A 56,146-nucleotide genomic window follows, 5' to 3' on the forward strand; every position below is an offset into this window, starting at 1 on the left:
AAACCACCAACCACCGAAATGGTCGGGGGCATAAAAGAACACTAACCAAAACAGTCCGCTGTTGAGTTCTCAAAGAACACACCCACACCATCACCTCGATCCCTAATCAGGACCGTAGCTCCGGGGAGCATTTCCTCGTTTTCGCTTTCGTGTTTACCACTGTAGAGCATCGTGATTTCCCGTGTCAAACCGGGGGGCTCGCTTTCTCAGCCTACCCAATTCGTTATCTTTCGGGACCACTTGGCTCTTCAGTTATCAACACGCGTAAGCGTTTCGCTTTATCAAGTCTTGCCTTTCGGGCTCGCCCACTCTACCACTCAGTCGTGGGAGCTTGGTTCGCGACCCCGCGTCAGGCTCGGCCCGGTTTTTCCCGGCCCGTGTCGCGCTGACTTGGATAAAGTTACACACCCCCGAAACACCCCTTGCAACCACCCCCCTTTAAACGCCTTGGAGGCTCATCGACAGGCCGTTCGTCTGCGAAAACAGGCTTGTCGCCACTCCCGATGCGTCTTCTCAGAGGACCAGCGACAGGAGACGGGAACTCAGGGACTTTCCGTGGGTGTCGAGGGCCAGCGATGTAGTCACCCCGCCGTCGAGCGCTTGGCGGCAGGTGAACTGCAGCCCGCACAGGTTCGGGAGTTCGTAGCGCAGCACCGCGCCCCGGATGTGACCGGCGAGGTGCTCTCGGACCCGTTCCGCCGTGACCTCCCGGACCAAGCAGGGGAAGTCGTCGTCGCGATAGGGGAACAGCGACAGCGTCGAAGTGTCCCCCTTGTCGCCGGCCCGGCAATGGGCGATTTCATGCAGCAGCATCGTCGGCCTCCAGCACCGTCACCCGCGTATCGACGTCCGATCGGGGAATGAACGCCGACACGATGCCGATCACCTCGCGGACGTCGGCGCGAACACCGCCGCCGCCCGCCGGGCCGTTCGTGTAGAGCGCTTCGACCTCGTGGCACACGACGTCGGCCGCCGCCGGATCCGGCGCCATCGCCGCCACTCGCAGGCGGCACTCATCCGTCGGCTCGCCCGAGTCCCTGACCGCGCCGAGGACTTCCGCTCTGATGCGCAGGCCGGTGCCCCGCAGCCTGGCGGTGACCACATCCGCTGCCAGCCGCGCCCGGCCGGCGGCGTTCGGCCCGGCATAGCTGATGCCGCACTCCGCCCGGTACCCGGCGCGGTAGCCGACGCTCACCTTCAACTCAGCAGGCCGGGCCTGACCGGCGGCGCCGCTGATCCGGACCCGGTCGGCACCGGTCTGCTCCGCGCGCACCGGGCGGAAGTCCAGCACCACGTCGGGAGTGCGGTAGCCGCTCGGGTCGGTCACCTCGTAGAGCAGCTGCTCGCGCACCGTCGCCGTGGAGACGACGCCTCCGGTGCCAGCGAGCTTGCCGATGGTCGCAGTACCGTCCGATGCCACTTCCGCGAACGGGAACCCCAACTCCGCCAGGTCCGGCACGTCCTTCACCCCGGGGTCTGCGAAGTAACCGCCGGTCACCTGCCCCGCGCACTCCAGGACGTGCCCGACGAGCGTCCCGGCCGCGATCCGCGGCCAGTCGTCGAGCTCCCAGCCCAGCCGGTGCGCCAGCGGCGCGACGAACAGCGACGGATCCGCGACCCGACCGGTCAGCACGACGTTCGCCCCGGTGTCCAAGGCCGGAAGCAGCGCGTCCGCGCCCAAGTAGGCATTGGCGGAGACGACCGCGCCGTGGTCGGCGAGCGGGACCCCGTCCTCCAGCGCCGGAAGCCTCAGGTCGAGCCGGTCCAGCACGTCGTCGCCGGTGACCACTGCGATCTTGCCGCGCACGCCCAGGTCCGCCAGCAGGTCGCGGGTGACCTCACCTGCCGCCAAGGGATTCGCCGCGCCCATGTTCGTCACCACCCGCACGCCGTGCTCGCCGGCGACCGGCAGCAGCCGCTCGAAGCGCGCACGCAACCGCGGGTCGTAGCCGACCGCCGGGTCGCGCAGCTTCCGCTGCTGGCCGAGCGCGATGGTGCGTTCTGCCAGGCATTCCAGGACCAGGTCGTCCAGGCCGGCCCGCGCCGCGAGGTCGACCGCCGGTCCGATCCGGTCGCCGGCGAACCCGGCTCCGCTGCCGATGCGCATCACAGCACCCCCGTGACCAGCGCGACCCCGGTCATCACCAGCGTCGTGCCGAACGCCCACTTGAAGATGAACCGCTGGTGGTCGCCGAGGTCGACCTTGCTCATCCCGAGCAGGATGAACGTCGAGGCGGTCAGCGGGCTGAGCGGGAAACCGGTGGTCATCTGGCCGAGGATCGCGGCCCGCCCGATGGCGGCCGGATCGCCGCCGAGCGCCGCGGTGGTCTCGGCGAGCACCGGGACCACGCCGTAGTAGTACGCGTCCGGGGTGAACACCAGGCTGAACGGCATGCTGGTGATCGCGGTCGCCACCGGCAGCAGCCCGGCGGCGGAGTCCGGGATGACCGACACCAGGCTCTCGGCCATCGCCTTGATCATCCCGGTGCCGGTCATGATCCCGGTGAACACGCCGGCGGCGAAGATCACCGCGACGACCAGCACCACGTTGTACGCGTGCTTGGTCAGCAGTTCTTGCTGGCCCTGCCAGGACGGCCGGTTGATCAGCAGCGCCGCCAGGAAGGCCAGCAGGAAGAGCACTTCCAGGTCCGCGAGCTGGGCGAGCAGGCACACGACGAGCACCAGCGTCAGGGCCGCGTTGGTCCAGTACCGCACCCGGTCGGCCCCGGTCGGACGGGCGCGGTCCGCGACCGCCACCTCGATGACGCCGAGCCGCTTCCGCTCCGCGCGGCCGATCAGGTAGGCCGCCAGCAGCACCCAGAGGACCCCGGCCAGCATCGCGGGGAGCACCGGGAGGAAAAGCTGGCTGCTGTCCAGCTTCAGCGCGGCCATCGCCCGGGCCGTGGGGCCGCCCCACGGCACCATGTTCATCACGCCCGCGGCCAGGCAGATCACGCCCGCCAGCACGATGCGCCGCATGCCCAACCGCTGGTAGATCGGCAGCAGCGCGGACACCGCGATGAGGAACGTCGACGCGCCGTCGCCGTCGAGCGCTACGAGCAGCGTGAGCAGCGCGGTGCCCAGCGTGATCTTCAGCGGATCGCCCTTGGCCCAGCGCAGGATGCGGGTCACCGCCGGGTCGAACAGCCCGGCGTCGACCATCAGGCTGAAGTAGAGCACCGCGAACGTGATCATGATGGCCACCGGCGCGACGGTGATCAGGCCGTCGGCGATCAGCGAGCCGAGCCGGCCGCCGAAGCCGCTCGCCACCGCGGCGGCGACGGGCACCAGGGTCAGTGCGAAGAGCACCGAAACGCGTCGGGACAGCACCAGGGCCAGGAAGACCCCGATGGTCAGGAACCCACTCGCGGCGAGCATGCAGCACCTCCGTTGCCGGACGGACGTACTGTGATCCGCGTCGCTCATGCACGTCAAGCAAGAGTTACTGATAGATTAATGCGTCGTGAGCATGGATCTGACACTTCAGCAGCTCCGGCTGGTGCTCGCCGTGCACGACGCCGGCAGCTTCACGCTCGCCGGCGATCAGCTCCACCTGGCGCAGTCGTCGATGAGCCGCACCGTCCGCGAGGTGGAGCGCAAGCTCGGCATCACGCTGTTCGAGCGCACCACGCGGAACCTGGTCATCACGCCGGAGGGCAGCGAGTTCTGCCGGGTGGCGCGGCGCGTGGTCGATGCCTTCGACGCCGGGATCAACCACTTCGAGGGGTTCCTGGCCGGCAGCCGCGGCCGGGTGCGGATCGCGGCGCTGCCGTCGCTGGCGGCGATCCTGCTGCCGCCCGTGGTGTCCGCCTACCGGGCGGCGCACCCCGAGGTCGAGCTGTCCATTGAGGACGGCATGTCGGACGAGGTGCTGCAGCGGGTCCGCAGCGGCGCGGTCGACCTGGCGGTCACGGTGGTGCCCGAACCGCTACCGGACCTGCAGGTCCGGCCGATCGCGACCGACCGGTTCTGCTGCGTTTTCCCGCCGTCGCACCGGTTTTCCGAACGCCGGCGGCTCGACTGGGCGGACCTCGCCGACCAGCCGCACATCGCCTTCGACCCGACCAGCAGCATCCGGCAGCACGCCGAACGCGCCTTCGCCGCCGCGCGGGTGCGCCCGGACGTCGTGCTGGAATCGCGGAACATCACCACCGTCGCGGGGCTGGTCGCGGCCGGGCTCGGCGTGGCGGTGATGCCCGGACTGGTGCTGCCGCTGGTCCAGTTCGCCGGGCTGGAACACCGGGCGCTCGGCGGCCCCGAAGTCCGCCGCCGCATCGCCGTGGTCCGCGACCCGCACCGCCCGCTCGCCGCGGCATCGGAAGCGTTCATGACCGCGATCGGCCAGGCCCAGCACTCGGCCGAGGCCTCGCCGCCGGAGACGATCTGGCTCTGAAGCCGCGAGGAATCAGGACGGCTTGACCGCGCGGTGGACGGCGACGACGCCGCTGGTGAGGTTGCGCCACTGCACGCCGCTCCAGCCGCTCTCGGCGATCAGCTCCGCCAGCGCGCGCTGGTCCGGCCACTCGCGGATGGACTCCGCGAGGTAGACGTAGGCGTCCGGGTTGGACGACACCGCTCGGGCGATCGGCGGCAGGGCCCGCATCAGGTAGTTCATGTAGATCGTCCGGAACGGCTGCCAGGTGGGCGTCGAGAACTCGCACACCACCAGCCGACCGCCGGGACGCACCACCCGCAGCATCTCCCGCAGGCCGGCGGCCGTGTCGACCAGGTTGCGCAGCCCGAACGAGATCGTCGCGGCGTCGAAGGACTCGTCGGCGAACGGCAGCCGGAGCGCGTCGGCCGCGACCATCGGCACGCCTCGATCCCGGCCGACCGACAGCATGCCCAGCGAGAAGTCCGCGGCCACGCACCACGCGCCGGAACGGGCGAACTCGACCGTCGACACGCCGCTGCCCGCCGCCAGGTCGAGCACCCGCTCGCCCGGCTTCGGAGCCAGAGCCCGCCGGGTCACTTCCCGCCAGCGCCGGTCCTGCCCGAAGGACAGCACCGTGTTGGTCAGGTCGTACCTGCGCGCGACGCCGTCGAACATCGCGGCGACCTCGTGAGGCTTCTTGTCCAAACCGGCCCGAGACACACCCGAAGAGTACGTGGCGGGATCCGCGAGATCACCAGCACGCCCGTCAAGTCCGCATTGCGGAATTCCTATTCCACCCTCCTTTCCCTCGATGCCCTGCCCACGCTCAGGAACCGGACCGCAACTCGATTCGCAGGCACTCCCTGAACCGCTCCGCCTTCTCGGGGTGCGGCTCCCGCCGCCCCACCGGACGGAATCCGACGCGCTCGTAGAAACGCCGGGCAGCCGAATTCCCGTCGAAGACCCACAACGCCACGGAGGCCGCGCCCCTGCTCCGCGACCACGACAAGACCGCATCGACCAGGGCTTCCGCGACGCCCTCGCCCCGCCACGCCCGGTCGACCCACATCGCCTCGAGCCGGTACTCCGCCCGGGTCGTCGTCGGCACCGCCGAGACGACACCCACGGCCTCCCGCCCAGCCCAGGCCACGAACCACGGGCCGCGGGCGAGCCGCTCCCGCCAGAACGCCATCGGCCGCGCCCGTTCACCGTCCAAAGTGGAGCCGAATGCGGCGGGGTCCGCCGCGAGCGCGCGCAGCCGCACCTCCCGCAAGGCGGCCAGCTCGCCGTCGACCACCCGGCGTACAGAGATCACGCCACTCATGATGAACGGGAGAAGCGTTGTGGCGCAACGGATTTATTTCACCGGATGATGGGATCGCCGGCGATCCGGCCCGTCAGGCGGCCAAGGGCTCCACGCGCGTCGCGACCTCGGAGTAGTGCCCGATCAGCTGCTGGCACAGCGCGGGCCAAGTCCGCCCAGCGACGGCGACATGCGCTGCCTCGCCGAACCTCGCCCGTAGCTCCGGGTCACGCAACTCCGCGACGGCGGCGCGCAGCGCGTCCGCGTGCACAGCAGGATCTTCGGCCGGCAGCAGATAGCCCGTGCGGCCGTGGTCGACGAGATCCCGGGGCCCGCCGGCATCCGGGGCGACAACCGGCACGCCCGAAGCCATCGCCTCCTGCACCGCCTGGCAGAACGTCTCGTGCGGCCCGGTGTGCACGAAAACGTCCAGGCTCGCGTAGATCCGTGCCAGCTCGTCGCCGGTCCGCTGCCCGAGGAAAGCCACACCCGGCAGCGCCGCACCGAGGTTCTGGCGTTCCGGCCCGTCACCCACGACGACGAGCCGCACGCCCGTCATCCCGCCCAGCGCCGCCAACCGCTCGATGCGCTTCTCCGGCGCCAACCGCCCGACGTACCCGACGAGCAGCTCGCCGTTCGGCGCCAACTCGCGGTGCAGATCCGGATCCCGGCGGTGCGGCGAGAACCGGTCGGTGTCCACGCCCCGCCCCCACCGGTGAACGCGCGGAACTCCATGCTCCCGCAACGTTTCCACAGCCCACGTCGACGGGGCCAACGTCCGGTCGGCGGCACCGTGCAGGCGGCGGATCCAGCGCCACGCGGCGCGAGCGGTCAGGCCCAGGCCGTACGACTCGGCGAACCCCGCGACGTCGGTCTGGTAAACGGCAACGGTCGGGACGCCGATCCGCCTGGCAGCGGCCAGGCCGCGCGCCCCGACGATGAACGGCGATGCCAGATGCACGACATCCGGGCGGAATTCCTGCAACCCGCGCAGCAACCGGCGTGTCGGGAAGCCGATCGGCAACGATGAAACCAGCGGCAGGTCCATCGCGGGCAGCCGGATCACCGGGAAACCCGCGTACTCCTCCGGGCCCGCTCCCGGCGCGATCACCAGCGCCGCATCGCCCCGTCGCCGCAAGTGCTCCAGCACTCGCAGCACGGAATTCGTCACCCCGTTGATTTGCGGCAGGAAGCTCTCGGTCACGATCGCTATGCGCACGCGGCACACCGTGACGGCCCGGACCGGCGAACAGTCGACCGCAACGTGACGGCACCGCCAACGCCGGCCGAAGAGCACGCCAACTCGCCGACCGGACCACTCGCCGCGTGCGGCAACTCGCAATCGTGACCTGTAACTCCACAACCGGTCACCTGAGTGTTGCGCTCCGGTCACCCACCGCACGGAGCCTGGGACGGCATGACGGTCCTGCCCTCCCCGCCCGCGCAGATCGACCCCGCCCTGGTTTCGCGGGCGTTCGAAGTCGCCGGCCGACTCGCGAACGATGCCGCTGACGTGATCATCGCGACCGCGGGCCGGGGAGCGCGCCCCGAGCCCACCGAATCGCCGTTCGACTGGGTCACCGACACCGGCCGCACCCTCGAACGGCACACCCGCCGGATCCTCGCCGACGAGTTCCCCGGAATCCCGGTGTTCGGCGAGGAATTCGACGCCGCGCCCACCACCGTCGCAGAGCACTGGGCCGCTCGCGCCGGTTCCGCGCGGTTCCGCTGGTCGGTCGACCCGGTCGACGGCACCGCCAACTACGTGGCGGGCCTGCCCTGGTGCGCCTACAGCCTGGCCATGCTCGACGAGCACGGACCGGTCGTCGGGGTGGTCGCCGATCCATACCGCACACAGATCTACGCCGCGGCCCGCGGCCGCGGCATGCGCGCCAACGGCACCCCGGTTCGGCTGCCCGCGCAAGGAGAAGCACGCGGCGGCATCGTGTGCACGGAGCTGACCAAGAACGGGCCGTGGCGCGGCATGGACCGGTTCATCACGAACGCCGCGAGCGCCCAGGTCGGGGTCCGGCTGCTGGGCTCGCCGGCGCTGGCCATCACCCAGGTCGCGCTCGGCCACGCGATCGCCGCGGTCCTCGACTCGTACGAGGAGTGGGACGTCGCGGGCGCGCTCGCGCTGGCCACCGAATCCGGCGCCACCGTGCTGGACCGCCGCGGCGGCACGACCGCGCTCCCGCTGGACGGGCTGCTGGTGGCCGCGCCCGGCGTCGCCGCCGATGTCCACGACTGGTGGCGGCAGGCCACCGAACGGAGCTGATCGTCAGGCGGCCGTCATCAGCGCGCGGGCGGGAGCCGAACCCGGGGGCGGACCGAACACCGCCGACATCGGCCGCAACAGCGGGAACTGATCGCGCAGCACCAACACCTGCTGGTGCACCCGGCTGAGATCGGGTGCGGCGACCAGTTCCACGACCGCCTCCAGCACGTGGTCGGTGACCATCCCGAACCTGGCAGCGGCGTCGTCGAGCTGGCTCTGCACCCGGCCCACCACGGCGTCGTCCCGCGACTCGCTGCCCTCCAGGCCGCGCCCCAGCTCGGAAAGCGCCCGAACGTTCGGCAATTCCGCATCCATCCGCCGGACCACCGTCTGCAACTGGTGCCGGGCCTGCGTCGAGGACACCGCGTCGACGGCCCGAGCGGCTCGGTGCACCGCCTGCTCGCACCGCAGGACCTCGTTCAGCCACTTGTCCGGCAAGGGAGACGGAGACGCGGCCGACTGCGTGGCGGGCGGCACAACAGCGGATCCGGCAGTCGCCTTGGCTCTCCGCCTCCGGGCGCAGAAGACGGCCGACATCACCCCAGCCCCGCACGCTCCCGCGATCAAGGCGACGAGCACCTGCACCCAGATTCCGTCCATGTCGAGTTGTGTCCTTCCGCTTCGCCGAAGAGGCATCCGAACCGGTGTCCCGCCCGCGGTCACCGGTCCGACGTTGTCGACCGGACCGAAGTTCCCGAGCGCCCCCCAGATCACTTTGCGCCTGCCGGGCCCCGGAGTTCTTGGGGGAAAGTACTCAATCTGATCGCCTGTGCCGCAGCTCTCGGACCTGATCAGAGCTGCGCCGCGGATCTGGCCAGGTACTGCATGTCGGCGAGCAGGAATTCCATGCCGCCGGTGTGCTCCCCGTCGCGGCCGCCGGGCCGGACGAACCCGCCGAACTCCGTCGGGTCCGGCCGCTCCAGGCGGGCCACCGAGAACACCTCGTCCAGCACCTCGCTCACCTCGCCGCGCACCACCGCCGGATCGACCCCGCAACCGGCATCCGCCAGCCGGGCCTCGACCGGGTGCGGCGTGAACAGCTCGCCGGTCATCGGCCACACCCGCTGGAACCCGCCCGTCATGCGCCGGGCCGAGGCGGCGTTCGCATCGCCGAGGCGGATGACCCACTGCGCGGCGTGGTCGCGGTGCCTCGTCAGGCCCGAGAGGGACCGTGCGGCCAAGGTGGCCAGCACGGCGTCCCGGCTCCGCATCAGCCGTTCGAACACCGCCACCCGCCACGCGGTGTACAGCAGCAGCCGCGCGACGGTGGCCGAGAAGCCGCCGTCCTGCCCCGGCCCGCAGTCGATCTCGACCAACCGCACGTTGCGGAACTCCGCGGCGGTCCGGAAGTACGCGAGGCTGTCCTCGCCCCGCCCCGCGCCTTCGACCTCACCCGCGCGGTGCAGCAGGATCCTGGCTTCTCCCAAGAGATCGAGCGCAATTGCGCCGAGCGCCGCGGCCTCTTCCAGCTCCGGTGCGCGGACTCCCCACTCGGACAACCGGTGCGACAGGACCAGCGCATCGTCGCCGAGCATCAGGCAGTACTGCGCGAGATCCGGAGCGAACACACCATCCGGAACCGAACGATCCACAGTGGACATGGCAGGTGCGCCGAGCACCCACTGCTGCACATCCGACGCACTGGACTGCACTTCAGACGTGTTCATGGCGACCTCGCAGACGCGGGCCGGCGGCCGGTCGGCACGTGCGAACCGCTTCCCCCATGAGCAGGTCCACATCGGTCGTGCGAATCCGCCGCTAGCCCCCTTACGGCGGGGAAACCAGTGTCACATCACCCGACCGGATTAGGGAAGCCTGATCAGCGGCACAAGGGCCCAAGGGCTCACCGCGCGGTCGGCCGCCGGAGCAGCCAGTACACCGGCAGCAGCACCGCCCACAGCACGGCGAGCGAGCTGGACACCGGCAGCAGCGAAAGGGTCATGTTGCGGCCCGCCACGCGCACCAGATCCGGGTTCCGCGAGTCGTACTCGACCCGGACCAGCTGCCCGGCCTGCAAGTCGGCCGGGTAGAGCACGCCGTTCGGCGGGATGTAGACGCGGCCCTCATCGGTGTTGAAGCGCACCACGGTCCGGGTCAGCGAGGCGTCCACCACCTCTGCCACCGCTTCGCCCTTGGACTCATCGATGGTCCGGTCGTTGATGAAGCACGCACCGACGATGGACAGCCCCATCAGGGTCAGCAGCAGGCCGAACACCAGCACGCCTCGCGCCGCACGCGCTCGGCCCCGACGACGGGGCGGCACCGCAACCGACTGGTCACCGTCCGTGCTGGTCTCGGTCACCGAGTCGGCCGCGTTCTGCGCCACCGCATCGCTCGCCACGGTGACCGATTGTAGGCACCCCGTCGACGGCCACGCGCATGCCTTCGGTACCGCCCACCTGTTGGAGAGCGACGCATACCCTCCAGGAGTGGCGACTACACCCAGGCTGCTGACGGCGCGAACCCGAAGGCTCGAAGCGGGCGACCCCCGATACGACCGTCCCCTGCTGGAACTGCTGCCGACCAACGCCGTGCTCAGCTGGGTCCGCGACGGCTCCGGGCTCGTCGGCTGGGGCTGCGCGGCCCGCCTGGACGTTGCCGGTCCCGACCGCTTCAACCGGGCCGACGACTGGTGGCGAGAGCTCTGTCACCAGTTCGAGGTCGACGACTCGGTCGGGCTGCCCGGCTGCGGTCCGGTGGCGTTCGCCAGCCTGGCCTTCGCCGACGACCCCGGGCACTCGGTGCTGATCGTTCCCGAGGTCGTCATCGGGCAACGGGACGGCGTGCGCTGGATCACCACGATCGGCGACGGCTCCACCGAACAGCCGCCGGTCGAGCCCGTGCACCCGCCCGGCACGGTGTCCTACAGCGACGGGCAACTGTCCGCGACCGGCTACCGCCAGGCCGTGGCCGAGGCCGTGCACCGCATGCGGCAAACCGGCGACCTGGACAAGATCGTGCTCGCCCACGACCTGCTGGCCAGCACCTCCGAGCCGCTCGACGCCCGGTTCCTGCTGAACAACCTCGCCGCCCGGTACCCGACCTGCTGGACGTTCGCCGTGGACGGCCTCGTCGGCGCCACTCCCGAGCTGCTGCTCGAACGCGAGGGATACGAGGTGCGGTCCCAGGTGCTGGCCGGCACGGTTTGGCCGCGCGAAGGGCGCACCACCGAGCAACTCGCCGCCGAGTTGATGGCCTCCGCGAAGAACCGCAGCGAACACGCCTACGCGGCGGAGTCGCTGGCGGTTCGCCTCCGCCCCTTCTGCAGCGACCTCACGGTGCCGAACGAGCCGGAGGTCCTCCGCCTGCGCAATGTCCTGCACCTCGCGACGAACGTCGAAGGCAAGCTCAGCGAAAGCGGCACCCGCAATGGCGCAACGCTGCTGCGCATGGTCGCCGCGGTGCATCCCACGGCCGCGGTCGGCGGAACCCCGACCGATGACGCCGTGCGGGCGATCAGCGAGCTGGAAGGGATGGACCGGGGGCGCTACGCGGGGCCGGTCGGCTGGCTGGACGGCAGCGGCAACGGCGAGTTCGCCGTGGCGCTTCGCTGCGCCCAAGTGGAAACCGCCGCCGCACCCGGCACCGAGGCCGAGCGCGGCGGCGGCAGGATCCGCCTGTTCGCCGGGTGCGGAATCGTCCCCGAATCCGACCCCGATCAAGAGGTCGCGGAGGCGGAAGCGAAGCTGCTCCCGGTCCGCGAAGCCCTCGAAGGCGTCCGCTAGCGAATCAGTGGTCGTGCAGCAGGGCGTGGGTGCGGTCGATCTCCGCCACGGCCTTCGGCGGCGCCACCGCAACGCGGGTCGCACTCACCGGCACGCCCGTCGCCTCGCCGACCGGCGGCCTGCCCTTGGTGAACAACCAGGTGTTGAACAGCTCGTCGAGCTGCTTGCCGGAGCGCTGCTCGGCGAGCGCGATGAACTCCTCGATCGTGCCGGTGGAGTAGCGCTTCTCCGACACCCAGGTCCGGATGATGTCGAGCAGGGCCTCGTCACCGACCACGTTCCGCAGGGCGTGCACGGTCATCGCGCCACGGTCGTAGACCGCGTCGCTGAACACTTCCTCCGCGCCGGGATCGCCCGGCAGGACCTGCCAGAACGGGTCGTCTGCCGGGTGCGACGCGTAGTAGTGGTCGAACAGCTCCTGCGCGGTACCGGTGCCCTGCGCCTCCGACCAGAACCACTCCGCGTAGGACGCGAATCCCTCGTTCAGCCAGATGTTGCGCCAGGTGTCCACCGACACCGAGTCGCCGAACCACTGGTGCGCGTTCTCGTGCACGACCACCGAGGTGTTCGCCCCGTTCCGGAAGAACAGGTGGCTGTAGGTCGGCCGGGTCTGGTTCTCCAGCGCGAAGTTCAGCCCCTCCGAGGAGACCAGGCCACCCTGCGCCTCGAACGGGTAGTCACCGAGCAGCCCGGTGAGGAACTCCACGACCTCCGGGGTGCGCTCGACGCTCGCCTTCGCCGGGCCCGCGAACTCGCCGAGTTTGTCGGAGTACGCGGTGACGAGCGGCTGCCCGAACGCGCCGGTCTTGGTGCTGATCTCGTACTGCCCGACGCCGATGAACGCCAGGTAGGTGGCGGTCGGCTTGGTCGTGCGCCACTGCCAGGTGGTCCAGCCCGCAAGGCTGGCGGTCTTGGTGTTCACGCCGTTGGACACGACCTCGGTGCCGTCCGGCACCGCGACGGAGACGTCGAAGGTCGCCTTGTCCCGGGGGTGGTCGTTGCTCGGGAACCACCAGGCGGCGATCTCCGGCTCGCCGACCGCGAGCGCACCGTCGGAGGTGCGGATCCACGGCTTCAGGCCATCCACCTCGACCGTCGACGGCACGCCCTCGTACTCGACGACGAAGGTCGCGAGGCTCCCCTCGGGCAGCGCGTCCGACGGCGTCACCGTCAGCTCCGAGCCGTCCTGCGAGAACTGCGCGGGCGCGCCGTTGACCCGCACCGACTTGGTGGGCAGCGCGAAGTCCAGGTTGAACGCCGTCAGGTTCTGCGTCGGCTTCGCGACGATCGTCGTGGTGCCCTGCAGATGGTCGTCCGTGGGCTGGTACCGCAGCTGGATGTCGTAGTGCGAGACGTCGTATCCCCCGTTGCCGTAACCGGGGAAGTAGTCGTCTCCCGCACCGGGAGCCCCCGGTCCGTCACTGCCGGCCAACGCCGGTGTGGCGAGCAGAGCCGTTGCGCAGCACGCCGCCGCCGTGGCTCGCAGGCCGTGTCGTCGAAACACCTGCCACCTCCTCGAACATCATGGTCGCTAGGAGAGTAAGGAGGCTCCCATCGACCAGGCATGTTTTCGGATCACAGGTTTTTCCCACAGTGCAGCGAAAATCCGCGAACGAATGCGGCGGGAGCACCGGCGACGGCCGACCGACCGCCCCGATCTGCGGATAAATACCCACCTTTCGAGCGACACCGGTCGCCCCGGCCTCGCCCGACGAACGTGTGACGCCTATCGCCCCGACTGCAGGGCAGATCGAATCCCGAGCGGTGAGAACACCGCCGCACAGCCGCAACAGCCGTGCTTCGGCAAGCTGTGGAACCGGACCCACCGATCCCGATAGGCGTGCTTCAACTCGTGGGCCAGCGGAGGGCGCTGGGGCCAGCGTCGTTGCCAAAGCCCCAAGAGGTCATCACCAGCCACCCGAGCGACATCCCGCAGATTGGCCGGCAAGCCCAGCCGTCAGCCGAGCAGTGCAGTGCGAACCGCGGCCAGCAAGCGCTGGTGCACCGAACGCAGCGCGGTGCGATCCGCCCGCACCTCGACGACGCGCAGGCCCGGCCGCCACTGCAGGGCAGCGGTGAGCTCGGATCGCTCGCGCACCAGCACGTGGTCGACACCGTGCGCCGCGCAGAGCTTGCCGATGTCGGTTCCGTGCGGGGTGGCGAAGACCCGCTCGAAGGCCTCCCGGTGCTCGGGGCTTCCCTGTTCCAGCAAGGCGAAGATGCCGCCGCCGTCGTCGTTGAGCACGACGATCGTCAGGTCCGGCCGCTGTTCGTACGGCCCCAGCATCAATCCGTTGCTGTCGTGCAGGAAAGTCAGGTCGCCCAGGAGCGCGTACGCCGGTTGGCCGTGCGCGACCGCGGCGCCGATCGAGGTCGACACCGTGCCATCGATGCCGGCCACGCCCCGGTTCCGGTGCACGACCACATCGGACCGCTGCCGCGCGGCCAACGCGACATCGCGGCTCGGGTTCGACGAACCCAGGACCAACAGAGCCTGTTCCGGCAACGCATCGACGACCTCGCGCGCCACCGCGGCGCCGCTCGGCCAGCGCTCCAAGTCGAGCGCGGCGTGCAGTGCCTCGGACGCCTTCTGGTCTGCGTGCTGCCACGCGGTGAGCCAGTCGGGATCGGCATCTCCGGGCGCGGCCCCAAAAGTCTCCGCAACCTCCCGCAAGTTGTGCGCCGGAGCCGCCCAGTCCACCCCGCCGTGCGCGAGCAGCACCTCCACGCCGGTATCCGCCAGCAATCGCTGGACCTGCCGGAAAACAGTCGGGCGACCGACGCACAGCACCTGCTCGGGACGGTGCTCCTGCATGAACTCGGGCAGGTTCAGCAGCCACATCCCGGTGCTGATCGCCGCCGAACCACCGACACCCACGCCACCGGATTCCGCCAACACCGGCCAGCCGTACCGATCGCCCCACTCACCGGCTTTCTCGGCACCCCAGTCGGCGACGAGCACGAGTCCGCGCCGAGCATGCACCCGGGACAGTTCGCTCGGCGCCTGACCTCGCTCGGAGACCTCCGTCCACCGTGCATCGTCCGGGCGGCCGGCCAGCGACTCGCACCACTGCTCGTCCCCGTCCGGCACCAGTGGCTCCCGGAACGGGATGTTCAGGTGCACCGGGCCGCCTCGCCCGCCGCCGGCCGCGGCGTGCCAGGCCCGGCACATCTGGCTTCGCCAGTACGCGTTCTGCCCCGGTCGGCTCTCGGCGACCGCGAGCTCGTCGAACATCCGGACCTCGGCGCCGAACAACCGGTGCTGATCGATGGTCTGGTTGGCACCGGCCGCGCGCAGCTCCGGCGGCCGGTCCGCGGTCAGCACGATCAACGGGACACCCGAGTGGTATGCCTCACTGACCGCCGGATGCAGATTCGTCGCCGCGGTACCGGAAGTGCAGACCACCACGACCGGGGACTGCGTCCGCGACGCCAGTCCTAACGCGAGAAAGCCCGCGCTGCGCTCGTCGATGCGAACGTGCAGTCGTAACCGCTCTGCGTGTGCGGCTCGGTACAGTGCGTAAGACAGAGGTGCGTTGCGGGACCCCGGGGAGAGCACCACCTGCCGCACCCCGTTGCGGACGAGCTCGTCGACGATGACCTCAGCCTGGGCCGTGGACGGATTCAACCGATCACCTCTGAACATCGCTTGCGAACTCCGGCCGAGGGGGCCATGGTCCCCCTCGCCCTCGTTCGCGCAAGCGCCGGGCAGCTGCGGGGAGGCCCCCGCGCTGAACGCCTGCTGCGCCTATTGTCCCAGGTGTGCAGAATCCCCGTGTCTCTGAGCTGTTCGATCCGGCTTTGTGGGAGCCCGTGGCGGGCTTCGACTTCACCGACATCACGTATCACCGCTGCGTCGAGGACGGCCCCGGGAAAGGCACCGTGCGCATCGCGTTCGACCGCCCGGACGTCCGGAACGCCTTCCGCCCGCACACCGTCGACGAGCTGTACCGCGCCCTGGACCACGCGCGCATGACCAGCGACGTCGGCTGCGTGCTGATCACCGGCAACGGCCCGTCCACCAAGGACGGCGGCTGGGCCTTCTGCTCCGGCGGTGATCAGCGGATCCGCGGCCGTTCCGGGTACCAGTACGCCGACGGCGAGACCTCCGACACGGTCGACCCGGCCCGCGCCGGGCGGCTGCACATCCTCGAGGTGCAGCGGCTGATCCGGTTCATGCCGAAGATCGTCATCGCGGTCGTGCCGGGCTGGGCCGCGGGCGGCGGGCACAGCCTGCACGTCGTGTGCGATCTCACGCTCGCCAGCGCCGAGCACGCCCACTTCAAGCAGACCGACGCCGACGTCGGCAGCTTCGACGGCGGCTTCGGCTCCGCCTACCTCGCCCGCCAGGTCGGCCAGAAGTTCGCCCGCGAGATCTTCTTCCTGGGGCGGCCCTACACAGCCGAGCAGGCGCACCAGATGGGCATGGTCAACGCGGTCGTCCCGCACGACGAGCTGGAGGCCACCGCGCTGCAGTGGTCCCGCGAGATCAACGGCAAGTCCCCGACCGCGCAGCGCATGCTCAAGTACGCGTTCAACGCCATCGACGACGGACTGGTCGGCCAGCAGCTGTTCGCCGGCGAAACGACCCGCCTCGCCTACATGACCGACGAGGCCGTCGAGGGCCGCGACTCGTTCCTGCAGAAGCGGACCCCGGACTGGTCCGCCTTCCCCTGGTACTTCTGAGCCGCCGGGACCGGTTCCGGGCGGGCCAGCACCGCTTGCTCCGGCGCGGAACCGGTCTCGTCCACCATCGCCCGCAGGCCACCGGCCGAAGAGGTCCCCCAGCAGGTCGGCCGGGCACACAAGCACGATCAGAACCATCATTTCCTCGACTCCTCCCAAGCGCGTACCAATTTCATCGGCCGAGAATTCGAACACTTGATCGCTAGAACAGGTGATCGAGTGCCGAAGTTCTCGCCGCAGCCGCGCGATCCCCGACGCCGGTGCTCCCCGACAATGGGCAGATGCCGAACGCCCGCGACCTGCAGCCGCTTCCCGTGCCACCCGGAGCCGGGGCATTGGCCGTGCTACCTGCGCTGACGCGGGCACTGCACGGTGCCGGGCCGGCACTGCTCCCGGTCGCCGCCGGAGACGCGGCGGAGTCCCGCCGACTCGTCGCCGCCCTCGCCGACGGCACGCCGCTGACCGCCGCCGAGGACCACCCCGACGACCCGACGGCGCTGGTCATAGCCACCTCCGGCTCCACCGGCACCCCGAAGGGCGTGCTGCTCCCGGCGTCGGCGCTGCGAGCTTCCGCCGAAGCCACCCACCGCCGCCTCGGCGGCCCCGGCAACTGGCTGCTGGCGATGCCCGCTCACCACGTCGCCGGCATCCAGGTCCTGGTGCGGGCGCTGCTGGCGGGCACCAGCCCGCACGCCGTCGACACCTCTGCCGGGTTCCGCCCCGACGGGTTCGCGGCGGCTGCCCGGCACGTGCTCGCCGCAGATGGCCCGCACTACACGGCCCTGGTGCCAACGCAGCTGTCCCGGCTGCTCGACGCGGGCGGGGATGGCCTTGCCACGCTGCGGAAATTCGACGCGGTGCTGCTCGGCGGCGCCGCCACACCACCGGCCTTGCTCCGCCGGGCCCAGGACTCCGGCGTGCAGGTCACCACGACCTACGGGATGAGCGAGACCTCTGGCGGCTGCGTCTACGACGGACGACCGCTGGACGTCGCGAAGGTCCACGTCGACGGGGCGACCGGGCCGATCCTGCTGGCCGGACCGATGCTGGCCAGGGGATACCGGCATCAGCCCGGTGCGCCGGCGTTCGCCGACGGCTGGTTCCGCACCGGCGACCTGGGCCGCTGGCAGGACGACCGGCTGGAAGTCCTGGGCCGCGCCGACGACATGATCATCAGCGGCGGGGTCAACGTGGCGCCGCTGCCGGTCGAGCGGGTCCTCACGGAACAGCCAGGAGTCCGCGAGGCGTGCGTGCTCGGCGTGCCCGACCAGGAATGGGGGCAGGCGGTGGTCGCCGCAGTCGTGCCCGCGGATCCGGCCGCCCCGCCGGCCGCGGACGCGCTCCGGGCCACGGTGCGCGAGCGGCTCGGCGCAGCAGCCGCGCCGAAGCGCATCGCCTTCCTCCTGGAGCTGCCGCTGCGCGGGCCTGGGAAGCCGGATCGGCGCGCGTTGGCGGAACTGCTCGTTTCCTGAATCCGGGGAGGCTCTCGCCGACAGTCCTCGAGGGTGCGCGAAGATGACTCACATGGCGACTGTCGCTCAATGGATCGAAGGCGCTCGCATCCGCACCTTCCCGAATGCGATCGCACCAGTGCTCGCCGGCACCGGCGCGGCGGCGGGGATCGACGGGTTCGACCCCGTGACCGCGGTCCTGGCGCTGCTCGTCTCCATGCTGCTGATCATCGGGGTCAACTTCGCCAACGACTACTCCGACGGCATCCGCGGCACCGACGACGACCGGGTCGGCCCGTTCCGCCTGGTCGGTTCGGGTTCGGCGAGGCCGAGCGCGGTGCGCGCGGCGGCCTGGACGTGCTTCGGGCTCGCGGCCGTCGCCGGACTCGGCGTTGTCATCCTAAGTGGACATTGGTGGCTGCTGGCCGTCGGCGCGCTCTGCATCGCCGGAGCCTGGTACTACACCGGCGGCAAACGCCCTTACGGCTACGCGGGTCTCGGCGAGCTCGCCGTGTTCGTCTTCTTCGGCCTGGTCGCGGTGCTGGGCACGATGTACGTGCAGTCCGACACGATCTCGGGCTCCGGCATCGGCGCCGCGGTGGGCATCGGATCGCTGTCCAGTGCGGTCCTGGTGGCCAACAACCTTCGCGACATCCCGTCCGACCGCGTCACCGGCAAGCGCACCCTCGCGGTGCTGCTCGGCGATCGCGACACCCGCACGCTCTACGTCGCGCTGACCCTCGTCCCGTTCCTGATCACGGTCCTGATCGGGCTGCGGAACTCCTGGGCGTTGCTCGGTTTCCTCGCCTTGCCGCTGCTCATCGTGCCGTTGCGCGCGGTGGCAGGCGGTTCCCAGGGACGCGCCCTGATCCCAGCGCTGCGCGACACGGGCTTCGCCATGCTGGCGTGGGCGATCCTCACCGGCGTCGCCGTCGCCATCGGCTGACGCGGACGGTCGCTCGGAGCTCGTTCCCGCACCGGCTGATGTGGCCCGAACGGCCTGTTCGCCTCGATGGACGAAGCGAGCAGGCCGTTTGCTTCATCCGCACCGGCTAGAGGCTCGGGGAACCGGTCACACCACGACGGCCGCGAGCACGTACTCCGCGACTAGCTCGGCCTTCTCGCACTGATCGGTGCTCGCTTCGCCGGCCGTCACCGAGACCTGCAGCGTCGCGCCCGCCACACCGGCGAACACGGTGCAGTCGCTCGCGCGCATCGTCCGGGTGCCGCGAACGGAACCCAGCTGGACCTCTTCGCGGCCGAGCGTCGCGAAGCCCGCCGGCTGGGCGCCGATCAGCACGGAACGCCCGCCCGAACCGGCCTGGAAGGTGCAGCCGCGCACGGGCGGATCGAAGCCGATCTCCCGGAACTCCCCGCGTTCCACCGGAAACGCCAGGGCGCTCAGCTCCTCCCGCTCGACCAGGCCGCATAGCTGGTCGGCGGGCAGATCGGCGAGCCGTTTCTGCTGTTCCGGCGGCACTTTCCGGGTGATCGACGGGCTCGCGGAATCCGTCGCCGACTCCTCGGCCGAAGTGGTCGGCGTCGGCGGTGCGGAGGCCGGCGGTGCCTGCTCTCCCGACGTGCACCCGGCCGCCACGCCGAGCAGCGCGACCGCGGACAGCCAACCCCAACGCCTCACCGACACACCAACCTTCCTGCGCGGGCTCCCGCGTTCAGTCTGCCCGGAACTCGCCGGTGGCGTGGAAGCGGTCCAGCACCGCGGTCGGCGCGGTCAGGTCCAGGCCGCGCTCGGCGACCCAGGCGTCGTCGTAGTAGGTGTGCGTGTAGCGCTCGCCGCCGTCGCAGAGCAGCGTCACGATGCTGCCGCTGCGGCCCTGCTGGAGCAGCTCCGAAACCAGGACGAAGACACCCCACAGGTTGGTTCCGGTGGAGCCGCCCACGCGCCGCCCCAGCACCTTCTCGACCCAGCGGATCGTGGCGATCGACGCCGCGTCCGGCACCTTGATCATCCGGTCGATGGCCTGGCCGACGAACGAGGGCTCCACCCGCGGCCGCCCGATGCCTTCGATCAGCGAACCGGAGTCGCTGGTGCGGTTCGGGTCGCCGTCCCGCCAGGCGTCGAAGAACACGGAGTTCCCCGGATCCACGACGGCCAGCCTCGTGTTGTGCCGGCGGTAGCGCAGGTAGCGCCCGATCGTCGCGCTGGTGCCGCCGGTGCCCGCACCGACCACCACCCACGCCGGCTCGGCGTGCGGCTCGAGCGCGAGCTGCTCGAAGATCGATTCGGCGATGTTGTTGTTGCCGCGCCAGTCGGTGGCCCGCTCGGCGTGCGTGAACTGGTCCATGAAGTGGCCGTCGAGCTCGGCCGCCAGCCGGCGGGACTCGTCGTAGATCGCGCCCGGCTCGTCCACGAAGTGGCAGCGGCCGCCGTGCCACTCGATGAGCGACACCTTCTCGCGGCTGGTGGACCTGGGCATCACCGCGATGAACGGCAGCCCGAGCAGGCGCGCGAAGTAGGCCTCGGACACCGCCGTGGATCCCGACGAAGCCTCGATCACCGGTGTGTTCTCGGTCACCCAGCCGTTGCAGATCGCGTACAGGAACAGCGATCGGGCCAGCCGGTGCTTGAGCGAACCAGTCGGATGTGTTGACTCGTCCTTGAGGTAAAGATCGATGCCCCACTCCGCGGGCAGCGGATAGTGCAGCAGGTGGGTGTCCGCGCTGCGGTTCGCGTCGGCCTCGATGATCCGCACGGCTTCGCTGGTCCAGCCGCGGGTTCGGACGCAGGAGCGGTCGATGTCGGAGTTGTCGATCACTGCACGTCCGCAGTTCGCTCGCCGCGCAGCTGGGCGCGCAGTTCGGCGCGGCGCGCCCCGCGTTCGGCCATCCCGGCGGCGACCTTGCGACGCAGGCCACCGAAGACGAGCAGCGACAACGGCATCGCCACCACGACGGCTACCGCGAGCGCGACCAGCACCGGAACGTGCACCAGGACCAGTAGCGCAGTGACCGCGGCCACCAGTCCCAGCCTGGCAAGGGTGTAGAGCGTGATGTCGCGCGTGAGGTTCGGCTGCGCGCCCTGGTCCGAGGTTGGGGCTTTCTGCTGTTCCTGCACGTCATCCAGGGTAGAGCAAGACGAGCCGTGCCCGGCCGGGCACCTTCCGGCCGCGCCGCCGCGGACGCCCGAAGAGCCGTTTTCGTCCCTTACCTTCCCTTTACCTAAACCCAAATGTTCGAGTACCTGACCATCGAGGTGCCAGGATGCGACCGGAATGCCCGAAAACCCACTACTCGCAACGTGGAGGTCACCTGTGACCGCGACGACCCAGCAACCTCGCCAGAACGGTCAGGAGCAGCTCCTCACCCCCGGTGAGGTCGCTGCGCTCTTCCGGGTCGATCCCAAGACCGTGACCCGGTGGGCGACCGCCGGCCGGATCGGTTCCATCCGCACCCCCGGCGGCCACCGCCGCTTCCGGGAGTCCGAGGTCCGCGCCCTGCTCGCCGAGCTGACCAACGACGTCAACCGGTCGGCCTGAGCCGCGATCGGTGCGCCGAGCCGACGCCTCGGCCGTCGGCCAGCGCCCCGCCACCGAGGACCTGAAGATCGCCGGCGGTCCCAGCGACCGCCGATCCAGGTGGCGCCTCGCCCCTCAGCGAGGCGCCACCTGGATCTGTCTGCGATGACACCACCTGCGACGACGACAACCACGCCCGGGATTGGCTAATCTCGAAGCGGAACAGTTGGAGGTGGCCACGATGATCTACGTTCTGGCAGCGATCGGTGCGCTCACCATCGCCGTGCTGATGTGGAAGGCCTTCGGCCCCCAGGCGACCGGAGAGGCCCGGCGGCGCCCCCGGCAGGCGCCGATCGCACCGGACGACGACCCCGATTTCCTGCGCCGGATCAGCGAGCAGCAGCGCAAGCAGCGCCGCGGCGAAGAGGACTGAGCACGGCGTCGGGGCGGGCGGCGGCGCCCACCCCGACCGGCCGTCAGCCCCGGTTGCGGCCGGAAGCCTGCGGGAAGTCGTCGGCCACGATCGCGGCCAGCTCCAGCAGCGCCATCCGGGTGGGCATCTCGAGCTGGTCCAGCTCCACCTCCGCACCCTCTTCCAGGTGCGGATCGAACGGGATCTTCGAAACCGCGCGGCAGCGCGACCCGAAGTGCGCGGCCAGCTTGTCCACGTCGACCTTGCCTGACCCCGGCCGAACCGAGTTGATCACGGCAACGGACCGGGCCACCAGATCGCCGTACCCGTGCGCGTCCAGCCAGTCCAATGTGGCCGAGGCGCTGCGCGCCCCGTCGATCGAGCTGGACGACACGATGACCAGCGAGTCGGCCATGTCCAGCACACCCTTCATCGCGGAGTGCATCAGGCCGGTGCCGCAGTCGGTCAGCACCACGTTGTAGAAGTGCTCCAGCAGCGTGACGGTGCGCCGGTAGTCGTCCTCGCTGAACGCCTCGGAAACGGCTGGATCCTGTTCGCTGGCGAGGATTTCCAGCCGGCTCGGCCCCTGCGAGGTGTACGAGCGGACGTCGCTGTACTTGCGGATCCGGTGCGCGTCCCGGAGCAGGTGCCGCACGGTCGCGGTGGTTTCCAGCGGGATCTTCTGGCTCAGCGTGCCGCGGTCCGGGTTCGCGTCGACGGCGATCACCCGGTCGCCGCGCAGCGAGGAGAAGGTGGAGCCGAGCGTGGCGGTGGTGGTGGTCTTGCCCACGCCGCCCTTGAGGCTCAGCATCGCGATCTTGTAGCAGCCCTGCAGCGGCTGGTTGATCCGGGAGATCAGCTCGCGCCGCCGCAGGTCGGCCGGGCCCTCGCCGAAGTTCACGGTCTTGCCGCTGGCCAGGTAGACGGCCTTGCGCCAACCCGACTGGGGTGACCGTTTGGTCGGGCGGAGCAGCTGAGCGGACGAGAGGTCCTGGCCGAACGGCTGATCCCCGCCGCCCGCGGACTGGGCAGCCTGGGGGTATGACGAATACGACTGCTGCGGGCCCGGTTGCGGCCCGCCCTGCTGGTTCTGCTGCTGGTTCTGCTGCTGGTTCTGCTGCTGGTTCTGCTGCGGGTACGGCCCGGACGGTCCGCCGGACACCTGCTGGTACGGCCCGGAAGGTCCTCCGGAAACTGGCGGATACGGCCCGGAAGGTCCACCCGAAACCGGCGGATACGGCCCGGAAGGTCCACCCGAAACCGGCGGATACGGCCCGGAAGGTCCACCCGAAACCGGCGGATACGGCCCAGATGCTCCACCCGAAACCGGCGGGAAGGGTCCGGAAGGTCCGCCGGAAACCGGGTAGGGACCCGACTGCCCTCCTGGTACCTGGTGCGGACCCGAGGCGTTCGGCTGGTGGTGCGGGCCGGAAACCGTCGGGTCGGCGTACTGCGGGCCCGCCGGGAACTGCTGCGGGCCGGACTGGCTCGGGTCGGCGTACTGCGGCTGCGCTGCGGCGCCGCCCGGCGCACCACCCGGGTAGTACGGCTGCGGGGCGTCGCCGACCGAGTACTGGCGGGGTTGCTCGGCCTGCGACGGATCGACGTACGACGGCGTCGGGTGTTCGGCGGGATGCGGTTGTCCCGGCGAGGTCTCCGGGTCGGCGTACTGCCCCTCCGCCGCCGCTCCGTTCCCGCTGCCCGTGGATTGCGGCTCGGCGATCGCACCGTCGGCCTGCGTCGCGGCGGTGCCCGTCTCGCGCCGCGCTTCGGGCTCTTCGTACTGTCCGGTCACCGTTGCCGTCCCTCCAACAATCGAGTCGCGCCCTGCCGGACCGAATCGAGATCTCCCCGTCTCCGCAAGGCACGGTAGTCCCAGATATACCCACAAGTCACCGGGGGTGGCCGGTCGGCTCCGCAAACGATCACCGCCCGCCGAACCTGGCTTGTGCAGGTGGCGGGCGGTGTTCCGGGAATTGCGGTCGCGGCGGCCGGTTTTCGTCCTCGCCCCGGTCGGGGCGGATCACCGGCTCACAGTCCAGCGTACGAGTGAAGCCCCGCGACGACGATGTTGATGAAGAACAGGTTGAAGATCATGACGGCCAGACCCAGGATGTTGATCCACGCCGACCGGACGCCCCGCCAACCGGCCGTCGCCCGGGCGTGCAGGTACGCGGCGTAGACGACCCACGCGATGAACGAGCAGGTCTCCTTCGGGTCCCAGCCCCAGAACCGGCCCCAGGCGGCCTCGGCCCAGATCGCGCCCGCGACGATCGCGAACGTCCAGACCGGGAAGATGATCACCGTGGCGCGGTAGGCCATCCGGTCCAGCGCCTGGCTGGTCGGCAGCCGGGGGCCGAACTTGGCCAGCTTCAGCGGGTTGTTCTCGTACCGGGACCGCAGCAGGTAGAGGACGCTGGCCACACCGGCGAAGAGCAGCACGCCGCTGGAGACGATCGCCGCCGCGACGTGGATCACGATCCAGTACGACTGCAGCGACGGCTGCAGCGGCGCGGCCTGGGCGTAGAGCACGGTGCCGGACAGGAACAGCAGCAGGATGACCGGCAGCATCAGGAAACCGCCGAGCCCGCGCAGCTGCGTCGGGGTGGCTTCGCGCCGCTCCGCGCGCATCTGCCGGAACAGCACGATGACCCAGGCGACCACCGCCGCCAGGCAGATCGCCGAGCCGAACTCGTACATGTTGCCCCACGGCACCCGGCCGGTGGCGAAACCGCGAAGCAGGAGGGAGGCCGCGTGGACCAACGCGCCGAGCACGGTCATGGCGACGGCCATGCCGCCGAGCCGCTCGCTCAGCGGGCGCTTCGCCGGGGTCTCGACGTGCCCGATCGTCGGCGTCGCGGTGGCCCCGCCACCGGCGTTGACCAGGGCCGGCTCCTTCTTGCGGGCACCCGCCCCGGTCCTGCCGTAGGCGAACTCCGCGAAGTACAGCAGCATCGCGGCGATGTAGACGACCACGGATGTGGCGTACGCCATGTCGCTGTAGGTCGACAGCGTCTGATTGACCGGCATCAGCTCTTCCTTTCGCGCGCGGGCCCAGCGACCGCGCGTGACTCCGGCGAGTGGTCGACGCCCGTGCCGAGGAGATCGGCGGCCAGCCTGGTGAACTCCTCGCCATAACCGGCCTGGTCGGTGCGGGCGAGTCCGCCGACTTCGACAACGGTACGCGCGGAACCGGGTTCGCCCGGTTCCGGGTTCGGCACGACGCGGACCCACACGCGGCGGCGCTTGATGGTCAGCGAGGTGCCGATGCCGAAGATGATCGCGATGGCGAAGCCGAGCACCCACGGCTGGAACGGGTCGTGCGAGACCTGCAGGTTGGCCCAGCGCTTGACCTCGTCGAAGCGGACCTTGGTGCCGTCGTCGAGGGTGATTTCCTCGCCGAGGCGCAGGTTCTCGCGGGCGACCCGCTCGAGCCTGCCCTGATCCACCATGGACTGGTCGACGCCGAAGATCGACTGGCCACGACCGGAGTCGAGGCCGAGGTCGCCGCGCAGCACGTCCACGGCGACGGTCGGGTCCAGCAGGTCCGGGAAGCCGGAGCTCAGCACCTTGCCGTCGAAGGTGGCGGTGGGCGCGAACAAGCCGGTGATCGCGAGCTGCTTCTGGCGTCGCTGCACGTCGTCCTGCACGCCCGGCGGGTCGAACTTGGTGGCGCCCTGCGAGAGCATCGTCTGCACGGAAACCGGCTGCCACTGGATGATCCCGGTGCGCTGCTGGCCGTCGGGGAACGTCACCGTGAACTGCGGGGCGTATCCGTTGCCGGTCAGGTAGACGCGGTCGCCCGCGATGCGCAGCGGGTGGTTGACCTGCAGCAGGTACGGCTGCCAGGTGTTGGTGTCGAGGTCGTCATCGACCTGGTACTGCATGTCCACGCGGAAGCTCTCGACCTGCCCGGTCGGGAGGTACTGCACGTCGAAGTCGTTGACGCGCACGCAGAACGGGTTGAGCTGGGTGCCGTCGACGGTGAGCCCGGCCCGGAAGGAGTCGTAGTTGTAGGTACCGGCGTTGCAGAACTCGGAGCCGTTGGCCACCACGATGACCTGGCCTTCGTAGCCGTACAGCTTGCCGCCCGCGACGCTGATGAGCATGCCCACCAGGGCGAAGTGGAAGACGAGGTTGCCGATCTCGCGCAGGAAGCCGCGCTCGGCGCTGATGGACCGCCCGCCGTCGGCCTCCTCTCGCTCGACCATGCGCCAGCCGCGCAGCCTCTTGCGGGCGGAGTCCATGACCTCGTCGGCCGGGGCGTCGAGGGTGGCCTTCTCGTAGTGCGGCATCCGGGCGAGGTTGCGCGGTGTCTTGACCGGCTTGCTGCGCCACTGCTTGTAGTACTCCCAGCAGCGCGGCAGCAGGCAGCCGATCAGCGAGATGAACAGCAGCACGTAGATGGAGGCGAACCAGACGGAGCTGAACACCTCGAACGCGCCGAGCTTGTCCAGGATCGGCGCCAGCGTCGGGTAGTCGCTGAAGTAGCGGTCCACTTCGGACTGGTTGAGCGAGCGCTGCGGGATCAGCGCGCCGGGCAACGAGGCGAGCGCGAGCAGGAACAGCAGCACCAGCGCGGTGCGCATCGAGGTCAGCCCGCGCCACGTGTTGCGCAGGAACGCCAGGGTGATCTTGAGGAATCCGGGCATCAGATCAGCGTTTCGAAACCGGCGATCGGCTCACGCAGCACTGCGATCAGCTCTCCCCACAAACCGGTGACGAGCAGGAGGCCCACCACGATCAGCAACACACCGCCCGCGATCTGGATGGCCCGGGCCCGACGGCGCAACCACCCGGTGCTCCGGATGGCCCACCGGGCACCCAACGCGAGCAGCACGAACGGCATCCCCAGGCCCAAGCAGTACGCGGCCACCAGCAGGATCCCGCGGACCGCGGTGCCGGTGGTCGCGTCGGTGGCGATGGCGATGGAGGTCACGCCCGCCAGCGTCGGCCCGAGGCACGGGGTCCAGCCCAGGCCGAACACGGCGCCCAGCAGCGGCGCGCCCCAGATCCCGGCCCTGGGCACCCGGTGGATGCGCAGGTCGCGCTGGAGTGCGGGCACCAACCCGACGAACACGAGGCCCATCGCGATCGTGACCACGCCACCGATCCGCTGCAGCAGCAGTTCGTTCGCCAGCAGCGCGTCGGACAGCCCGAGCAGCAACAACGTCCCGGACGCGAACACCACGGTGAACCCAGCCACGAAGAGCAGGGCCGCTCCGGCGACCCGCCAACGCCCGCGGCGGCTCTGTTCGGCTTCCGCGACGTTCACCGGCGGGGCGTCGGCGCCGACGACACCGGCCAGGTAGGCCAGGTATCCGGGCACCAGCGGCACCACGCAGGGCGAGGCGAAGCTGATCGCCCCGGCGAGCGCTGCGATCGCCGCCGCGAACAACAGCGGTCCGGTCGCGGCGAGCTCGGTGGGGTTCACACCTCGAGGGTAGGAAAGTCAAGAGGGCGATCTACCACCGGGCTCGGTGAACCGGCCCACATCTTTCCTGGTGAACGCATTGCGCAGGCACGAAGCGGGCTCACCAGGGCCTAAAGTCCCGCGTTTTCAGGACCACCACCAGCCCCTTCCGAACCACCGTGAGGCGAGCATCACCACCAGGCCCCGGCATGTGCTCCAGCGCTCGGCCCGCCGTTTTCGCGCGAAAACGGCGCCCACACCGCCGGCATCCCCGAACGGAACGCGGCTCAGCGCGGTTCGGCGGCGACCTTCTGCACCTCGGGGAGCAGTTCGCTCTCCAGCATCTCGGTCAGGAAGACCGCCGCGACCCGGTGCTGCCGGTCGAGCACGATCGTGGCCGGCACGGTGCTGCGCGGGAACTGCCGCAGCGCCAGCAGCGTGCGGCCCGCCGGATCGAAGATCGACGGGTAGGTCAGGCCCCGGTCGCGGTGGAAGTCCGCGGCGGCCGACTGGCTGTCCCGCACGTTGATGCCGAGCACCTGGACGCCCTGGGCGGCGGTCTTGTCCTGCACCGCCTGCAGGTCGTCGGCCTCCGACCGGCACGGCCCGCACCACGAGCCCCAGATGTTCAGGACCACGACCTGGTCCTTGAAGTCGTCCAGCCCGATCTGCTTGCCCTGCTCCAGGAGGCTGTCACCGGACATCCCGCTGACCCGGCCGCGCTGCTCCGGCGGGTAGAAGATGCGGGTCTGCCCACCGGGCGAGACGAAGGTGAACTCACCGCCGCCGCCCTGCGACACCGCGTCGTCGCCCTGGGTCGCACAGCCCGCGACCAGCGCTACCGCCGCCGCGACCAGCCCGAACCGCACCACCAGTCGTTTCATGCCCCTGTCACCTTCGGATCGGTCTCCCCGGCCGGTTCGACGTAGGCGATCCGCACCAGTTCCTCGCCGCGGAACACCAGGCTGGTCAGCGACGCCAGCGAGCACTGCCGCCGCCGCGGGTCGTGCCACATCGGCTTGCCCTCGAGGAACCGGCGCAGCGTCCAGATCGGCAGCTGGTGCGAAACGCACACCGCCTCGTGGCCGTTCGCCGCCGACCGGGCCCGGTGCGCTGCGCCCAGCATGCGGTGCGCGATCTCGAGGTACGGCTCGCCCCACGACGGCCGCAGCGGGTTCCAGAGCTTCGGCCAGTGCTTCGGCGACCGCAGCGCACCGTCGCCGACCGAGACCTTCAGGCCTTCGAAGCGGTTGTCGGCTTCGATGAGCCGGGCGTCGGTCGCCACATCGAGCTGGAACGTCGCGCCGATCGGCATGGCCGTCTGCTGCGCGCGCTGCAACGGCGAAGCGACGACGTGGGCGACGTCGCGCCCGGCCAGGAACTCCGCGACGACCTTCGCCTGCTGCTCTCCCCGGTCCGACAGCCGGTATCCCGGCAGCCGCCCGTAGAGCACGCCCTCAGGGTTGTGCACCTCGCCGTGGCGCAGGAAGTGCACCACCGTCTTCTCGCCGGTCATGCGCCCGCTCCCGGGGCGGTGGCCGCGGCTGCGGCGCGGGCCGCGTGCGGCAGCGCTTCGGCGATCGCTTCGAATGCCGCTTCATCCATCGCCGCGTTGACGAACCAGGATTCGAACGCGCTCGGCGGCGCGTAAACGCCGCGCCTGAGCAGTTCGTGGAAGAACGGCGGGAACCGCCAGACCTGCTGGGCCTGCGCCTGCTCGTAGTTGTGCACCGGCGTCTCGCTGAAGAAGACGCTGACCATGTTCGCCGCGAAGGCGACCTGGTGCGGCACACCCTCGGCGGTCAGCGCGGCGCCGAACAGGTCGCCGAGCCGCTTGCTGTTGCGGTCCAGCGCCGCGTAGACCTCGGCGTCGGCGACGCGCAGGTTGGCCAGCCCGGCGGCGACGGCGACGGGGTTCCCGGACAGCGTGCCCGCCTGGTAGACCGGCCCGGACGGGGCGAGGCGGGCCATGATCTCGGCGCGACCGCCGAAGGCGGCCGCGGGCAGCCCGCCGGACATCACCTTGCCGAACGTGTAGAGATCGCCGGCGACGCCGTCGACGCCGAACCAGCCGGCCGCGGAGACCCGGAAACCGGTCATGACCTCGTCCATGATCAGCAGCGCCCCGGCGGCGCTGGTGATCTCCCGCAGCCCGGCGTTGAAACCGGGCAGCGGCGCGACCGCGCCCATGTTGCCCGCCGCGGCCTCGGTGATCACGCAAGCGATCTCGTCGCCCTGCTCGGCGAAGACCTGCCGCACGGCGTCGAGGTCGTTGTAGGGCAGCACGATGGTGTCCGCCGCCTGCGCACCGGTGACGCCCGGCGAGGTCGGCAGCCCCAGCGTGGCGACCCCGGAGCCGGCGCTGGCCAGCAACGCGTCGACGTGACCGTGGTAGCAGCCGGCGAACTTGACGATCTTCTGGCGGCCGGTGAACCCGCGGGCCAGCCGCACGGCGCTCATCGTCGCCTCGGTGCCCGAGTTGACCAGCCGGACCTGCTCGACCGGCTCCACGCGGTCGATGATCTCCTGCGCGAGGTCGATCTCACCGGCGCCCGGGGTGCCGAAGGAAAGGCCGTGCGAAGCGGCTTCCTGCACCGCCCGGACCACGTCGGGATGCGCGTGACCGTTGATCATCGGGCCCCAGGAGGACACCAGGTCCACGTACCGGTTGCCGTCGGCGTCCCACAGGTAGGCGCCTTCGCCGCGGACCATGAAGCGGGGCGTGCCGCCGACCGAGTGGAACGCCCGGACCGGCGAGTTGACGCCGCCCGGGGTCACCGCGAGGGCGCGCTCGAACAGCTGCCGCGACCGCGGAGCCGGATCGTCGTTCGAATTCGATGCGGGGTTCGCAGAAGCTGTCACGTCACCAGTCTGACAGGCGCGGCGAAGTGACCGGTCACACCCCGTTCGACTCCCGGCGACGGGCCCGCAACGCCAGCGCCAGCTGGCGGATCGCGTCGACCAGCAGCAGCCCGGCCAGGGTCGCGGCGCCGACCGCGGCGGCCAGCCAGCTCCCGATCGACCTGGTGACGACGTCGACGGCGCCCTCCGGCCCCGGCAGGTAGATCGTCACCGTCCCCTGCAGCCACGACCACCAGGCTGCGAGCGCCAGCCCCACCGCCACGACCAGCTCGGTCCCGGCCACGGCGGCCCGCCAGGGCTGGTTCAGCCCGGCCGAGCCGGTCGGCGCATCGGCGTGCTCGACGTCGTCGTCGCTGAGTCGCGGCCCGGAGGCGGGCCACGGTTCCGGAGTCGTCACGCGAAGAAGCGTCTCATGACCGACCGTGCACACCGCACACCAGCGGCCCACCGGCCGGACCGGCGACGTGCGTGGTCATTCCTCCACGAGCCGGGCGAGCGCCGACGACAGTGCTTCGGGGTTCTTCGCCCAGGCCAGGACCACCTCGTCGGGTTCGAGCCGGAGCGGGACCTCGCCGGTTCCCTTCGGGACCGTCCAGCTCCCGCCGAGCACCCGCGCCCCCACCGGCGCGCCCACGTCGGTGACCGCCGCGATGCGGCCGACCTCGACTTCTTCCCGTCCCAGCACCAACTGCGCGGGCGTCAGCCGCACCGAGACGAGCCGGCGGCGGCCGTACACCCAGATCGCGGCGGCCACCGCGAGCCCGCCGCCGGCCAGCCCCCAGAGCGGCGCGTTCACCGGGCCCGGCGTCAACGCTTCGACACCGAGTCCGAGCAGCGCGAACGCCGGCCCCCACAGCACCGGCCACCAGCTGCTGCCGCGCTCCGAGTACAGCACCGGTTCAGTCATGCTCACCCGTCAGCCAGTCCGTGCTCGGGCGCCGCCACATGAGCACCGCGGCGGCCGCACCGAGGATCAGCACGATCACGTTCACGCTGAACACCGCACCGGTGCCCAACAGCATCAGCAGGTGCACGACCGCGAACCCCGACAGCACGCCGCGAGCCCACCCGCGCCGCCGGAACATCAACGCCCCCAGTACCAGGTAGGCCGCCACCAGCACCGCCGCGATTCCGGTGTTCACCAGGAGCAGCTGCTGCGCGCGGTCGGCCGCGTCCGCGGGCGTGGCCTGGTCCTGCGTGATCAACCGCCCCGCCAGGTCGCCGCGCCCGACCCACATCAGCGCCGACTGCAACGCCAGGACGAGCGCCACCACCCACCACAGGACGATGGCTAGGCGCAGTGGTCGCGGCGAATCCATCAGAACCGGCTCGCCGCCTTGAAGTACCAGTTCGACGGCTTCAGGTAGACCAGCGCGGTGAACACGAGCATCCCCACCAGGCCGAGCCCGGTCTGACTGTAGGACAACGCGAAGAACGAGCCGGGCAGCTGACGCTGGTCCAGGTCGCCGGTCATCGTCATGCTGCCGCCCTGGATCAGGCTGATGACGCCGACGAGCATCCAGATGCCGGCGAGGACCGTGAGCGTGATCCGCGCCCAGTTCTTCCCGGCCCGCATCTTGAAGCCGAAGAGGATCCACAGCCCGGTCAGGATCAGGTAGATGATCGTGAGGACCACGAAGAAGAACAGCAGGAAGCCGTTGGCGATGGACGCGAGCTGCTGGTCGATGTCCGAGTCACCGGTGGTGCCGGCGATGGAGTCGTTCACGAAGCCCTGCAGCATCAGGTAGCTCAGCACGGAGAGGACCGTGGCGACCAGCGGCACGACGACCGCGATCCAGAACGCGATCTCGACGGTGATCGGCCGCTGGAACGCCGCCAGCTCCTGCGCCGGCACCGGCGGAGCCGCGAACGGATTCGACTGCGGGTACTGCGAAAACCCGCCCTGCGGGTACTGCTGCGGAAAACCGCCGGAGGGAGTCCCGCCGTGCGGGTACCCACCTTGTTGCCAAGGATTTTGCGGTGGAGTCACGCGGCAAACAGTATGAACAGGGCAGACCTGCTGTCCACTTGGTTGGTCAAACTCACCTGACCGCCATCAGCTTGATGTAGTCGTTCGACGGTTTCAGGAACACCAGGAGCGTGAACAGCACCGGCGTGACGAACGCCAGGAACATCTGGAACATGCCGATGATCGCGACGGCCGAGATCATCGGCAGCCCGTAATCGGTGAGGGTGTACGTGAAATTGATGATCGAGTAGAGGTCGTAGAGCAGCCAGAGCGCGGCGAGCACCACCAGCGCGATCCGCGCCCAACCGCGCCCGCGGCGCAGCTGCATCGAGAACACGATCCAGAGGGCGGCGCACATCACCGCGGCGAGGGTGAAGCCGCCCTCGAAGAGCATGAAGGACCAGGAGCTCCACGCGTACTTGCCGAACTCGACGAGCAAGACCACCAAGGTCAAGACGCTCAGCACCGCGGCCAGCGGGGGCACCACGAGGCCGAGGATGCTCGCGAAGTTCAAGGTGCCGGGCGCGGGCGGCTTCGCTCCGAGCGGCGGCTGCTGCGGGTGCCCGAACCGGGCCTGCTGCGGGTGCCCGAATTGGGTCTGCTGCGGATAGCCCGGCTGCGGCTGGAACTGCTGCGGGTTGGGCCCCTGCGGCGGCCAAGGGTTCTGCGGCGACGTCACCCGCCGACCGTAATGCAGGCGATCAGCCGGGCGGGCCGACTTCACGGACATCCGGGCACCGGACGACCACGCCCACGAGCAGGGCGGGGCCGTCCACGTCGCCCGCCGGACTCACCTGCCCTGCACGGCCTTGAAGTAGTCGTTCGACGGCTTCAGGAAGACCAGCACGACGAACAGCACCGTCGTCACGATCACGAGGAACATCTGGACCAGGCCGATGATCACGGTCGGCTGGCTGATGGCCTCCCCGAAGTCGCCGCCGACCGCCAGGAAGAACGAGACGATCGAGTAGAGGTCGTAGAGCAGCCAGAGCACGGCCAGGACCACCAGCGCGATCCGCGCCCAACCGCGCCCGCGGCGCATCACCAGTGAGAAGACGATCCAGAGGATGGCGCACACCACCGCGGCGACGGTGAAGAAGGCGTTGACCGCCAGGACCGACCAGGCGCTCTCCAGGTAGTCGCTGAGCATGACGAGCAGGACCACGAAGCTGATGACGCTCAGCACTGCGGACAGCGGCGGCACCACCAGGCCGAGGATGCTCGCGAAGTTCACGGTGCCGGGCAGGCGCGGCTTCCCGCCGGCCAGCGGATGACCCATCGGCGCCTGCGGATATCCTGCGGGCTGCGGGTTCGGGTTCTGCTGCCAGGGGTTCTGGGGCGACGTCACCCGAAAACACTAATACAGCGGACCATCCCGACGTATCGGAAACGTGCTCACCGGTGCCGGCCGTGCTGGAAGTACTGGTTCGACGGCGCGAGGTACGCGAAGACGATGGTCGCCGCCACGGCCAGCAGCTGCAGCAGGGACAGCAGCGAAGCCGCGATGCCGCCGCCGGCCACCGACGGGATCGTGAGCAGGATCCACACCGCGCCGATCACCGTGATGACGATCCGGGCCCAGTTCCGCCCGCGACGCATGAAGAACAGGAACATGATCCACAGCGCCGCGATGGCCACCACGATCACGACCACCATCACCAGCACCGCGTTGTAGATGCTGCGCGCCTGGTCCATCGTGATCGGCTGGCCCTGCGCGGCGGTCTCCTCCAGCACCGCCTGCAGTTCGGCGTCGGACACCAGCAGGAACGACGCCGCCAGCATCGCGAAGCCCACCACCACGCTGGCGATCCCCGACCAGAAGGCGTAATCGATCGTGGTCGGCCGCCACGGCCCGGACAGCTCGTGGCCGGGCACCTGCGGGTCGCGCTCTGGTTCCTGCGGCGGTGTCACCTACCCCACGTTAGGAACCGAAGAGCCTGCCGTCCAGGCATTATGACCAACCGTTACCCGGCCGCCCCGTTGCGTTACCGATGCGGCGGTTGCGCATCGCGTGGAAGTACCGGTTCGCCTCCGGGCGGTACATGAACACGATCGCGGCGATCTGGACGAGCATCACGACCAGCGAGAACGCGACGTCCGCGCCGGTGATCCCGACGCCGGTGAGCTCGCGGATCAGCGCCCCGCCGACCAGCGAGACGGTGAGCACCGTGATCAGCGCGTTGAAGACCCCGAAGCCGCCGAAGACGGTGAGCACGACGCGCGCCCAGTTGCGGCCTTCCAGCATCCGCCGGGACAGCATCAGGTACACCAGCAGGATCAGCGCCTTGAGCAGGAACGTGAACATGATCCCGCTGTTGGCCGCGGCCTCCAGGTCCTGCGTGGTCATGCTCGGCTGGATGTGGCGAAGTTCGGCGATCAGCTTGGGCCGGTCGAGGAGCTGGACGAACGCCTGCACGACGCCGAGCAGCACCGATCCGATCCACAGCCACTTCGCCGTCCGCAGCGCCTGCGGCGCCGAGGGCGGCTCCGGCTCGGGTACCGGTCGGCCGAATGCGTCCACCCGCTGCCCCAGGTCCGTCATGCCCGTGCGTCCCGCAGCCAGCGCGCGGCTTCGGCCGCCCAGTAGGTCAGCACGATGTCGGCGCCGGCCCGCCGGATCGAGGTCAGGGTTTCCAGCACGGTGCGCTGCCGGTCCAGCCAGCCGTTGGCGACCGCGGCCTCGATCATCGAGTACTCGCCGGACACCTGGTAGGCGGCCACCGGCACGTCGGCCACGCCGGCGATGTCGCGCAGCACGTCCAGGTAGGACATCGCGGGCTTGACCATCACCATGTCGGCGCCCTCGGCGAGGTCCAGGTCGGCTTCGCGCAGCGCCTCGCGGCCGTTGGCCGGGTCCTGCTGGTAGGTCTTGCGGTCGCCCTGGAGCTGCGAGTCCACCGCTTCGCGGAACGGGCCGAAGAAGGCGGAGGCGTACTTCGCCGAGTAGGCCAGGATCGAGGTGTCGCCGAAGCCGGTCGCGTCGAGCGAGTCGCGGATCACGCCGACCTGGCCGTCCATCATTCCGCTCGGGCCCACCACATGGGCCCCGGACTGGGCCTGGACCACGGCCATCTCGCCGTAGATCTGCAGCGTGCGGTCGTTGTCGACGTTGCCGTCCTCGTCCAGGACGCCGCAGTGCCCGTGGTCGGTGAACTCGTCCAGGCACAGGTCGGCCATCAGCACGGTGTCGTCGCCGAGCTCGGAGTGCAGGTCGCGCAGCGCGACGTTGAGGATGCCGTCCGGGTCGACCGCGCCGGAGCCCTCTGCGTCGTGCGTGGTCGGCACGCCGAAGAGCATCAGCCCGCCGACACCTGCATTGACGGCGTCGACCGCGGCTTTGCGCAGCGAGTCACGGCTGTGCTGCACGACGCCGGGCATCGACGCGATCGGCACCGGTTCGGTCGCGCCCTCGCGAACGAACATCGGAAGCACCAGGTGGCGGGGCTCCACGGAGGTCTCGGAAACCAGTCGGCGCAGCGCGGGGTTGCGACGCAGCCGGCGCGGACGGTGCGAGGGGTACATGACAGCGGCTCCCCAAACAGGCTCGGCGGGGTGACACCACGAGCCTAGCGATCCGGCAGAACGGACGCCCCGAGGGCTCAGCCTGGCCCGGAGGTCAGCCCCGGAACCGCCCAGCCTTGATGCCGTCGAGGAACGCGCCGAACGTCCCGGCAGCGAAGATCAGCGCCGGACCATCGGGGTCTTTGGAGTCCCGAACCGCGGTGGCGTCCGACAGGCACGCGACCTCAACGCAGTTGGCAGACCCGCCGCTACTGCGACTGCTCTTGAGCCAAGTGGGGGCCAAACACGCGATTTCGACACAGTTGTTGGCACCGTTCTGACTACGAGTGCTCCTCTGCCACGTGACGGTGAGTTCAGACGCTCGGATCATCTTCCCTCCTCATCGAACCTCAGAGATCGAAGTGACCGGCCTTGAGAGCGTTGAGGAACACCGACCACTGCGGCTGGGCGACCACTAAGGCGGGGCCAACCGGATCCTTCGAGTCACGCACCCCCGTTCCAGAGCCCAGCAGCGGTGCGATCTCGACGCAGTTGGCGGCACCGTTGTTGCTGCGCGACGACTTGCGCCACGGCCCGGTGACCTGAAGTTCCGGCGCGAGCATCACTGTCACTCTCCTCCTTCTTCGATAAGCCGGTCGAGGAAAGTCAACGTTTCTCGCTCGGCAATCGATGTTCTATGAGCTTGATCGAACGCAATCGCGTACTTCTCGGTGTGCTGCTGGCGGTCGTACCACTGCCCGTCGATGAACGTCTCGGCGTAGGCGAATGTCACAACGGGGTCGCCCACGTACAGCAGGGAGAACGAGTTCCCGAGAGCCGTGTGCGCGCCAGAGCTGAACGGCAAGACCCGCAGCGAGACGTGCGGCAGCTCCGCGAAGGCCCTCAAGAACTTGAGCTGCTCCAGCAGCACGTTCCGGCCACCAACCTCGCGGCGAACGGCACCTTCGCCAAGGATGAGCCTGACGCGAGGCGCATCCGGCCCGACGAGGTGCTCTTGTCGCGCCATTCGACGCTCCACCGCGTCCTCAACCCCGCGCTCCGGCTGCAAGATCCCCTGGGACAGCAGCGCTCGCGCGTACTCCCTGGTCTGCACAAAGCCCGGCAGCAGCTCTTCGTGGAAGACCTTCAGCTCTTGCGCTGCGACTTCCACCGCGACATAGGTTTGCGCCCACTCGGCGACCGGCGGAGTGGCGGTGTCGCGCTTCCTGGCTTCCCTGGCCAAGTCCTGGATGTACCGCTGCTCCGCCTCCGAAAGCTCGTAGAGCTCAAGCAGCCGGTCCACCTCGGTAGCGACGAGCTTCCGTTGGCCCGTTTCCACGAGGTTGACCTTCCTGGAATACCAACCGAGCTTGTCGGCCACGGTGTTGGCGTCCAGCCCGACACGCTCCCGATACGTGCGCAAGGACTGCCCCAACACCAGCCGATACGCAAGCGGCGGCGGCGAACTTCCCATGACCCAATCCTCTCGGCTCCCAGATAGCGGGGGAAGACCTCCTGCGCCAACAAAGCACGCAGCTAGATCACTCCATCGATCGACTTCAAACTGTGCCGTCGCAGTTGTACCGTTTCACTTTGTCGATCAGTGACGGTCCGTGGCCACAACAGCACTCATCGACACAGATTGTCACTGCCCACTTCTTGCAGGACACAGGGAGGAGAAGCGGATGGCTGAGGAACCCGAAGCGTGGTTGCGGCCGCACTTGGGGGCCGTCGAGGCGAGCGTTCGGGCCGGGTTTCGGTTCTCTTACCTGCCGACGCTCGACGGTGTCCTTGCGGTGCAAGGGGTTCGAGTGCTGGGCGGCGCTATGGACATGTACTTGGCTCGGTCGGCGTTCGACGCCTTGGCGGCTCGGGTCCGGGTCGACGACCTGGAGTTCCACGCCTCGCCTCCGCCGCTGTGGCACGCCCGGGGCGCGGTCGCCGACGTCGTGATGGAACTGCTCGGCCTGCCTCCGCACGGCTCGCCCGGAGCACCAGCGCTCGCCCTCTGCTGCCCGAGCGAGCTGTGGATTCCCGGCGACTCCGTGAACTGACCCGATCACCGAAAGGGAATGCCGATGACTTCGCTGTTCGTCCTCACCGCTTGCCTCGGCGCCGCAGCCACCGCGCTGACCATCTCCGGATGGGTGTGGCGCGCCTTCGCCGTCTACGGCCAGCACGCCGGAGGCGGCGAAGGTGCGCTGACGGTGTGGCAGCTGATCGCGCACGTCGAGGCGGAGCGACAACACCGCGAGCACAGCGGCAGGCATCGGCTCCGGGAACCCGAGCCCGAGCCGCAGTCGCCCGAAGTCGACGCACCGGCGATGCCGCCGCTCGACCTGCAACAACGCGTCCTGGACTCCCTCTACCGCATCTGATCGAGCCTCGGGCCGGACAGTTGACGACCCCGACGTCCCCCGGCCCTCGCGGGCCGGTCGGCGCGTTTCCCTCCCCACGCGCCGACCGGCCACCCCAATCCCCGTCAAAACCCGGTTGCTCGCGCCTGGTGATTGCTAGCTTCCACACATCTGTTCGACCAGCTGCACAGGAGCAGGACTTGACCGCTCGGCCGTCTCGCCTGGTCGCGATACTCGCGGCTCCCGGCGACATCTCCTTCCACGACGCGACGGATCTGCGGCTGCTCGCCGCGATGACCGAGGAAGACAGCGCCGAACTGCGGGCGGTCGCCCGGTCCGGCACGGACTGGGACCGGACGTTCGCCGCCGTGGCCCTCGCTCGCCTTCGGGACGAGGCCGCCGGCGATCTGCTCGCCGGCCTGGTGGCCGACCCCGCTTGCTGGGATGACACCGCGGTCGCCCTCCGGATCGGCGCGGACGAGTCCGGGTCGGCGGCGCTCGCCGAGCACGAAGCTCTGCTCACTCCGTGGCTGCTGGAAATGCTCGGCTCCGACGACGAGGCGCTGCACCGAAGCGCTGCTGCGACGCTCGGGATCCTCCGCATCGCAGCAGCCGGGCCGCGGCTGCTGCGGCTGGCGGAGTCGGCGATCGACGAACTGCCGAGCAACGAGGAACGCACTTCGACCGCTTGGGTCCTCCTGAACGCCGCCGCCGAAACCTGGCCCGGCCGCGAGGTGGCCGACCAGGTGCGCCGGTGGCTTGACCTGCCGATCGACCACGCGCAGTGGCCTGCGGATGCGCTGACGACGATAGCCGCGAGAGCGGAGCCGGGGGCTTACGAATGGGCTCTGGAACGGTGCGCGGACCGGCTCATGAACGGGTACACCCGGTACACAGTGGACGCTTTGACCAGCCGCGGCCGGGAAAGCCTGCCGCTGCTGGAGAAAGTAGCGCTGGAATCACCGCACCAGGAAGCGGCTGCCATGGCCCTGCAGTCCATCGCGGTGCTGGACCCCGCTCTCGCCGAACGCCACGCCCGGGAGCAGTGGCAGCGGTTCCCCGAAGGCGCGATCGAGGTGCTCAGCGAGCGCTACCGCGGAACGGCCGATCCCGAAGTCGCCGAACTGGTGGTGCGGATCGTCAGGAAGGCCGCGCGGCGATCCCCGTGGGAGTTCTGCGATGCGCTGGTCCGGATCGGCGGGCCCATCGCGATGGCGGCCGCCACCCGGGCCGTCGAGAAGCTCGCCGAACGCGACCAGCACGACGAGGATCTGCCCCGCCTCCGGAGCCTGGTCACGAACGCCGCGCCGGCCCGCGACCTCGCGGCGGAGCTGACCGGCCTCGGCCTGGTGCCGGAGTGGGCGGCGGAGGCCGCCGACGAGCTGGCCCCCGGTCCGGTGTCCCCGTACGACGTGCTGCTGGCGGTGTTCGAGCGGGCGGGCCGTTCGGTCGAATTCGAGGTGGATTCCGGGTTCTACCCGCCGGGCTACGCCGACCTCCTGGCCGAGTTCGTCGACGCCTCCGGCGGCGCCGTCGAGGTCTCGGACGTCGAGCTGGTCGTCCTCGATGCCGACGGCGACACCGCCGAGATCGACGACATCGAGGAAGAGGAGATCGAGGGGTTCCGCTTCTCCTTCACCCACCGCGGTTCGTCGCACTCCTGGGAGACCGAGGACAACGGCGACTACCTCGACATCGAGGTGACCGCCGGGATGGCCCACGCCCTGCGCCCGGCCGGCCCGAGCGACCCGCGCCGGTTCGTCGAGGTCGGGAACGAATCGACCACCTACCTCTTCGCCGACCCTGAGAAGCTGACCGAGTTCTGCAAGCGCAACGGCATCGACGAGGTCTTCAGGGGCGAGTGAGTTCCTGCAGGCCGTCCGCGAGGCAGCCGCACCAGCAGATGAACTCGTGCGCGGTTCACGCCGCGCTGCCCTGCGGGGCGGTCGCGGGCACGCCGGTGTCGACGACGGTCACGCCCGCGCCGTTCGCGTGCTGCCACGCCCGGTCCGGGCGGAGCCTGGCCTGCGCCCACGGGATTTCAATTGTGTCCTCTGTGGACGATGTGCGGCAGCCCTGATTCGCCGTCAGGGTCTGGGGTGATCGGCGGCAGCTCGGGCGCGGCGAACGCAGCGGGTGCCGACACCGCCGTCCACTTGGCACGAGATCGAACGCTCCCGAAGCTGTGCGCTGCCGCGAGCATTCGGCAAGTCCAGGAAAGGAGACCCGGCCCCGGCAGGGAAACACCGCACCAACCAGAGCGCGGGTAACGACGCGCTCACGAGTTCGTGAGGGACCTCCCGGAAATTCACCAATCTGCTTGCCGTCCCGGCCGAAGTTGATGTTGGCTCCGCAATGGGACCAATGTGAACAAGAGCCCGCGCGGATCGGAAGCGGCGGGGCGCTGCTGTGGAGTCGGCGACGGGAAAGCGGCGAGGCCGCTTCCGCGCACCCCCGCGATCGGCACCGCCGCGGGGTTCGCGGCGCCCACCCCTCCGGGGCCGAGGCGGCCGCTGAGATCCCGCTGCGCAAGCCGATCTGCGCGCTCTCCAGGATTCGGAGGATTTCCGTGTTACGAGTACTGCGGCCCAAGGTGATCGCCGGGGTCGTCGCCGCTGCCGCCGCCGTCGGGGTGGGCGTGGCGATGTCCGTGCCCGCTGGTGCGGTGGCCAACGCCCGGGACGCCGCGGACGGCACCTTCCCGTTCGCCGTGAAGTTCCTGATGACCGACATCCCCAAGCCCGACGGCAGCAAGTACGACAGCGCCTGCTCGGGCGCGCTGATCGATCCGCAGTGGGTGATCACCGCCGGGCACTGCTTCCACGACGTCGACCGCAAGCCGGTCAGCGGCCCCACCCCGTACCCGACGACCGCGATCGTGGGGCGCACCGACGACGCCAACGAGGACGACGGCCACGAGGTGGAGGTGGTGGAGGTCCGGCAGTCGCCGGTGAACGACGTCGCGGTCGTCCGGCTCGCCGAGCCGATCGACGACGTGCGGCCCCTGGCCCTGCGATCGACGCCGCCCCGCCCCGGGGAAACCCTGGTGCTGGCCGGCTGGGGCCAGGAGTCCGCCGACGCGACCGAGCCCGCCACCCACCTGCAGGTCGGCAAGGTCCAGGTGCACGACGTGCAGGACGCCATCACGACCGTCACCGGCAGCTGGCCGAGCCCCGACACCAGCGCCTGCCCCACCGACTCCGGGGCGCCCTACTTCGAGAACCGCGGCCCCGGTGCGGACGTGCTGGTGTCGGTCGAGAGCGGCGGGCCGGACTGCCCGCACGCCCAGCCGGAGACCACGTCCAGAGTGGACGTCATCGCCGACTGGATCCAGGAGCAGATCGACTAGCGCCGCGCCCAGCAAGGCCCCGCCGGTGCGAGCGCAGGGGCGCCAATTTCGCGAACCCTGGCGCTGGTCAGTTTCCCGCGAAATTGCCGCTACCTGGGCAAACGCGCCGTGGTGGTCACTGGGCAGTGATGGTTGTCGCCACCCTGGGATGGGTCGATTTCCCTGCTGTCGGTCTCGGACTTGGCCGCGCTGTGGATCAGCCCCGGCGGCCTGCTGCCGGTGAGCGTGTTCACCGCATCCGTCGGCGGCGCCGACCTGGCGTGGCCGCTGCTCTTGGCCAGCCGCCGGGGCCGCTCGTAACCGCCACCGATCCGCAATTTCAATGGAAATCGAAGGTCCGATTTCCATTGAAATTGCGGAAGTTGTCCACAGGTGTCGGTGTGTCGTGGGGCGACGCGCCGGTGGTCCGCAACTTCCATTGAAATTGCGGAGGTCGCCCACCGACGACAGTCCTGAGCTCAGCCGCGCAGGGCGCGCACGACCTCGTCCAGCACGACCTGGACGCGACCTTCGCGTTCCCGCTCTTCTCGACCAGGTAGGGCGTGACGCCCTGCTGACCGCGCGCGCAGGCGATGCCGACCGGCTTGAAGCCGAGGGCGAGCGCGCCTTCCAGGGTGGGCTCGCTCAACGTCACCCCGCCGGGCGAATTCGGCCCCGAACTGCTGCCCCGGACTTCCGCGGTCGGCGTTTCCTCTGGCGACGGGGTCCGTGAGCGTTTTGGGGTGCCATAGCGCCCCAAAACACGCACGGCTCTCCAGCTGCCGACAAAGCAAAGGGCGCCTCCGACCGGATCGGTCGGAGGCGCCCTTCACTCGGAAATCAGCTGCGGCGAGCCCGCTTGGCCTTGCGCGGCGGCGGCAGCGCGCCCTCCGCGCGGAGCCGGGCCGCGTGCTCGGCCAGCGCGTCCACCAGGTCCTCCACCCGCGGGATCTCCGGCTGGACGTCGACCCGCAGGCCGAACTCCTTCGCGGTCTCCGCGGTGTTCGGACCGATGCACGCCACCAGCGTCCGGGCGTGCGGCTTGCCCGCGATGCCGACCAGGTTCCGGACGGTGGACGACGAGGTGAAGCACACCGCGTCGAACCCGCCGGTCTTGATCATCTCGCGGGTATCGGCCGGCGGCGGCGCGGCGCGGACGGTGCGGTAGGCCGTCACGTCGTCGACCTCCCAGCCGCGCTCGCGCAGCCCGGCCGACAGCGTCTCGGTGGCGATGTCCGCCCGCGGCAGCAGCACCCGGTCGACCGGGTCGAGGATGTCGTCGTGCGGCGGGAAGTCGTTCAGCAGGCCGTCGCTGGACTGGTCGCCGGAGGGCAGCAGCTCCGGGATGATCCCGAAGGAGCGGACCTTCTCCGCGGTGGCCTCCCCGACGCAGGCGATCTTCACGCCGGAGAACGCCCGGGCGTCCAGCCCGAACTCGCCGAACTTCTCCCACACCGCGCGGACCGCGTTCGCCGAGGTGAACACCACCCACTGGTAGCGGCCGTCGACCAGGCCCTTGACCGCGCGCTCCATCTGCGCGGGGCTGCGGGGCGGCTCGACGGAGATCGTCGGCACCTCGTGCGAGACGGCGCCGTGCGACCACAGCCGGTCGCTCATCACGCCGGCCTGCTCCTTGGTGCGCGGCACCAGGACCTTCCAGCCGTACAGGGCGCGCGACTCCCACCAGGACAGCTTGCCGCGCTCGGACACGATGTCGCCGATGGTCACCACCAGGTGGCCCTGCAGCTCACCCGCGTCGGCGGCCAGCGAGGCCAGCGTCGTGTCGATCGTGCGCTGCTGCACGGTGGTGCCGGAGGCGGTCACCGCCACGGCGGTCGTCGCCGGCCTGCCGTGCTCGACCAGGCGCGAGGCGGCCTCGGCCAAGTGGCTGCCGGTGGTGTGCAGCACCAACGCTCCGGGTACCGCGGCCAGCGATGCCCAGTCCACGTCGCCGCGGACATCGACCTCGGTGTGCACCGCGCCGAGCGCGACGCCGGCGTAGGCCGGAACCGCGCTGCCGCCGGCTACACCGGGGATGATGTCGAAGGCGGCGCCGGTCTTGGCGACCTCCTGGACCTCGCGGACCACCGCGTCGGCGGTCAGCGGGTCGCCCGCGACCAATCGCACCACGGTGCGACCGATCGCGGCCTCGTTCGCCAGGTCCTTGGCCACGTCCGCCGGGTCGCCCACGGCTGGGCGGACCTCGGCGCCGTCGGCTGCTTGGCCGACGATGTCGGCGGGTACGTCCGGGTCGGTCACCAGCAGCGAAGCACGGGTGATCACGTCCCGGCCCCGAACGGTGAGCAGTCCCGCGTCACCGGGACCGGAGCCCACGAAAGCAATCCGTCCGGGGGTCTTACGTGCTCGGGTCATCAGGGCACTCCCCATCAACTACTGCCAGGTCCGCTGAGCAAAGCGGCCCTGGCTTCCAGCAACTGGGCGGCCAACTCCCGGCCCAGCTGCTCGGCGGCGGTCGTCTCACCAGTGGCGGAGGCGCGCACCAACTGATCGTCGTCGGTCGCCACCACCCCTCGCACGGACAGCCGCAGCGCCACGCGCCCGTCCTCGTCGAGGTCATCCACCACTTCGGCCAGCGCGCCGACCGGCGCGCTACAGCCCGCTTCGAGCGCGGACAACATGGCGCGCTCGGCGGCCACCGCGGCGCGGCTGGCCTGATCGTCCAAAACGGACTGCAGCAGGTGCTCGGTGTCCACGTCATCGACGCGGCATTCCACTGCGAGCGCACCCTGGGCGGGCGCGGGCAGCATCTGCAGTGGATCGAGCGTTTCCGTGATCACCGCAAGCCGGCCCACACGGGCCAGCCCGGCTCGGGCGAGCACGACGGCGTCCAGCTCACCGTCGGTCACCTTCCGCAGGCGGGTGTCCACATTGCCGCGGATGCTGCGCACCTCCAGTCCCAGGCCGAGGGCCCGGAGCTGGCTGGCGCGGCGCGGCGAACCGGTGCCCACAACGGACCCCGGGGGCAATTCGCCGAGCGTCAGACCGTCCCGTGCCACCAGCGCGTCCCGCGGGTCCTCCCGGACCGGGACAGCCGCCAGCGACAACCGGGGGTCCGGTTCGGTCGGCAGGTCTTTGAAGGAGTGCACCGCGACGTCCACCTCGCCGGCGGCCAGCGCTTCGCGCAGCGCCGAGGTGAACACGCCGACACCGATCTCGGCGATCGGCGCCATCGAGAGGTCACCGGGGGTCTTCACGGTGACCAGCTGGGTCGGATAGCCCGCCTTCTCCAGCTCCTCGGCGACATTCGACGACTGCGCCATCGCCAGGGCGCTGCCGCGGGTGCCGATGCGGAGGGTCTTGTTCAACGGTCCTCACCGTCCTGTTCAGCTCGACCGCGCAGCCGCGCCTGGGCGACGGTGACCCCGCCGGGCAGGCTCTCGTCGGCCTGCGGGGTACCGAGCACGGCAGTCGTCTGCGGATCGAGTTCGAAGAGCTCTCGGAGCGCGTCGGCGTACCCGGCACCGCCGGGCACCGACGCGAGTTGCTTGACCCGGACCGTCGGCGTGTGCAGGAGCTTGTCCACCACGCGACGGACGGTGCGCGCCAGTTCGTCGCGCACGTCGCCGTCCAGTTCAGGCAGCCGCGAGTCGAGTCGCAGCAGTTCGCCGTCCACGACCTCGGCGGCGCGCTTGCGCAGCGCGGTCACGGTCGGAGTCACCTCGGCCGAGCGTTGCGCGGCGAGGTAGTTGCGCAGTTCTTCGGCGACGATCTGCGCGGCCCGCTCGGACTCGTTGCCGCCCTGCTTGTCCGACAGCCGCTGCTGCAGGCTCTCCAGGTCGACGACGGTCACGCCGGGCAGCCCGGCCACCTCGGGCGCGATGTCCCGGGGCAGGCCGAGGTCGCAGCACAGCAGCGGGCGATCGTCGCGGACGGTCAGCGCCGCCGCGACCACGTCTTCGGTCACCACCGCGCCGATCGCGCCGGTGCAGGCCACCACCAGGTCGGCCGCGGCGATCGCGCTGCTGAGGTCCGTGAGGTCGGCAGTGCGGGCGGCGACGCCGTCGGCACGCAGCGACGAGGCCAGCCGTTCGCCGTTGGCCGCGGTGCGGTTGGCGATCACGACCTCGCCGATGCCCGCGCGCTTGAGCTGCGCGGAGGCCAGGCCGCCCATCGAGCCCGCGCCGACCACCAGCGCGCTGCGCCCGGCCAGGCCGTCGAGCGCGACCTCGGCGTCGGCGAGCGCCTCGGAGACCACCGACGCGCCTTCGGCGTCGATGCCGGTCTCGGCGTGCACCCGCTTGCCGACGCGCAGCGCCTGCTGCCCGAGCTCGTGCAGCGTCTTGCCGACGGTGCCGTTCTCGTCGGCGGTGCCGTAGGCCTGCCGCAGCTGGCCGAGGATCTGCGCCTCGCCGACGACCATCGAGTCCAGGCCCGCGGACACCGAGAACAGGTGCTCCACCGCGGCGCCCGCGTAGTAGACGTAGAGGTGATCGGCGAGCTCGCCGACCTCCGCACCCGCGTGCCGGGCGAGTACGGACGTCACGTCGTCCAGGCCGCCGTGGAAGGTCTCCGCGACCGCGTAGACCTCGACCCGGTTGCAGGTCGAGATGATGAACGCCTCGCAGATGTGCTCGCGCTGCAGCAGTTCGCCGAGGAGCTTGGGGACGTCATCGCCACTGATCGCGACGCGCTCCAGCACCCGCACCGGGGCGCTGTGGTGGGAAATCCCGACGGTGAGCAGGTTCACAGCCGTTCCACCATCCTGTCCGCCGATTCGACCTCACCCGACACCCGATCGCCGCCGCCCGGCGGACCGATGTCCGCACCGTCCACATCGGATCGGCCGGCTTCCGCCGCCGCTTCCTGCTGACGTCGGGCCACGTGAAACGACAGGATCTGCATCTCCACCGCCAGGTCGACCTTGCGCACCTCGACGTCTTCGGGGACCTGCAGCACGACGGGCGCGAAGTTCAGGATGCACGTAACGCCGCCGGCGACCAAACGGTCGCAGACCTCCTGCGCGCCCTGCACGGGCGTGGCGATGACGCCGATGGTGACCTCGCGGTCGGCGCACACCTCGACGATGTCGTCGATGTGGCTGACCGGGATGCCGCCGACCGGCACGCCGACCAGGTCCGGGTCGAGGTCGAACAGCGCGGAGACCGGGAAGCCGCGGCCGGGGAAGCCGCCGTAGTTGGCCAGCGCGTGGCCGAGATTACCGATCCCGACCACCGCGACGCTGTGCTTGCGGGTCAGGCCCAGGGTGCGCTCGATCTGGCCGATGAGCACCGCGACCTCGTAGCCGACGCCGCGGGTGCCGTAGGAGCCGATGTAGGAGAGGTCCTTGCGCAGCTTCGCGGAGTTGACCCCGGCGGCGACGGCCAGCTCGTCGCTGGAGACCGTGCCCACGTTCTGCTCCTCGAGAGCGGAAAGTGCCCGCAGGTAGACCGCGAGCCGGGCGACGGCGGCTTCCGGGATCGCCCTGGCGCGCTCCCGAGCCGCGGGGACCTCGATCGCCGGCGACTGCTTGGAGTCGGTCCGGGAATCGGCCTCGGCCTGCCCGTCACCGTCCTGCACGTCCGCTCCGTGGGCCGTCACGCTGGATCTCCCTCGCCCTACCTGCTGCTTTGGCCTGCCCGCCCGTCCGCGCCCGGGGGCGCGGCGGTCGTCGCCCGCTTCCCGGCATCGCTGCTCAGGCTGGGGGCTCCGACACCGGCCGGGCTGCCGACCGGCTACCCCGGCGTCATCCGCGAACGCCGCCGGCATCCGACGGCTCGACACCTGATCCGCTGATCCACACCGGGAATCCGGCGACCCGACCCGTACACCGTAACTAATTTGTGAACGCATGCACAAAGTCGCAGGGCCGGACTCCTCCGGAGGCACAAGCCTTCCCCGCCATCATTGCCGATAGCCCCCCGACGTGCCAAAACGCGTGGTCTGGAGCACGTGATGGCGGCAACCCGCGCCGGCGCCGGGCAAGATCACGGGTCAGCGGGTCAGGGCCCGGCGGAAGCGGTCCTCCTCGACCTTCCAGTAGCCGTGCTCGACTCCATCGATCAAGATCACCGGGACCCGGTCGCCGTACTCCGCGCGCAGTTCCGGGTCGGCGTCCACATCCTGCGCGGACCACTGCACGTCGAGCTCTGCGCAGATCCGCCGCACGTCGGAGATCGCGTCCGCACAGGAGTGGCAACCCTCGCGGGTCATCACCGTCACCTCGTGCATGCCTTCGCTCCAGGGAGAAATTCGGGCCGACTTCGCGGCCTCCAAGGTACCCAGCGGACCGGAGCGCGACGCGACACCGACCGCGCTGGTCAAGTGTCCAAAATCACCTGTCCGAGTTAGGTGTCGCGCCGCAGTTGAACACGCTGCGCAACCAGACCGTCACCGAGTAGCACTACCTACTTCCGAGTAACAACACGTATGCTGCTGCTCCAACGCCCACGCCCCCGGCGTCACCAGGCCGTCGGAGCCCCTCGGCCGGCCGGAGGCGGGTGTCCGCCGGACACCGCGACATGACACCGGCACCGGTGCGTCCCACCTGCACCACGCCGGTCCGCCAACGACGGCAGGAGGTCGCAAGAGATGAGCAGCCCGAAGACGCTCGCACCCCCCGCCCCGGCCGCACCCTTCCGCAGCGTCGACGCCCCGGTCACCCGACCGGTGCCCCGGCCGGGCACCGAGAGCTGGGCGTACGTCAGCGCCGCGCAGGACGGCGACAACGACGCCTTCGGCCACCTCTACGACGAGTACGCCCAGATCGTCTACCGGTACGTGCTGTTCCGGGTCAGCGACCACTGCCTGGCCGAGGACATCACCAGCGAGACGTTCCTGCGCGCGCTGCGCCGGATCGCCTCCATCAGCTACCAGGGCCGCGACGTGGCGGCCTGGTTCATCACCATCGCCAAGAACCTCATCCTCGACCACATCAAGTCCAGCCGGAACCGGCTGGAGATCCCCACCTCCGACGTCACCGACAACCTGCCGGTCGGCCGGACGCACTTCGGCCCGGAACAGCACGTGCTCACCGAGGCGACCCACCGAGAGCTGCTCAGCTGCGTCCGGCAGCTCAACCCCGACCAGCGCGAATGCATCCGGCTGCGGTTCCTGCAGGGCCTGTCGGTGACCGAGACGGCGGCCGCGATGCAGCGCAACGAGGGGGCGGTCAAAGCCCTCCAGCACCGCGCGATCCGCCGGCTGGCGCAACTGCTGCCCGACGACCTCCGCTGACCTCCCGCCGCGATTCCGGCGGAAACCGGAGGCCCGGTTTCCGCCGGAATCGCGGACCACCACGCCACGGCGGAGGTGCGCAAGTTCGGTTGCGGCCAGGTCTTAAGCTAGAGGCCTGCTGAGCCGGTTCGGCCCGGGTCGGCAAGACCTGGAACTTCGCACGACAACACCGGAGGACCCCCGGGAGGCGCGGCGGTGCCGACACGTCAAGGCTCAGCCGATGGCGCGGACCAGAGCTCGCGCGCGCCCGGCTCCGATCCGATCGACAGCGCGAAGGTGGCCGGTCGCGCGTCCGCCGAGGCCGCCGTCGCCGCCGCGCCGGTCCCGGACGGATCGCTGGCCACCCCACCCGACCTCACCGCCGCGGCGTTCTTCGACGTCGACAACACGATGATGATGGGCGCCTCGCTGTTCCACTTCGCCCGCGGACTCGCCGCCCGCAAGTTCCTCACCGCCACCGACCTGGCCGGGTTCGCCTGGCAACAGCTGAAGTTCCGGGTCGGCGGCCGGGAGAACCCGCAGGACATGCAGGCCAGCCGGGAGCAGGCGCTGTCGTTCGTGGCCGGCCGGAAGGTCTCCGAACTGGTGGAGCTCAGCGAGGAGATCTACGACGAGCTGATGGCGGACCGGATCTGGGCGGGCACCCGGGCGCTGGCCCAGATGCACCTCGACGCGGGCCAGCGGGTGTGGCTGGTGACGGCGACCCCGGTGGAGCTGGCGCAGATCATCGCGCGGCGGCTCGGGCTGACCGGCGCGCTGGGTACCGTCGCGGAGAGCTCCGACGGCGTGTACACGGGCCGGCTGGTCGGCGAGATGCTGCACGGGCGCGCGAAGGCGCACGCCGTGCGGGCGATGGCCGCCAGCGAAGGCCTGGACCTGCGCCGCTGCACGGCTTACTCGGACTCGGCCAACGACATCCCGATGCTGTCGGCGGTGGGCACGGCGGTGGCCGTCAACCCGGACCAGCGCCTGCGCGACATCGCCCGGGCCCGCGGCTGGGAGGTCCGGGACTTCCGGACGGGCCGCAAGGCGGCGCGGATCGGCCTGAACTCGATCATGGGGGCCAGCGCCATCGCGGGAGCGGTAGCGGCCGGCCTCGCCTACCGCCGCCGCGACAGGTCGTGAGCGGCGCGGCGGCCAGTTCCTGAGCGAACGGGGCCGTGAGTCCTTTGGGCGGCTATCACAGCCCAAAAGACTCACGGCCCCGGGAGTCACCTGCGCCGGTCACGAGCCGGCGATGTTCACCATCCAGCCGATGCCGAACCGGTCCACGCACATGCCGAACGTGTCGCCCCACATCTGCTTCTCCAGCGGCACCGCCACCGTGCCCGCCTCCGCCAGCTTCGCCCAGTAGCCGCGCAGCTCGTCCTCCGAGTCGCCGCTGATGCTCACCGAGATGTTGGTGCCCGGCTTGTGCTCCATGCCCGGCGGCGTGTCGGAGGCCATGAGCGTGAAGCCGCTGTCGGTCTCGAGCATCGCGTGCATGACCTTGTCCGCGCTGCTCGGATCCGGGGCGCCGAACTCACCGAAGGTGCTCAACGTGAGGTTGCCGCCGAACACGCTCTTGTAGAACTCCATCGCCTGCCGGGCGTCGCCGTCGAAGCTGATGTACGGGTTGAGCCGGGAACTCATCGGATTCTCCCCACCGGTAGCGGATTGGACTCGGCGAAAGCATGACCGCACGCACCGACGGCGGCCACGCGAAAACCGGGCCGGTGCGGTGGCATCCCCGCCCACCGCACCGGCCCACCCGAAGGCCGGGCGCGCCCCTCCCGCTCGCGCGCCCGGTCATCGGCGTCATCCGGACGCGGCGAGCCGCTTCGCCGCGGAGCGGATCCGGAAAGCGGTGATGATCTCCACGATGCCGAGGACGACCAACCAGATCCCGCCGAAGAGGACCAGCAGCGCCACCGACGCCAGCGGCGAGACCATCAGCACGATCCCCGCCAGGGCCGTGATGATGCCCATGAAGATCTGCCAGCCGCGCGCGGGCATCGCCCGGTCGGCGATCGACGCGGTCGTCTGGGTGACGCCGCGGAACAGCCAGCCGATGCCGATCCACAGGCCCAGGAACAGGATCGACTGCATCTCGCCCCGGAAGCACAGCAGGCCCAGCAGGATCGACAGCGCGCCGCTGATGAACGCCAGCACCCTGATCGCCGCCGTCACGTGCGTGCCGAACGCCGCGACGATCTGCAGCACGCCGCTGACCAGCAGGTAGACGCCGAACAGCACGCCGACGACGATCAGCGTCGCCCGCGGCCAGACCAGCGCCAGCACGCCGACGACCAGTGAGCAGACGCCCACGACGAGCACGGACTCCCAGGCCAGCTTCGCCAGCCGGTCGGTCACCGCCTGGGTGGGATCATCCGAAAGGCTACTCATGATCCATCCTTCCCACGGGATTCGAACCGGCGCACTTCCGAACCGCCCAGACCACCGCTCCGGGTGTCATCGCCGCGTTCGGCCGGGCAACGGCGATGCCGGGTGTTGTGGAAGCCGTCCCGGGCGTGGTGGGGGCAGCGGTGATTTCGCGCGAAATCGCCGCGTTGCACGAGCTCCCCAAAGAGCCCCACCGAGCTCAGACCTTGCTCGATTCGGGCGCCTTGTCCCCGGCCTGCTGCGGGACGTCCGCTTCGTGCGGCCGGGCCAGGGTGCAGATCAGCTCGTCGTCCTCGATCGAGGCGAGGATCGTGTCGCCCGGCTGGACCTCGCCGCGCAGCAGCAGCTTGGAGATCCGGTTGTCCAGCTGCGTCTGGATGGTGCGCAGCAGCGGCCGCGCCCCGAACTCCGGCTTGAACCCGCGCCGGGTCAGCCACTTCTTGGCCGCCTCGGTGACCTCCAGGTCGATCTCCTGGGCGCGCAGCAGGCGGCGGCTGCGGTCCAGCATCAGGTCGACGATCTGCGACAGGTCGTCCTCGGTCAGCCGGTGGAAGACGATCGTCTCGTCGATGCGGTTGAGGAACTCCGGCGCGAACTTCGCGTGCAGGTCGTCCATCAGCTCGTCGCGGATGCCGTCCACATCGCCCTCGTGGGCCAGGATCCGCTGGGCGCCCACGTTGCTCGTCATGATCACCACGGTGTTGCGGAAGTCCACGGTGCGGCCCTGGGCGTCGGTCAGCCGGCCGTCGTCGAGCACCTGCAGCAGCGTGTTGAACACGTCCCGGTGCGCCTTCTCGATCTCGTCGAACAGCAGCACGCTGTAGGGCTGCCTGCGGACCTTCTCGGTCAGCTGCCCGGCCTCTTCGTAGCCGACGTAGCCGGGCGGGGCGCCGACCAGCCGGGACACGGTGTGCTTCTCCTGGAACTCGCTCATGTCGAAGCGGATCAGCTTGTGCTCGTCGCCGAACATCAGCTCCGCGAGCGCCTTCGCCAGCTCGGTCTTGCCGACGCCGGTCGGCCCCAGGAACAGGAACGACCCGATGGGCCGGTCCGGGTGCGCCATCCCGGCCCGGTTGCGGCGGACCGCCTCCGCCACCGCCAGGACCGCCTCGTCCTGGCCGACGACCCGCTCGTGCAGGGCCTCCTCCAGCCGCAGCAGGCGGTGCTTCTCGTCCTCGGTCAGCTGCGCGACGGGGATGCCGGTGCGCTTCGACAGCACCTCCGCGATGTCCTGGGTCGTCACGTCCGCGACGCCTTCGCGCCGCTCCCTGATCCCGGCGATCTCCCCTTCCAAGTCCTCGATCTGCTCCTTGAGCTCGCGGGCCCGGTCGTAGTCCTCGGCGTCGACGGCCTGGTCCTTCTCCCGGCGCAGCTTGGCCATCCGGTCCTCGCGCGCCCGGACGTCGCCGCTGCGGCTGACCGACCGCAGCCGCACCCGCGCGCCCGCCTGGTCCATCAGGTCGATGGCCTTGTCCGGCAGGTAGCGGTCGCTGATGTAGCGGTCGGAGAGGGTGGCGGCCGAGGAGAGCGCCTCGTCGGAGAAGCGGACGCCGTGGTGCGCCTCGTAGGAGTCGCGCAAGCCCTGCAGGATCTGGATGGTCTCCTCGACGGTGGGTTCCGCGATCAGGACCGGCTGGAACCGGCGTTCCAGCGCGGCGTCCTTCTCCACGTGCTTGCGGTACTCGTCGATCGTGGTGGCCCCGATGACGTGCAGTTCTCCCCGGGACAGCGCGGGTTTGAGGATGTTGCCCGCGTCCATGCTGCTCTCGCCGCCGGCCCCGGCACCGACGATGGTGTGCATCTCGTCGATGAACAGGATCACCGAGCCCTCGGCGGCGCGGACCTCGTCGATCACCTTCTTCAGCCGCTGCTCGAACTCGCCGCGGTACTGCGCGCCGGCCACCAGGCCGGTCATGTCGAGCGCGAGAACCCGCTTGTCCTGCAGCGTTTCCGGGACGTCGCCGGCGATGACGCGCTGCGCCAGCCCCTCGACGATCGCGGTCTTGCCGACGCCGGGTTCGCCGATGAGCACGGGATTGTTCTTGCTGCGCCGGGAAAGGATCTCCACGGTCTGCTCGATCTCGTCGGCGCGCCCGACGACCAGGTCCAGCTTGCCCGCGCGGGCCTCTTCCGTGAGGTCCCGGCTGTACTCGTCCAGCGTCGGGGTGTCACTGCCCGCGGTCGTGGGGATGTTGTCGGTGGTCGCGGCGCGGTCGACCCGGTCGCGGAGCTTGCGGGTGTTGATCTCGTAGGAGTCCAGCAGCTCGACCGCCGCCGAGTCCGGATCGTCGAGCAGGGCGGCCAGGATGTGCTCGGGCCCGATGTAGGACTTCTCCGCCGCCTGGGACCGCGCGTGCGCGCCGATCAGCGCGCGCTTCGCGGCGGGCGTCAGCCCCGGGCTCGCCGAGGGCTCGGCGCTGGCGCCGGGCAGCGCCTCGGCGATCCGCGAGGCGAGGTGGTCCGGCTCCGCCCCGGCCTGGACCAGCAGGCTGCGGGACGGCTCCACCTGCGTCGCCGCCCACAGCAGGTGTTCGGTGTCCAGGTCGTCGCTGCCGTCCTGCTTCGCGCGCTCGGACGCCTTGCCGATCAGCTCGGTGGCGGATTCGCTGAGCAGCCGGCCGATCGGCACTCGCTGCACGGCGGGCGGCGACGTCATCGGCGACATGCCGAAGAACCTGTTGAGCAGATCCGCGAAGGGATCCTGGGAGCCGAAGGTCGAGGGGTAGCTCATCACGCACCGTCCGCTTCGTCTGGCAACTGTCCGGATTTCCGCGTTCGACCTCACGGAAAAGCACGTTCACCAGCACAAATAGAACAACGGACGGCCCACGCCGCAACGCGGCACCGACCCGACGACCGCCTTACAATCCCGCGCGACGCACCGCGTCGGGGAGGCCGCGGTTTCAATTGAAACCGGCAGACCACCGACGCACCCGGCCAGGCGGGAGCGCAGTTTCAAGTGAGCGTTTTTCATCCTGATCGGTCCGCAGCCGCGGGCCGCACAGCTGCACGTCGATGGGGTGTCGCATGCGCCGCAGGCGCATAGCCCACCTACGACACCGGCACCGCCGCGGGTTCTCAGCGTTCGCCTGGCGAGGACGGCCCAGCCGCCGTGTATTGGCATACATAAGGCTGGGCACCCACAGACCAGGCGGACGCTGTAACTCCCGCAGGGGGCCGCTACCCGCACCGCCACGCAAAACGAGGCTGGAAAAACCTCATTTGAAACCGCCGGTCAGCCGAGGAAGACGTTGGTGCGTTGGGAGAGCAGGCGGTAGAGGGTCTGCTGGATGATCTCGCGGACCTGGTCGCTGAGGCTGAACACCAGCATCGGGTCGTCCGCCGCGCCCTCCGGGAACGACGAGGTCTCGATCGGCTCGCCGAACTCGATGTACCACTTCGACGGCAGCGGCACCGCCCCCAGCAGCCCGAAGTGCGGGAAGAACGGCGTGACCGGGAAGTACGGCACGCCGAGCAACCGCGCCAGCGGCTTGATGTCCGCCAGCTTCGGGTAGATCTCCTCGGCGCCGACGATCGAGCAGGGCACGATCGGCGCGCCGGTGCGCAGCGCGGCCGAGACGAACCCGCCGCGCCCGAAGCGCTGCAGCTTGTACCGGTCCTTGAACGACTTCCCGATGCCCTTGAAACCCTCCGGCCACACCCCGACCAGCTCGCCGTTGGTCAGCAACCGCTCCGCGTCCGGGTTGCAGGCCAGCGTGTGCCCGGCCTTGCGGGCCAGCGGGCCGAGCACCGGCATCGAGAACACCAGGTCGGCGCCGAGCATCCGCAGGTGCCGGGGCGCCTGGACGTGGTCGTGCAGCGCAACCGTGGTCATCAGCGCGTCCCACGGCAGCGTGCCGGAGTGGTTGGCCACCACCAGCGCTCCGCGGTCGACGGGCACGTGGTGGCCGCCGATCACCTCGACCCGGAACCACTTCTCGTAGACCGGTCGCAGGAGCCGGAGGAACACCTCGTCGGTCAGCTCCTGGTCGAAGCCGAACTCGTCGACCTGGTAGTCGCCGAGCAACCGCCGGCGGGCGAACGCCAGCGCGTCGATGACGGCGTCCTCCCAGCCGGGTTCCGGCGGTTTCGCGGCCTCCAGCTGCTCCCGGTCCGCCGCGCGCAGCGGGATCACCTGCGCATCCGCCATCACGCCCCCGCACCCGGTCGGGCGCGACCGTCGCTCATGCCGCCTCCGTCACCGCAGCTTCGCCAGCAGGTCCCCGGCGCCGCGCTCCAGCGCCAGGATGTTCTCCTTGTCGACCACCGGCCGCAGGCCCCGGCCGCGCACGAAGTCGTCGAACGCCTGCTGGGTGGTCCAGCGCGGGGTGAACCCGAACTCCTCGCGGAGCCTCGTGGTGTCCAGCACCCGGCCGAAGTTGAGGTATCGCAGCTGCTCTGGCGAGAAGTCGACCAGCCGGGCGCTGCGGAAGAACTGGGCCAGCGGCAGCACCGCCGTGCTCGGCAGCGGCATCGCGACGCGCCCGGCGCGCCGGATCGCCTGCGAGAGCATCAGCACGCCGTCACCGGCCACGTTGAACACGCCGGGCCGGTCCATCATCGTCGCCCGCTCCAGCACCGCCAGCGCGTCCTCGGAGTGCAGCATCTGCAGCCGCGCGTCGAACCCGAGCACGGTCGGCACCACCGGCAGCGCGAAGTAGCGGGCCAGCACGGCGTCGATGCGCGGGCCGATCAGGTTGCTGAAGCGCAGCGTGGTGATGTCCACGTCGGGCCGCCGCCGGCCGAAGCCCCGCACGTAGCCCTCGATCTCCACCGCGTCCTTCGCGTAGCCGGACGACGGCAGGTCCTTGGGCTCCATCTCCTCGGTGAACACCGCCGGGTCCCGCGAGCTCGACCCGTAGACCGCGCAGGTCGACCGGACCACCACCTTGCGCACCTGCGGCGACTGCTGGCAGGCGGCCAGCAGCTGCATGGTGCCGATGACGTTCATCTCCTTCGTCGTGGCCCGTCCGCCGGGCCCGGAGTGGGAGTTGACCGCCGCGTGCACCACGGTGTCGACCTGGGCGTTCGCGATGACCTTGCTGATCAGCGGGTTCCGGATGTCGGCGCGGACGAACTCGGTGCGCCCCATCCGCCGCAGCAGATCGCGGCCGGGCTGCACGGTGTCGACGCCGAGGACCCGCTGCACCGAGGGATCGGCCGCCAGCCGCGCGGCGAGGTGCCCGCCCAGGAACCGGCTGACCCCCGTCACCAGCACGACATTCGGGCCCACTGTGTCTCCCTGGCTCTCCGGCACGCTCGCCGACTGCGATGCTACCGCCGAATGCGCCGCTCACCGCGGCGTTCGGGTTACCCGAACGAGTCGGCCGCGCGCACCGGGCGACCGGCAAAAAACAACCGCCGCCGACCATCGGCCGGCGGCGGTGCGCAGGTCACTTGCCCAACTTGCGACGCTGAACGCGCGTCTTGCGGA

General features: G+C 70.2%; 59 protein-coding genes (1 of these 59 cut by a window edge). 14 read left to right on the top strand and 45 right to left on the bottom strand.

From position 1 onward, the window contains the following. Positions 1–513: 513 nt before the first annotated feature. From AC07EQ_RS29765 to AC07EQ_RS29775, 3 genes are read right to left on the bottom strand one after another with little or no spacing between them, the layout of a single operon-like run. Positions 514–813, bottom strand: a complete 300-nt coding sequence (locus AC07EQ_RS29765; protein WP_478391186.1) for an AtuA-related protein — start codon at positions 811–813, stop codon at positions 514–516. Continuing rightward, complete coding sequence (locus AC07EQ_RS29770; protein WP_478391187.1) at positions 800–2,107, bottom strand: acyclic terpene utilization AtuA family protein; 1,308 nt, start codon at positions 2,105–2,107, stop codon at positions 800–802. Before AC07EQ_RS29770 ends, AC07EQ_RS29765 begins: the two co-directional genes overlap by 14 nt. Next, positions 2,107–3,378: a CitMHS family transporter gene (locus AC07EQ_RS29775; RefSeq protein ID WP_478391188.1), complete on the bottom strand. Its 1,272-nt coding sequence runs from the start codon at positions 3,376–3,378 to the stop codon at positions 2,107–2,109. The genes AC07EQ_RS29770 and AC07EQ_RS29775 overlap by 1 nt, the downstream gene beginning before the upstream one ends. A 91-nt stretch (positions 3,379–3,469) precedes the next feature. Between AC07EQ_RS29775 and AC07EQ_RS29780 the strand changes: the two genes are divergently transcribed. Next, entirely contained in the window at positions 3,470–4,393 is a 924-nt protein-coding gene (locus AC07EQ_RS29780) for a LysR family transcriptional regulator (protein ID WP_478391301.1), read from the top strand. A 12-nt stretch (positions 4,394–4,405) separates the two neighbouring features. Here AC07EQ_RS29780 and AC07EQ_RS29785 read toward each other — a convergent pair whose 3' ends face one another. From AC07EQ_RS29785 to AC07EQ_RS29795, 3 genes are all read right to left on the bottom strand, one after another. Further along, a complete protein-coding gene (locus AC07EQ_RS29785; RefSeq protein ID WP_132492356.1) occupies positions 4,406–5,095 on the bottom strand; it encodes a demethylmenaquinone methyltransferase in 690 nt (229 codons plus the stop codon). Between the two features lie 106 nt (positions 5,096–5,201). After that, on the bottom strand, positions 5,202–5,690 hold the full coding sequence (locus AC07EQ_RS29790; protein WP_478391189.1) for an N-acetyltransferase family protein: 489 nt from the start codon (positions 5,688–5,690) through the stop codon (positions 5,202–5,204). A gap of 82 nt (positions 5,691–5,772) precedes the next feature. Continuing rightward, positions 5,773–6,897: a glycosyltransferase family 4 protein gene (locus tag AC07EQ_RS29795; protein WP_478391190.1), complete on the bottom strand. Its 1,125-nt coding sequence runs from the start codon at positions 6,895–6,897 to the stop codon at positions 5,773–5,775. A 198-nt stretch (positions 6,898–7,095) separates the two neighbouring features. Here AC07EQ_RS29795 and AC07EQ_RS29800 point away from each other — a divergent pair, with 198 nt between their 5' ends. Next, positions 7,096–7,956, top strand: coding sequence for an inositol monophosphatase family protein (locus tag AC07EQ_RS29800; RefSeq protein ID WP_478391191.1), 861 nt, complete (start codon positions 7,096–7,098; stop codon positions 7,954–7,956). Between the two features lie 3 nt (positions 7,957–7,959). Here the strand turns inward: AC07EQ_RS29800 and AC07EQ_RS29805 are convergent, their stop codons facing one another. From AC07EQ_RS29805 to AC07EQ_RS29815, 3 genes are all read right to left on the bottom strand, one after another. Continuing rightward, positions 7,960–8,394 (bottom strand): hypothetical protein, encoded by a 435-nt coding sequence (locus AC07EQ_RS29805; protein ID WP_478391192.1) that lies wholly within the window; start codon positions 8,392–8,394, stop codon positions 7,960–7,962. A gap of 353 nt (positions 8,395–8,747) precedes the next feature. Next, positions 8,748–9,623 (bottom strand): 1,2-phenylacetyl-CoA epoxidase subunit PaaC, encoded by an 876-nt coding sequence (gene paaC, locus AC07EQ_RS29810; protein WP_478391193.1) that lies wholly within the window; start codon positions 9,621–9,623, stop codon positions 8,748–8,750. A 176-nt stretch (positions 9,624–9,799) separates the two neighbouring features. Beyond that, positions 9,800–10,297 (bottom strand): DUF3592 domain-containing protein, encoded by a 498-nt coding sequence (locus tag AC07EQ_RS29815; protein ID WP_478391194.1) that lies wholly within the window; start codon positions 10,295–10,297, stop codon positions 9,800–9,802. A gap of 88 nt (positions 10,298–10,385) precedes the next feature. On the opposite strand from AC07EQ_RS29815, the gene AC07EQ_RS29820 reads away from it, so the two are divergent. Further along, positions 10,386–11,681, top strand: a complete 1,296-nt coding sequence (locus AC07EQ_RS29820) for an isochorismate synthase (protein ID WP_478391195.1) — start codon at positions 10,386–10,388, stop codon at positions 11,679–11,681. A gap of 4 nt (positions 11,682–11,685) precedes the next feature. On the opposite strand, the gene AC07EQ_RS29825 is transcribed toward AC07EQ_RS29820, so the two are convergent. Both AC07EQ_RS29825 and menD read right to left on the bottom strand, forming a co-directional pair. Then, positions 11,686–13,185: a M1 family metallopeptidase gene (locus tag AC07EQ_RS29825; RefSeq protein ID WP_478391196.1), complete on the bottom strand. Its 1,500-nt coding sequence runs from the start codon at positions 13,183–13,185 to the stop codon at positions 11,686–11,688. Between the two features lie 453 nt (positions 13,186–13,638). Next, on the bottom strand, positions 13,639–15,309 hold the full coding sequence (gene menD, locus AC07EQ_RS29830; RefSeq protein ID WP_478391197.1) for a 2-succinyl-5-enolpyruvyl-6-hydroxy-3-cyclohexene-1-carboxylic-acid synthase: 1,671 nt from the start codon (positions 15,307–15,309) through the stop codon (positions 13,639–13,641). 134 nt (positions 15,310–15,443) lie between these two features. On the opposite strand from menD, the gene AC07EQ_RS29835 reads away from it, so the two are divergent. The 3 genes from AC07EQ_RS29835 (at position 15,444) to AC07EQ_RS29845 (ending at position 18,764) form a co-directional block, all read left to right on the top strand. After that, entirely contained in the window at positions 15,444–16,367 is a 924-nt protein-coding gene (locus AC07EQ_RS29835; protein WP_478391198.1) for a 1,4-dihydroxy-2-naphthoyl-CoA synthase, read from the top strand. 281 nt (positions 16,368–16,648) lie between these two features. Further along, positions 16,649–17,839, top strand: coding sequence for an o-succinylbenzoate--CoA ligase (menE, locus tag AC07EQ_RS29840; protein ID WP_478391199.1), 1,191 nt, complete (start codon positions 16,649–16,651; stop codon positions 17,837–17,839). Positions 17,840–17,891: 52 nt separating this feature from the next. Then, positions 17,892–18,764 carry a 1,4-dihydroxy-2-naphthoate polyprenyltransferase gene (locus AC07EQ_RS29845; RefSeq protein ID WP_478391200.1) on the top strand — a complete coding sequence of 291 codons (873 nt, stop codon included), beginning with the start codon at positions 17,892–17,894 and terminating at the stop codon, positions 18,762–18,764. 126 nt (positions 18,765–18,890) lie between these two features. Here the strand turns inward: AC07EQ_RS29845 and AC07EQ_RS29850 are convergent, their stop codons facing one another. The 3 genes from AC07EQ_RS29850 to AC07EQ_RS29860 are packed head-to-tail and all read right to left on the bottom strand — an operon-like array spanning position 18,891 to position 20,894. Next, on the bottom strand, positions 18,891–19,463 hold the full coding sequence (locus tag AC07EQ_RS29850) for a DUF3558 family protein (RefSeq protein WP_478391201.1): 573 nt from the start codon (positions 19,461–19,463) through the stop codon (positions 18,891–18,893). 28 nt (positions 19,464–19,491) lie between these two features. After that, a complete protein-coding gene (gene cds1 / locus AC07EQ_RS29855; protein WP_478391202.1) occupies positions 19,492–20,595 on the bottom strand; it encodes an L-cysteine desulfhydrase Cds1 in 1,104 nt (367 codons plus the stop codon). Further along, positions 20,592–20,894: a DUF4229 domain-containing protein gene (locus AC07EQ_RS29860; protein ID WP_358576145.1), complete on the bottom strand. Its 303-nt coding sequence runs from the start codon at positions 20,892–20,894 to the stop codon at positions 20,592–20,594. The genes cds1 and AC07EQ_RS29860 overlap by 4 nt, the downstream gene beginning before the upstream one ends. Before the next feature lie 196 nt (positions 20,895–21,090). Here AC07EQ_RS29860 and AC07EQ_RS29865 point away from each other — a divergent pair, with 196 nt between their 5' ends. Beyond that, positions 21,091–21,315, top strand: a complete 225-nt coding sequence (locus AC07EQ_RS29865) for a BldC family transcriptional regulator (RefSeq protein ID WP_450137860.1) — start codon at positions 21,091–21,093, stop codon at positions 21,313–21,315. Between the two features lie 220 nt (positions 21,316–21,535). Beyond that, a complete protein-coding gene (locus AC07EQ_RS29870) occupies positions 21,536–21,727 on the top strand; it encodes a hypothetical protein (protein WP_397531283.1) in 192 nt (63 codons plus the stop codon). A gap of 43 nt (positions 21,728–21,770) precedes the next feature. On the opposite strand, the gene AC07EQ_RS29875 is transcribed toward AC07EQ_RS29870, so the two are convergent. The 19 genes from AC07EQ_RS29875 to AC07EQ_RS29965 all read right to left on the bottom strand — a co-directional run bounded on the left by AC07EQ_RS29875 (position 21,771) and on the right by AC07EQ_RS29965 (position 36,925). Next, positions 21,771–23,501, bottom strand: coding sequence for a MinD/ParA family ATP-binding protein (locus AC07EQ_RS29875; protein ID WP_478391203.1), 1,731 nt, complete (start codon positions 23,499–23,501; stop codon positions 21,771–21,773). A 236-nt stretch (positions 23,502–23,737) separates the two neighbouring features. Next, the gene (gene ccsB, locus AC07EQ_RS29880) at positions 23,738–24,736 is read right to left on the bottom strand and encodes a c-type cytochrome biogenesis protein CcsB (protein WP_478391204.1); all 999 of its coding nucleotides are present in this window, start codon (positions 24,734–24,736) and stop codon (positions 23,738–23,740) included. Then, complete coding sequence (resB, locus tag AC07EQ_RS29885) at positions 24,736–26,358, bottom strand: cytochrome c biogenesis protein ResB (protein ID WP_478391205.1); 1,623 nt, start codon at positions 26,356–26,358, stop codon at positions 24,736–24,738. The genes ccsB and resB overlap by 1 nt, the downstream gene beginning before the upstream one ends. Then, entirely contained in the window at positions 26,358–27,140 is a 783-nt protein-coding gene (locus AC07EQ_RS29890) for a cytochrome c biogenesis CcdA family protein (RefSeq protein ID WP_478391206.1), read from the bottom strand. The genes resB and AC07EQ_RS29890 overlap by 1 nt, the downstream gene beginning before the upstream one ends. A 266-nt stretch (positions 27,141–27,406) precedes the next feature. Next, the gene (locus AC07EQ_RS29895) at positions 27,407–28,003 is read right to left on the bottom strand and encodes a TlpA family protein disulfide reductase (RefSeq protein WP_478391207.1); all 597 of its coding nucleotides are present in this window, start codon (positions 28,001–28,003) and stop codon (positions 27,407–27,409) included. Then, positions 28,000–28,635, bottom strand: a complete 636-nt coding sequence (locus AC07EQ_RS29900) for a histidine phosphatase family protein (RefSeq protein WP_478391208.1) — start codon at positions 28,633–28,635, stop codon at positions 28,000–28,002. The genes AC07EQ_RS29895 and AC07EQ_RS29900 overlap by 4 nt, the downstream gene beginning before the upstream one ends. Then, complete coding sequence (gene hemL / locus AC07EQ_RS29905) at positions 28,632–29,981, bottom strand: glutamate-1-semialdehyde 2,1-aminomutase (RefSeq protein ID WP_478391209.1); 1,350 nt, start codon at positions 29,979–29,981, stop codon at positions 28,632–28,634. The genes AC07EQ_RS29900 and hemL overlap by 4 nt, the downstream gene beginning before the upstream one ends. A 34-nt stretch (positions 29,982–30,015) precedes the next feature. Further along, the gene (locus AC07EQ_RS29910; protein ID WP_478391210.1) at positions 30,016–30,378 is read right to left on the bottom strand and encodes a hypothetical protein; all 363 of its coding nucleotides are present in this window, start codon (positions 30,376–30,378) and stop codon (positions 30,016–30,018) included. A 75-nt stretch (positions 30,379–30,453) separates the two neighbouring features. Next, entirely contained in the window at positions 30,454–30,888 is a 435-nt protein-coding gene (locus AC07EQ_RS29915) for a hypothetical protein (RefSeq protein WP_478391211.1), read from the bottom strand. Then, positions 30,881–31,300 (bottom strand): hypothetical protein, encoded by a 420-nt coding sequence (locus AC07EQ_RS29920; protein ID WP_478391212.1) that lies wholly within the window; start codon positions 31,298–31,300, stop codon positions 30,881–30,883. Before AC07EQ_RS29920 ends, AC07EQ_RS29915 begins: the two co-directional genes overlap by 8 nt. Next, positions 31,300–31,971, bottom strand: coding sequence for a hypothetical protein (locus AC07EQ_RS29925; RefSeq protein ID WP_478391213.1), 672 nt, complete (start codon positions 31,969–31,971; stop codon positions 31,300–31,302). The genes AC07EQ_RS29920 and AC07EQ_RS29925 overlap by 1 nt, the downstream gene beginning before the upstream one ends. 52 nt (positions 31,972–32,023) lie before the next feature. Continuing rightward, entirely contained in the window at positions 32,024–32,629 is a 606-nt protein-coding gene (locus tag AC07EQ_RS29930; protein WP_478391214.1) for a hypothetical protein, read from the bottom strand. A gap of 111 nt (positions 32,630–32,740) precedes the next feature. Next, positions 32,741–33,298 carry a hypothetical protein gene (locus AC07EQ_RS29935; protein ID WP_478391215.1) on the bottom strand — a complete coding sequence of 186 codons (558 nt, stop codon included), beginning with the start codon at positions 33,296–33,298 and terminating at the stop codon, positions 32,741–32,743. A 47-nt stretch (positions 33,299–33,345) separates the two neighbouring features. Further along, positions 33,346–33,861: a hypothetical protein gene (locus tag AC07EQ_RS29940; RefSeq protein WP_478391216.1), complete on the bottom strand. Its 516-nt coding sequence runs from the start codon at positions 33,859–33,861 to the stop codon at positions 33,346–33,348. Positions 33,862–33,901: 40 nt separating this feature from the next. Beyond that, positions 33,902–34,492 (bottom strand): hypothetical protein, encoded by a 591-nt coding sequence (locus AC07EQ_RS29945; protein ID WP_478391217.1) that lies wholly within the window; start codon positions 34,490–34,492, stop codon positions 33,902–33,904. Further along, positions 34,489–35,472: a porphobilinogen synthase gene (gene hemB, locus AC07EQ_RS29950; protein ID WP_478391218.1), complete on the bottom strand. Its 984-nt coding sequence runs from the start codon at positions 35,470–35,472 to the stop codon at positions 34,489–34,491. The genes AC07EQ_RS29945 and hemB overlap by 4 nt, the downstream gene beginning before the upstream one ends. Positions 35,473–35,566: 94 nt before the next feature. Further along, entirely contained in the window at positions 35,567–35,842 is a 276-nt protein-coding gene (locus AC07EQ_RS29955) for a DUF397 domain-containing protein (RefSeq protein ID WP_478391219.1), read from the bottom strand. Positions 35,843–35,861: 19 nt separating this feature from the next. Continuing rightward, the gene (locus AC07EQ_RS29960; protein WP_478391302.1) at positions 35,862–36,074 is read right to left on the bottom strand and encodes a DUF397 domain-containing protein; all 213 of its coding nucleotides are present in this window, start codon (positions 36,072–36,074) and stop codon (positions 35,862–35,864) included. 5 nt (positions 36,075–36,079) lie between these two features. Further along, positions 36,080–36,925, bottom strand: coding sequence for a helix-turn-helix domain-containing protein (locus AC07EQ_RS29965; RefSeq protein WP_478391220.1), 846 nt, complete (start codon positions 36,923–36,925; stop codon positions 36,080–36,082). A 211-nt stretch (positions 36,926–37,136) separates the two neighbouring features. On the opposite strand from AC07EQ_RS29965, the gene AC07EQ_RS29970 reads away from it, so the two are divergent. From AC07EQ_RS29970 to AC07EQ_RS29985, 4 genes are all read left to right on the top strand, one after another. Continuing rightward, a complete protein-coding gene (locus AC07EQ_RS29970) occupies positions 37,137–37,505 on the top strand; it encodes a hypothetical protein (protein ID WP_478391221.1) in 369 nt (122 codons plus the stop codon). A gap of 24 nt (positions 37,506–37,529) precedes the next feature. Then, positions 37,530–37,829 carry a hypothetical protein gene (locus AC07EQ_RS29975; protein ID WP_478391222.1) on the top strand — a complete coding sequence of 100 codons (300 nt, stop codon included), beginning with the start codon at positions 37,530–37,532 and terminating at the stop codon, positions 37,827–37,829. Positions 37,830–38,008: 179 nt separating this feature from the next. Then, on the top strand, positions 38,009–39,673 hold the full coding sequence (locus AC07EQ_RS29980; protein ID WP_478391223.1) for a hypothetical protein: 1,665 nt from the start codon (positions 38,009–38,011) through the stop codon (positions 39,671–39,673). Between the two features lie 779 nt (positions 39,674–40,452). Next, entirely contained in the window at positions 40,453–41,157 is a 705-nt protein-coding gene (locus tag AC07EQ_RS29985; protein WP_478391303.1) for a S1 family peptidase, read from the top strand. A 319-nt stretch (positions 41,158–41,476) separates the two neighbouring features. On the opposite strand, the gene AC07EQ_RS29990 is transcribed toward AC07EQ_RS29985, so the two are convergent. The 6 genes from AC07EQ_RS29990 to AC07EQ_RS30015 form a co-directional block, all read right to left on the bottom strand. Further along, a complete protein-coding gene (locus AC07EQ_RS29990; protein ID WP_478391224.1) occupies positions 41,477–41,785 on the bottom strand; it encodes a hypothetical protein in 309 nt (102 codons plus the stop codon). A gap of 191 nt (positions 41,786–41,976) precedes the next feature. Then, the gene (locus tag AC07EQ_RS29995; protein ID WP_478391225.1) at positions 41,977–43,509 is read right to left on the bottom strand and encodes a bifunctional uroporphyrinogen-III C-methyltransferase/uroporphyrinogen-III synthase; all 1,533 of its coding nucleotides are present in this window, start codon (positions 43,507–43,509) and stop codon (positions 41,977–41,979) included. 14 nt (positions 43,510–43,523) lie between these two features. Then, positions 43,524–44,462 (bottom strand): hydroxymethylbilane synthase, encoded by a 939-nt coding sequence (gene hemC / locus AC07EQ_RS30000; RefSeq protein ID WP_358576115.1) that lies wholly within the window; start codon positions 44,460–44,462, stop codon positions 43,524–43,526. Beyond that, complete coding sequence (locus AC07EQ_RS30005; RefSeq protein WP_478391226.1) at positions 44,459–45,844, bottom strand: glutamyl-tRNA reductase; 1,386 nt, start codon at positions 45,842–45,844, stop codon at positions 44,459–44,461. Before AC07EQ_RS30005 ends, hemC begins: the two co-directional genes overlap by 4 nt. Next, positions 45,841–46,695 carry a redox-sensing transcriptional repressor Rex gene (locus AC07EQ_RS30010; RefSeq protein ID WP_478391227.1) on the bottom strand — a complete coding sequence of 285 codons (855 nt, stop codon included), beginning with the start codon at positions 46,693–46,695 and terminating at the stop codon, positions 45,841–45,843. Before AC07EQ_RS30010 ends, AC07EQ_RS30005 begins: the two co-directional genes overlap by 4 nt. A 393-nt stretch (positions 46,696–47,088) precedes the next feature. Further along, a complete protein-coding gene (locus tag AC07EQ_RS30015) occupies positions 47,089–47,325 on the bottom strand; it encodes a glutaredoxin family protein (protein WP_478391228.1) in 237 nt (78 codons plus the stop codon). A gap of 360 nt (positions 47,326–47,685) precedes the next feature. Between AC07EQ_RS30015 and AC07EQ_RS30020 the strand changes: the two genes are divergently transcribed. Next, complete coding sequence (locus AC07EQ_RS30020; RefSeq protein WP_478391229.1) at positions 47,686–48,330, top strand: sigma-70 family RNA polymerase sigma factor; 645 nt, start codon at positions 47,686–47,688, stop codon at positions 48,328–48,330. Positions 48,331–48,525: 195 nt separating this feature from the next. Beyond that, positions 48,526–49,455, top strand: coding sequence for an HAD family hydrolase (locus AC07EQ_RS30025; protein WP_093269463.1), 930 nt, complete (start codon positions 48,526–48,528; stop codon positions 49,453–49,455). A gap of 99 nt (positions 49,456–49,554) precedes the next feature. Here AC07EQ_RS30025 and AC07EQ_RS30030 read toward each other — a convergent pair whose 3' ends face one another. The 6 genes from AC07EQ_RS30030 to AC07EQ_RS30055 all read right to left on the bottom strand — a co-directional run. Further along, positions 49,555–49,962 carry a VOC family protein gene (locus AC07EQ_RS30030; protein ID WP_132492440.1) on the bottom strand — a complete coding sequence of 136 codons (408 nt, stop codon included), beginning with the start codon at positions 49,960–49,962 and terminating at the stop codon, positions 49,555–49,557. A 165-nt stretch (positions 49,963–50,127) separates the two neighbouring features. Continuing rightward, complete coding sequence (locus tag AC07EQ_RS30035; protein WP_478391230.1) at positions 50,128–50,715, bottom strand: HdeD family acid-resistance protein; 588 nt, start codon at positions 50,713–50,715, stop codon at positions 50,128–50,130. A gap of 196 nt (positions 50,716–50,911) precedes the next feature. After that, positions 50,912–53,443 (bottom strand): ATP-dependent Clp protease ATP-binding subunit, encoded by a 2,532-nt coding sequence (locus AC07EQ_RS30040; protein WP_478391231.1) that lies wholly within the window; start codon positions 53,441–53,443, stop codon positions 50,912–50,914. A gap of 504 nt (positions 53,444–53,947) precedes the next feature. Beyond that, on the bottom strand, positions 53,948–54,862 hold the full coding sequence (locus AC07EQ_RS30045; RefSeq protein ID WP_478391232.1) for a lysophospholipid acyltransferase family protein: 915 nt from the start codon (positions 54,860–54,862) through the stop codon (positions 53,948–53,950). A 48-nt stretch (positions 54,863–54,910) separates the two neighbouring features. Next, positions 54,911–55,945 carry an NAD-dependent epimerase/dehydratase family protein gene (locus tag AC07EQ_RS30050; RefSeq protein ID WP_478391233.1) on the bottom strand — a complete coding sequence of 345 codons (1,035 nt, stop codon included), beginning with the start codon at positions 55,943–55,945 and terminating at the stop codon, positions 54,911–54,913. A gap of 160 nt (positions 55,946–56,105) precedes the next feature. Continuing rightward, a protein-coding gene (locus AC07EQ_RS30055; protein WP_010241351.1) for a 30S ribosomal protein bS22 crosses the window boundary here: on the bottom strand, positions 56,106–56,146 show its final stretch. Its footprint extends 61 nt past the window's final position; 41 of the gene's 102 nt are visible here — the last part of the coding sequence; its start codon lies off the right edge, out of view; its stop codon occupies positions 56,106–56,108.

The sequence above is a fragment of the Saccharopolyspora sp. NPDC045839 genome (genome assembly GCF_056431645.1).

Coding starts and splice junctions, on each gene's coding strand:
- AC07EQ_RS29765 (WP_478391186.1), bottom strand. CDS start 813: ATGCTGCTGCATGAAATCGCCCATTGCCGGGCCGGCGACAAGGGGGAC.
- AC07EQ_RS29770 (WP_478391187.1), bottom strand. CDS start 2,107: ATGCGCATCGGCAGCGGAGCCGGGTTCGCCGGCGACCGGATCGGACCG.
- AC07EQ_RS29775 (WP_478391188.1), bottom strand. CDS start 3,378: ATGCTCGCCGCGAGTGGGTTCCTGACCATCGGGGTCTTCCTGGCCCTG.
- AC07EQ_RS29780 (WP_478391301.1), top strand. CDS start 3,470: ATGGATCTGACACTTCAGCAGCTCCGGCTGGTGCTCGCCGTGCACGAC.
- AC07EQ_RS29800 (WP_478391191.1), top strand. CDS start 7,096: ATGACGGTCCTGCCCTCCCCGCCCGCGCAGATCGACCCCGCCCTGGTT.
- paaC (WP_478391193.1), bottom strand. CDS start 9,623: ATGAACACGTCTGAAGTGCAGTCCAGTGCGTCGGATGTGCAGCAGTGG.
- menE (WP_478391199.1), top strand. CDS start 16,649: ATGCCGAACGCCCGCGACCTGCAGCCGCTTCCCGTGCCACCCGGAGCC.
- AC07EQ_RS29845 (WP_478391200.1), top strand. CDS start 17,892: ATGGCGACTGTCGCTCAATGGATCGAAGGCGCTCGCATCCGCACCTTC.
- AC07EQ_RS29870 (WP_397531283.1), top strand. CDS start 21,536: ATGATCTACGTTCTGGCAGCGATCGGTGCGCTCACCATCGCCGTGCTG.
- ccsB (WP_478391204.1), bottom strand. CDS start 24,736: ATGCCGGTCAATCAGACGCTGTCGACCTACAGCGACATGGCGTACGCC.
- resB (WP_478391205.1), bottom strand. CDS start 26,358: ATGCCCGGATTCCTCAAGATCACCCTGGCGTTCCTGCGCAACACGTGG.
- AC07EQ_RS29895 (WP_478391207.1), bottom strand. CDS start 28,003: ATGAAACGACTGGTGGTGCGGTTCGGGCTGGTCGCGGCGGCGGTAGCG.
- AC07EQ_RS29900 (WP_478391208.1), bottom strand. CDS start 28,635: ATGACCGGCGAGAAGACGGTGGTGCACTTCCTGCGCCACGGCGAGGTG.
- AC07EQ_RS29915 (WP_478391211.1), bottom strand. CDS start 30,888: ATGACTGAACCGGTGCTGTACTCGGAGCGCGGCAGCAGCTGGTGGCCG.
- AC07EQ_RS29920 (WP_478391212.1), bottom strand. CDS start 31,300: ATGGATTCGCCGCGACCACTGCGCCTAGCCATCGTCCTGTGGTGGGTG.
- AC07EQ_RS29945 (WP_478391217.1), bottom strand. CDS start 34,492: ATGACGGACCTGGGGCAGCGGGTGGACGCATTCGGCCGACCGGTACCC.
- hemB (WP_478391218.1), bottom strand. CDS start 35,472: ATGTACCCCTCGCACCGTCCGCGCCGGCTGCGTCGCAACCCCGCGCTG.
- AC07EQ_RS29955 (WP_478391219.1), bottom strand. CDS start 35,842: ATGATCCGAGCGTCTGAACTCACCGTCACGTGGCAGAGGAGCACTCGT.
- AC07EQ_RS29960 (WP_478391302.1), bottom strand. CDS start 36,074: ATGCTCGCGCCGGAACTTCAGGTCACCGGGCCGTGGCGCAAGTCGTCG.
- AC07EQ_RS29965 (WP_478391220.1), bottom strand. CDS start 36,925: ATGGGAAGTTCGCCGCCGCCGCTTGCGTATCGGCTGGTGTTGGGGCAG.
- AC07EQ_RS29970 (WP_478391221.1), top strand. CDS start 37,137: ATGGCTGAGGAACCCGAAGCGTGGTTGCGGCCGCACTTGGGGGCCGTC.
- AC07EQ_RS29975 (WP_478391222.1), top strand. CDS start 37,530: ATGACTTCGCTGTTCGTCCTCACCGCTTGCCTCGGCGCCGCAGCCACC.
- AC07EQ_RS29985 (WP_478391303.1), top strand. CDS start 40,453: ATGTCCGTGCCCGCTGGTGCGGTGGCCAACGCCCGGGACGCCGCGGAC.
- AC07EQ_RS29995 (WP_478391225.1), bottom strand. CDS start 43,509: ATGACCCGAGCACGTAAGACCCCCGGACGGATTGCTTTCGTGGGCTCC.
- AC07EQ_RS30015 (WP_478391228.1), bottom strand. CDS start 47,325: ATGCACGAGGTGACGGTGATGACCCGCGAGGGTTGCCACTCCTGTGCG.
- AC07EQ_RS30020 (WP_478391229.1), top strand. CDS start 47,686: ATGAGCAGCCCGAAGACGCTCGCACCCCCCGCCCCGGCCGCACCCTTC.
- AC07EQ_RS30030 (WP_132492440.1), bottom strand. CDS start 49,962: ATGAGTTCCCGGCTCAACCCGTACATCAGCTTCGACGGCGACGCCCGG.
- AC07EQ_RS30035 (WP_478391230.1), bottom strand. CDS start 50,715: ATGAGTAGCCTTTCGGATGATCCCACCCAGGCGGTGACCGACCGGCTG.
- AC07EQ_RS30040 (WP_478391231.1), bottom strand. CDS start 53,443: ATGAGCTACCCCTCGACCTTCGGCTCCCAGGATCCCTTCGCGGATCTG.
- AC07EQ_RS30045 (WP_478391232.1), bottom strand. CDS start 54,862: ATGGCGGATGCGCAGGTGATCCCGCTGCGCGCGGCGGACCGGGAGCAG.